General features: G+C 67.9%; 33 protein-coding genes (1 of these 33 running past the window's edge). 9 read left to right on the forward strand and 24 right to left on the reverse strand.

Annotation, left to right across the window (positions count from 1 at the left end):
* Together V6D00_05490 and V6D00_05495 are read right to left on the reverse strand one after the other, a co-directional pair.
* Nucleotides 1–609, reverse strand: the 5' portion of a protein-coding gene (locus V6D00_05490) for a sugar transferase (protein ID HEY9898615.1). It extends 1041 nt beyond the left edge of the window; only the first 609 of its 1650 coding nucleotides appear in the window; its start codon is at nucleotides 607–609; the stop codon falls past the left edge of the window.
* A 44-nt stretch (nucleotides 610–653) separates the two neighbouring features.
* Nucleotides 654–1046, reverse strand: coding sequence for an STAS domain-containing protein (locus V6D00_05495; protein HEY9898616.1), 393 nt, complete (start codon nucleotides 1044–1046; stop codon nucleotides 654–656).
* 250 nt (nucleotides 1047–1296) lie between these two features.
* On the opposite strand from V6D00_05495, the gene V6D00_05500 reads away from it, so the two are divergent.
* Nucleotides 1297–2520: a tetratricopeptide repeat protein gene (locus tag V6D00_05500; protein ID HEY9898617.1), complete on the forward strand. Its 1224-nt coding sequence runs from the start codon at nucleotides 1297–1299 to the stop codon at nucleotides 2518–2520.
* Here the strand turns inward: V6D00_05500 and V6D00_05505 are convergent.
* Nucleotides 2517–2723, reverse strand: a complete 207-nt coding sequence (locus tag V6D00_05505; protein HEY9898618.1) for a helix-turn-helix transcriptional regulator — start codon at nucleotides 2721–2723, stop codon at nucleotides 2517–2519. The genes V6D00_05500 and V6D00_05505 overlap by 4 nt on opposite strands.
* 4 nt (nucleotides 2724–2727) lie before the next feature.
* Nucleotides 2728–3006, reverse strand: a complete 279-nt coding sequence (locus tag V6D00_05510) for a hypothetical protein (protein HEY9898619.1) — start codon at nucleotides 3004–3006, stop codon at nucleotides 2728–2730.
* A gap of 223 nt (nucleotides 3007–3229) precedes the next feature.
* On the opposite strand from V6D00_05510, the gene mfd reads away from it, so the two are divergent.
* Nucleotides 3230–6724: a transcription-repair coupling factor gene (mfd, locus tag V6D00_05515; GenBank protein ID HEY9898620.1), complete on the forward strand. Its 3495-nt coding sequence runs from the start codon at nucleotides 3230–3232 to the stop codon at nucleotides 6722–6724.
* 3 nt (nucleotides 6725–6727) lie between these two features.
* Here mfd and V6D00_05520 read toward each other — a convergent pair whose 3' ends face one another.
* A complete protein-coding gene (locus tag V6D00_05520) occupies nucleotides 6728–8065 on the reverse strand; it encodes a BamA/TamA family outer membrane protein (protein ID HEY9898621.1) in 1338 nt (445 codons plus the stop codon).
* A gap of 111 nt (nucleotides 8066–8176) precedes the next feature.
* On the opposite strand from V6D00_05520, the gene V6D00_05525 reads away from it, so the two are divergent.
* Nucleotides 8177–10309, forward strand: a complete 2133-nt coding sequence (locus V6D00_05525) for a 7TM diverse intracellular signaling domain-containing protein (protein ID HEY9898622.1) — start codon at nucleotides 8177–8179, stop codon at nucleotides 10307–10309.
* A 59-nt stretch (nucleotides 10310–10368) separates the two neighbouring features.
* Here the strand turns inward: V6D00_05525 and V6D00_05530 are convergent, their stop codons facing one another.
* Nucleotides 10369–11364: a hypothetical protein gene (locus V6D00_05530; GenBank protein HEY9898623.1), complete on the reverse strand. Its 996-nt coding sequence runs from the start codon at nucleotides 11362–11364 to the stop codon at nucleotides 10369–10371.
* Nucleotides 11365–11553: 189 nt separating this feature from the next.
* On the opposite strand from V6D00_05530, the gene V6D00_05535 reads away from it, so the two are divergent.
* Genes V6D00_05535 through V6D00_05545 form a run of 3 tightly spaced genes read left to right on the forward strand, consistent with a single transcriptional unit; the run spans nucleotide 11554 to nucleotide 15134 of the window.
* A complete protein-coding gene (locus V6D00_05535; protein HEY9898624.1) occupies nucleotides 11554–12609 on the forward strand; it encodes a peptidylprolyl isomerase in 1056 nt (351 codons plus the stop codon).
* 6 nt (nucleotides 12610–12615) lie between these two features.
* On the forward strand, nucleotides 12616–14052 hold the full coding sequence (gene mazG / locus V6D00_05540; GenBank protein ID HEY9898625.1) for a nucleoside triphosphate pyrophosphohydrolase: 1437 nt from the start codon (nucleotides 12616–12618) through the stop codon (nucleotides 14050–14052).
* Nucleotides 14022–15134, forward strand: coding sequence for a UvrB/UvrC motif-containing protein (locus V6D00_05545; protein HEY9898626.1), 1113 nt, complete (start codon nucleotides 14022–14024; stop codon nucleotides 15132–15134). Before mazG ends, V6D00_05545 begins: the two co-directional genes overlap by 31 nt.
* Nucleotides 15135–15200: 66 nt before the next feature.
* Here the strand turns inward: V6D00_05545 and V6D00_05550 are convergent, their stop codons facing one another.
* The 5 genes from V6D00_05550 to V6D00_05570 all read right to left on the reverse strand — a co-directional run bounded on the left by V6D00_05550 (nucleotide 15201) and on the right by V6D00_05570 (nucleotide 20672).
* On the reverse strand, nucleotides 15201–15506 hold the full coding sequence (locus tag V6D00_05550; protein HEY9898627.1) for a hypothetical protein: 306 nt from the start codon (nucleotides 15504–15506) through the stop codon (nucleotides 15201–15203).
* A 30-nt stretch (nucleotides 15507–15536) separates the two neighbouring features.
* Complete coding sequence (locus tag V6D00_05555; protein ID HEY9898628.1) at nucleotides 15537–16727, reverse strand: phosphopentomutase; 1191 nt, start codon at nucleotides 16725–16727, stop codon at nucleotides 15537–15539.
* A gap of 70 nt (nucleotides 16728–16797) precedes the next feature.
* Nucleotides 16798–18462, reverse strand: a complete 1665-nt coding sequence (locus V6D00_05560) for an ATPase, T2SS/T4P/T4SS family (protein HEY9898629.1) — start codon at nucleotides 18460–18462, stop codon at nucleotides 16798–16800.
* Nucleotides 18463–18478: 16 nt separating this feature from the next.
* Complete coding sequence (locus tag V6D00_05565) at nucleotides 18479–19798, reverse strand: thymidine phosphorylase (protein ID HEY9898630.1); 1320 nt, start codon at nucleotides 19796–19798, stop codon at nucleotides 18479–18481.
* Nucleotides 19799–19802: 4 nt separating this feature from the next.
* On the reverse strand, nucleotides 19803–20672 hold the full coding sequence (locus V6D00_05570) for a hypothetical protein (GenBank protein HEY9898631.1): 870 nt from the start codon (nucleotides 20670–20672) through the stop codon (nucleotides 19803–19805).
* Between the two features lie 315 nt (nucleotides 20673–20987).
* Here V6D00_05570 and V6D00_05575 point away from each other — a divergent pair, with 315 nt between their 5' ends.
* Nucleotides 20988–21911 (forward strand): hypothetical protein, encoded by a 924-nt coding sequence (locus V6D00_05575; GenBank protein HEY9898632.1) that lies wholly within the window; start codon nucleotides 20988–20990, stop codon nucleotides 21909–21911.
* Here V6D00_05575 and V6D00_05580 read toward each other — a convergent pair.
* On the reverse strand, nucleotides 21908–22144 hold the full coding sequence (locus tag V6D00_05580; GenBank protein HEY9898633.1) for a hypothetical protein: 237 nt from the start codon (nucleotides 22142–22144) through the stop codon (nucleotides 21908–21910). The genes V6D00_05575 and V6D00_05580 overlap by 4 nt on opposite strands.
* A gap of 190 nt (nucleotides 22145–22334) precedes the next feature.
* Between V6D00_05580 and mutS the strand changes: the two genes are divergently transcribed.
* A complete protein-coding gene (gene mutS / locus V6D00_05585; GenBank protein ID HEY9898634.1) occupies nucleotides 22335–24899 on the forward strand; it encodes a DNA mismatch repair protein MutS in 2565 nt (854 codons plus the stop codon).
* 56 nt (nucleotides 24900–24955) lie between these two features.
* Here the strand turns inward: mutS and V6D00_05590 are convergent, their stop codons facing one another.
* From V6D00_05590 to V6D00_05630, 9 genes are all read right to left on the reverse strand, one after another.
* Nucleotides 24956–27190, reverse strand: coding sequence for a hypothetical protein (locus tag V6D00_05590; protein ID HEY9898635.1), 2235 nt, complete (start codon nucleotides 27188–27190; stop codon nucleotides 24956–24958).
* A 9-nt stretch (nucleotides 27191–27199) separates the two neighbouring features.
* Nucleotides 27200–28753, reverse strand: coding sequence for an Ig-like domain-containing protein (locus V6D00_05595; protein ID HEY9898636.1), 1554 nt, complete (start codon nucleotides 28751–28753; stop codon nucleotides 27200–27202).
* Nucleotides 28754–28856: 103 nt separating this feature from the next.
* On the reverse strand, nucleotides 28857–29819 hold the full coding sequence (locus V6D00_05600; protein ID HEY9898637.1) for an HD domain-containing protein: 963 nt from the start codon (nucleotides 29817–29819) through the stop codon (nucleotides 28857–28859).
* 62 nt (nucleotides 29820–29881) lie between these two features.
* Entirely contained in the window at nucleotides 29882–31096 is a 1215-nt protein-coding gene (locus V6D00_05605; protein HEY9898638.1) for a folylpolyglutamate synthase/dihydrofolate synthase family protein, read from the reverse strand.
* A gap of 32 nt (nucleotides 31097–31128) precedes the next feature.
* Entirely contained in the window at nucleotides 31129–33156 is a 2028-nt protein-coding gene (locus V6D00_05610; protein ID HEY9898639.1) for an ATP-dependent DNA helicase RecQ, read from the reverse strand.
* 121 nt (nucleotides 33157–33277) lie between these two features.
* Nucleotides 33278–34912, reverse strand: a complete 1635-nt coding sequence (locus V6D00_05615; GenBank protein ID HEY9898640.1) for a fatty acid CoA ligase family protein — start codon at nucleotides 34910–34912, stop codon at nucleotides 33278–33280.
* Nucleotides 34913–34917: 5 nt separating this feature from the next.
* A complete protein-coding gene (locus V6D00_05620) occupies nucleotides 34918–35913 on the reverse strand; it encodes a hypothetical protein (protein HEY9898641.1) in 996 nt (331 codons plus the stop codon).
* A gap of 57 nt (nucleotides 35914–35970) precedes the next feature.
* Nucleotides 35971–38652, reverse strand: coding sequence for a phosphoenolpyruvate synthase (locus V6D00_05625; GenBank protein HEY9898642.1), 2682 nt, complete (start codon nucleotides 38650–38652; stop codon nucleotides 35971–35973).
* Nucleotides 38653–38797: 145 nt separating this feature from the next.
* Entirely contained in the window at nucleotides 38798–39745 is a 948-nt protein-coding gene (locus V6D00_05630; protein HEY9898643.1) for a hypothetical protein, read from the reverse strand.
* A gap of 141 nt (nucleotides 39746–39886) precedes the next feature.
* Between V6D00_05630 and V6D00_05635 the strand changes: the two genes are divergently transcribed.
* Nucleotides 39887–41095 (forward strand): DUF3419 family protein, encoded by a 1209-nt coding sequence (locus V6D00_05635; protein HEY9898644.1) that lies wholly within the window; start codon nucleotides 39887–39889, stop codon nucleotides 41093–41095.
* 27 nt (nucleotides 41096–41122) lie between these two features.
* On the opposite strand, the gene V6D00_05640 is transcribed toward V6D00_05635, so the two are convergent.
* From V6D00_05640 to V6D00_05650, 3 genes are all read right to left on the reverse strand, one after another.
* Complete coding sequence (locus V6D00_05640; GenBank protein HEY9898645.1) at nucleotides 41123–41308, reverse strand: hypothetical protein; 186 nt, start codon at nucleotides 41306–41308, stop codon at nucleotides 41123–41125.
* A gap of 2 nt (nucleotides 41309–41310) precedes the next feature.
* Entirely contained in the window at nucleotides 41311–41619 is a 309-nt protein-coding gene (locus V6D00_05645) for a hypothetical protein (protein ID HEY9898646.1), read from the reverse strand.
* Between the two features lie 8 nt (nucleotides 41620–41627).
* Nucleotides 41628–42009: hypothetical protein (locus V6D00_05650; GenBank protein HEY9898647.1), on the reverse strand; the 382-nt coding region annotated here is incomplete at its 5' end.

The following is a 42009-nucleotide window of genomic DNA, read 5'->3' on the forward strand; positions in this document are numbered from 1 at the left end:
GACGTGGCCCGCGACGCGCAGCCCCTGCGCGCTGAGCCGGGGCAGCCACTCCCGGCCGATGGCGCACGGGGTGCCGGGCAGGTGATCGAGGGCAGCCGGCTCGACCAGGTAGATGCCCGTGTGCCAGACCTCGGGCCGCTCAGGGGGGGCGCAGCTTTTCAGCATGCCGCCGGTCGTCAGCGCGGCCCCGAGCGCGCCGGGGGAGGCTTGCGGGCTCAGAACGGCGGTGACCAGGGCCCCCGTGGCCCGGTGGTGCGCGATGGCCCCTTCGAGATCCAGCCAGTCGATCACGTCGCCCGAGAGCACCAGGGTGGTCTGCGAGAGAAAGGCCGCATGGGCCTTCAGCGCCCCGCCGCTCCCCGAGAGCGCGCTCTCCAGGGCGACGCTGACGCGCATCCCCTCGGGCGTCGCCGATCGGATCGCGGCCTCGAGGGGGGCGGGCAGGTGGTGCATGGCGACCAGGACGTCCTCGACGCCGAGGCGCGAGAGCCGGCGCAGCTGGTGCGCGATCAGCGCCTCGCCAAGAAGCGGGAGGGCTCCGAGCGGCGCGGTGAAGGTGATGGGGGCGAGCGCGGCGTGCGCGCTTCCCGTGAGGATCAGGCCTTTCACGCTTTCTCCTCGGAAAAGTGCGGGCGGCACGGGGCGCGGGCCTCTCACTGCTCGCTCAGCGCGATGACCTTGTGGAGCGAGGCGCGCGCGAGCCGCTCGCGGGCATGGTCGGGCAGGTGGGCCACCACCAGGTGCCGGGAGCGGCGCTTGGCCATCTCGCCGGCCTCGGCCAGCGCGGCCAGACCCGTGGGGTCCAGCTGCTTGAGCGCTTTGAGGTCCAGCACGACGCGCGAGGTGCCCTCGCAGAGGTGCTCGGCGAGGGCGCGCTTGAAGGCGATCGCCGTTCGGGCATCGAGCGCCCCCATGAGGCGAAGCGTGCCGGGCTCGTCGGGGGTGACCTCGATTTTCAGGCCGGGCGCGAGCGGAAGGTGCCGAGGGGATCCGCCCCGTGTGCCCAGGGCGTCTTGGCCCGCCCAGGATCCTGGCGTGCTCTCCATCCGAGATCCTCCTTGGTGAATCGACCGAGGCGGTGACGGAAGCTTGGCTGCTTGTCGCAGCGGGGGATTCTCGCTCAAGGGTACCGGCGGGCTCGGAAGCGGGGAAAGGTCGATTTGACGAAATGCGTGAGAGGTTTCGTCGCCGCAGGCAAGCGATCCGGGGCCGAGCGTGTGTAGAATAGAGGGGCTTTCTGGCATCAAGGAGGACGACGCGGCGCCTCCCTCGCGCCAGGGTGATGGAGAGGTCCGCATGGCCGACGCCCCCGATTACTACGAAGTCCTCCAGGTCCATCCCAAGGCGAGCGCCTTGATGATCAAGAAGGCGTATCGCACCCTGCTTTTGGCGGGGGGGCATCCGGATCTCGGCGGCAACCCGGTCGAGACCCAGCTCTTGACCGAGGCCTACGAGGTCCTCTCGAACCCCGATCGCCGCATGGCCTACGACCGCCGCCGCAGCGTCGGCCGGCCCGCGCCAACCACCATCATCGTCTCCATCTGCCCCCACTGCGGGGTCTTCAACCGGGTGCGATCGGAGACCAAGCTGCTCGTCGCGCGCTGCGGCAAGTGCGGCCATGGGCTCGGCAAGGCCAAGGCGCCGACCATGCCCCTCAAGCTGGAGCGCAAGTGGCCCTGGAAGTGGATCCTGGGCGGGGCCCTGGTCGCGTTCACCGTCGTCGGCGCGGTGGGGGGCTACCAGCTCTGGAGCGCCGATCGCGATCCCTTGGCCGAGGCGATCGCCCTCGAGGAGCGCGGGCAGCTCTCGAGCGCCGCCGAGCGCCTGCAGGCGATCATCGAGACCCAGCCGCGCCACCTGGCCGCTCACCAGCACCTGGGCCAGGTCTACGAGGCCCAGAAGAACCTGGAGGCCGCCATCGCCCAGTACCGCGTGGCTGCCGACATCTCGCCGACCACCCCCAAGTCCCACTACCTCCTGGGAAGGGCCCTGATGCGGCACGGTCGCCTCGACGAGGCCGAGGAGGCCCTTCGCAAGTCGATCGCGATCGATCCCCAGGACGTGGGGGCCCTCGTGACCCTGGGCAAGCTCCTGGTCAAGACCGACCGACTGGACCAGGCGGTGGAGGTCTACCGCAAGGCCGTGCCCCTCGACGTGCGCAACAGCGACCTGCGCTACAGCCTGGCCATGGTCTACCAGCTGCAGGGGGACACCGCCCATGCCGTGCAGGAGCATCGCCAGGCGCTATCGATCGACCCGCGCCACCGCGAGGCCCTGGTCAACCTGGGCAAGCTCTACCGGGAGCGCGGCGCCTACCAGGACGCCCTGACCCAGTTCCAGAAGGCCGCCGTCCTCAGGTACGAGGACCCCGACCTGCACTTCTGGATGGCCGAGATCTACCGCCAGTCAGGCAACCCGGCCCAGGCCATCCGCGAGTTCCAGGTCTCGCAGAGCCAGGCCAAGGCCAACCCGATCCTGCGCGACCGCATCGATCGCGCCCTCAGGGCCCTGGGGGGCTAGTCCTTCTCGTAGCTGAGGATGTCGCCCGGCTGACAGTCAAGGACCTCGCAGATGGCCTCCAGGGTGGAGAAGCGGATCGCCTTGGCCTTTCCCGTCTTGAGGATGGAGATGTTGTTGAGCGCGATGCCCGTCCTTTGGGCCAGCTCGCTCACCTTCATTTTGCGATCGACCAGCAGCCGATCGAGATGCACTTCGATGCTCATGGGCCTATGCGATCAAGTCCATTTCCTGCGCCATCTCCAGGATCACGCCCAGCGCCATGCCGATCAGGAGGTACACGCTGGCCGCCAGCATCGCCTGAGCCGCGCTCATCCCGCCGCCGAGCAGCAGCTGGGTCTTGGTCAGGGACGTATCGCCCAGCCGGAGCCAGCTGTAGAGGTGGGTCGCGAAAGGAAGCAGGTTGAACAGGAACTGGATGGCCGCTGCGACATAGCACCCGATCTTCGCGAGACCGAGAACCTGGCGGCGAACATTCTTGCGTTGCATGGGAACTCTCTCCATTCGTGTAATTTTCAACGATAAACGTGTGATCATCATGGGGCCACCGACGGGGTTTGTCAATGAATTTCGTTGATAAATTATCGATAAAAATGGTCCTTCGTTCGCGCAGTGCTCACCCGGCCCCCCTCAAAAGGCCGCCTGCCGCCTGCCGAACGGCCCCTGTGATAAACTGAAGGCCCTGTTTTGTCTCGCTTTGCCCGGAGCCTGAATGAGCAATCTCACCGAACTGACCGCCTTCGCGACCGCCTTTCCCGCCTTCGAGACGATCCGCAAGGACCTGGTAGGGGGGCGCACCCTCAAGGTGGGCGGCGTCACCCCCGCGTCGGCGGCGCTCGTCGCCTCGGCCCTTGCGGCCGAGAGCTGGCTGCTCGTCGCGCCGAGCGCGGACGTGGCCAAGCGCCTCCAGGCGGATCTGGTCGCCTACGGCGTCGAGGCCCTCTACTTCCCCGCGGTCGAGGTGACCCCCTACGAGGGCGTCTCGCCCGAAGAGGAGCTGCTGCACGCGCGCCAGGCGGTGCTCGCCAAGCTCTGCGAGCCTGGGCCGCACAAGGTGATCACCACCCCCCGGGCGCTCGCCATGCGCCTGCCCTCGCCCGAGGCCTGGCGCGCGGCGACCGTCTCCCTGAAGCCCGGCGACCTCCTCTCGCCCCACCAGCTCACCGAGCAGCTCATCAAGCTGGGCTACCGGCCCGCCACCACCGTCACCGACAAGGGCGAGTTCTCGCGCCGCGGCGGGATCCTGGACGTGTTCGCCCCGCAGGCCGACGCCCCTTGCCGGCTCGAGTTCTTCGGCGACGAGATCGACCGGATCCAGGAGTACGAGCTTTCAAGCCAGCGCTCCACCGAGCCGCGCGAGGTGCTGTCGCTGTGGCCGACCCGCGAGCTGATCCTGCCCACCGAGGGCTGGGGCACCGCCGAGCAGCTTCTGAGCGGCTTCGCCGAGAAGCGGGTGCACCAGCTGATGGGCGGCAAGCGCCTGCCAGAAGCCGCCAAGCTGACCAAGAAGGTCCAGTCGGCCCTGGAGCAGCTCAGGACCTTCCAGTACTTCGAGGGCTGCGAGTACTACGCCCCCTTCTTCGGCGGCCTCGGCTCGCTGATCGACTACCTGCCGGGCGGATCGCCGGTCCTGTGGCTCGACCGAAAGGCCTTGGTCTCGGCCTACGCCGCCTGGGTGACCAAGATCCAGAAGCGCTACGACGAAGGTTACCAGGCGGGTGATCTGGTGCCCCTGCCCACCCCGCTGCACCTGGGCTGGGATGCCCTCGAAGCCGCCCTCAAGCCCTACGCTCAGCTGGACCTCTCGCCCGCAGAGGACGGGGCGGCCGTGCACCTCGGCACCCATGCCCCCCTGGGCTTCGGCAACCAGTTCGACAAGCTGACCGAAGCCCTCAAGGAGGCCGCGAGCGCAGGCCAGAAGGTGGTCGTCGCCTCCACCCAGCCCCAGCGCGTCTACGCCATCCTCGAGGAGCGGGGCTTCTCGGCGAACTACGGCGGGCGCCTGCCTCTGCCGAGCTTCGATTTCGGCGGCGTCTGGATCGTCCGCGAGAGCCTGAACGCGGGCTTCGTCTGGCCCCAGAGCAACCTCATGGTCCTCTCGGACGCCGAGCTGTTCGGCTGGCAGAAGCGCCCCGGGGCCCGTGCCCCCAAGCGGGCCCCGCACGCGGGGGCTGCGATCGCGAGCCTCAGCGAGCTGCGCGCGGGCGACTACGTGGTGCATGCCAAGCACGGCATCGGCCAGTACCTGGGGCTCAAGCGCCTGGAGATGAACAACCAGGAGCGCGAGTACCTGCTCATCCAGTACCACGGCGACGATCGCCTCTACGTGCCGGTCGAGCAGTTCGGCCTCCTGCACCGCTACCGCGGGACCCACGAAGGCAAGCCCAAGGTCAACAAGATGGGCGGCGCCGACTGGGAGAACGTCAAGAAGCGCGTCAAGAAAGGTGTGGCGGCGCTCGCCGAGGACCTGCTCAAGCTCTACGCGCACCGCGCCGCCCAGCCGGGCTACGCCTACCCCGAGGACAGCGTCTGGCAGGCCGAGATGGAGGGGGGCTTCCCCTACTCCGAGACCCCCGACCAGCTGCGGGCGATCGCCGAGACCAAGGCCGACATGGAGCGCGGCCGCCCCATGGACCGCCTGGTCTGCGGCGACGTGGGCTTCGGCAAGACCGAGGTGGCCCTGCGGGCCATCTTCAAGGCGGCCATGTCGGGCAAGCAGGTGGCCCTGCTCGCGCCGACCACCCTCCTTGCGCACCAGCACTACCAGACCCTGCGCGAGCGCTTCGCCCCCTACCCGATCAAGGTGAGCCTCTTGAGCCGCTTCAAGTCGGCCAAGGAGCAGAAGGAGACCACCCGCGGCCTGGAGACGGGCACGGTGGACGTGGTGGTCGGCACGCACCGCATGCTGAGCAAGGACGTGGCCTTCAAGGACCTGGGCCTGCTCATCGTGGACGAGGAGCACCGCTTCGGCGTCGCCCACAAGGAGCGCCTCAAGCACCTCAAGGCCACCGTCGACGTGCTCACCATGAGCGCGACGCCCATCCCCCGCACCCTGTACCTGGCCCTGTCGGGCGCGCGCGACATGAGCCTCATCACCACCCCGCCCATGAACCGCCAGCCGGTCAAGACCACGGTGGGCCCCTACGACCCCGAGACGGTCCGCACCGCGATCCTGCACGAGCTGGAGCGCGGAGGGCAGGTCTTCGTGCTCCACAACCGGGTCGACTCCATCTACCGGGTCGCCGCCGAGATCCAGGAGCTCGTCCCCCAGGCGCGGGTCGTGGTCGGCCACGGCCAGATGAACGAGAACGCCCTCGAGGACGTGATGCTCTCGTTCCTGAACCACGAGTACGACGTCCTGGTCTCGACGACCATCATCGAGTCGGGCCTCGACATCCCCAACGCCAACACCATGATCATCGACGACGCGGACCGGCTGGGGCTCGCGCAGCTCTACCAGATCCGCGGACGCGTCGGCCGCTCGGACGTCAAGGCCTACTGCTACTGCTTCTACCGGGCGGGCAAGGAGCTCACCCCCGAGGGCCGCGAGCGCCTCGACGCGCTCCAGCAGTTCACCGCCCTCGGCTCCGGCTACCAGATCGCCCTGCGCGACATGGAGATCCGCGGGGTGGGCAACATCCTGGGCGGCGAGCAGCACGGCCAGATGATCACCGTCGGCTACGACCTGTACATGCAGCTGCTCGAAGAGGCGGTCGCCGAGCTCCAGGGCCAGGAGGTGGTTTCGGATCACCAGCAGGCGGTCATCGACCTGAGCGTGGCGGCCTACCTGCCCGATGACTGGTTCCTCGAGCCGGGCCAGAAGATGGACCAGTACAAGCGCCTCGCGGGGGTGGCGAGCGCGCGCGAGCTGGAGCTGCTCGGCAGCGAGTGGCGCGATCGCTTCGGCGCCCCGCCTCAGCCGGTCCGGAACCTGGTGCGGGTGGTGGGCCTCAGGCTCACGGCGAGCGAGCTGGGGGTGGCCGCGGTGCGCTCGGACGCCAAGACCATCCGGGTGCAGCTCGGCCTCTCGCGCTCGGCCTGGGCGGATCTCACCCTCGGCAAGCCGGGGCTTGCGCGCTGGCACTGGGGCGAGAGCGAGCTGACGTGCGGCCGCGAGGGGCTGACGGCCGAGGACCAGATCTCGGCGGTCGAGAAGCTGCTGACGGCGATCGCTTCCGACGCCGAGAAGGTCCTGCTCGAGGCCTAGTCCCTAGAACTTGTGCCCGACCGCGAGTTGCAGGACCCCGCCCGCGGGGTCCCACTCCTTCATGCCGTAGTCGATGCGCAGGGCGCCGAGCGCCGGCATGTTGACCCGCAGCCCCGCCCCGTAGCCCGAGCGGGTGCGATCCCACGAGAAGTTGTCCTTGGCCTGGTCCCAGAAGAGGCCCGAGTCCGCGAACAGCGCCCCGGAGAGGAGCCAGGCGATCGGGAAGCGGTACTCCGCGCTCGCCAGCGCGTAGGAGTCGCCCGACGAGCTGCCGAGCGTGAAGCGCGCGAGCTCCTCGGGCGACGGGTTCTCCGGCCAGCCGCGCACCGCGTTCTCGACCACCGGGAAGAAGCGCTCGTAGACGGGCACCGCCTCGCCCGTCGGCGAGAAGACGTGGCCCACGCGGGTGCCGAGCGCCAGGGTGTGCCCGCCACCCAGGGGCAAGTAGCGGCTCAGGTCAAGCTTGAGCCGGGTCAGGTTCGACGCCCCCAGCCCCGGCACGAACTGCTCGGCGCTCAAGGCGTTGAACCAGCCGCTGGTCGGGTTGAGGTTGAGGTCGCGCGAGTCGAAGGTGAGCTTGGCGCCTGCGATCGCCTGCACGTCCGCGTTGCCGCCCGAGGCGAAAAGCGCGCTGCCGCCGAGGGGCGCCTGGTTGAAGTCCTGGAGGGCGGTGCGCTCGGCCTTGACGACCAGCGCGCCCTGCCACTGGCTTGCGATCGGGTCGCCGAACACCGGGCGCCCGACGGTGGCGTTGAAGCCCTGCCGCTCCACGATAAGGCCTGGCATGGCGACGTTCGCGCCGACGGCCAGGTTGTTCCACACGCGCTGAGCGAACAGGGTCGAGTCGAGGGTCGTCTTGCCCGAACCGAACCAGGGGTTGGCGTAGTTGAGGTAGTAGTAGTAGTTGCGCGCCAGGTTGATGTTGGCGCCCAGCGACTGGCCCGTGCCGAGCAGGTTGTCCTTGCGGTAGTTGAGGCTCAACAGCAGCCCGTCCAGGCTGGTGTAGGTCACGGCCGGGAAGAGCATCCAGGTCTGCTTCTCCTTGACCGAGACCACCAGCGTCGCGCGCGCCGGGTCCTGGCTGCTCTCTAGCGCGTAGTCCACCCGATCGAAGAAGTTGAGCTTGTAGAGCCTGGCGAGGTCCGCCTCGAGGCGCAGGGCGTCCAGAGGCTCGCCCGCCCTCTGCGTGATCTCGCGCAGGATGGTGTCGGCGCGGGTCTCGTGGTTGCCCTCGACCCGCACCCCGTCGATGGAGGCGGCGCTCGGCGCCGCCTCGGCGCGAGCCGGAACGGCGGCCCACAGCCCGGCGCAGAGGGCGATCGCAAGGAGGGGGGCTGTCATTTTAGCGTTCAAGCGTTTCATTGCTCTCTTATGCCCGCACGACGCGGCGTTATTCGGGGTATGAAGGAAAAGCAAGCAAACATTCTCGGCGGGTTGGTTCTGAAACGATCGATGCACATCTCCTTCAATACCTGGCGTTCCGCCTGGGGCCGCATGGTGGCAAGCGCCTTGCTGCTGTTCGTTCTACTCCTGATCGCGCTGCGCCCCTCGGCGCCGGTGGCCAGGCCCCCCGAGGCCGTCCGGGGGATCATGGACCTCGGCGCATGGCGCCTGGGCGACGCGCCGCCCGTCGCGCTCTCGGGCGAGTGGCGCTACTATCCCGGCCGGATGATAGGCCCCGAGGCCTTCAACGGCGGCAGGGCGCCCGCAGGAGCGGAGTGGATCCGGATCCCCGCGCCGCTCAACCAGCCTTCAGGCGGACTGGGACGAGACCCCGCGCGGCCTTTCGGGACCTACGTCCTGGAGCTCGCGGGGGTTCCAGCCCCCGCCCTCTACGGCCTCAAGCGGATCAACCTGCTCGCCGACGTGCGGATCTTCGTGGGGGACGAGCTGCTCTACGAGCGTCGCCGGGCTCCCCTCAGGGATTACCCCAACGAGCGGAACTCCGCCTTCTTCAGGCTCGACAAGGCCCCCGAGCGCCTCATCCTGCAGGTCCTCGACGTCGATCGCGAGCGAGGGGCGACCCTCGATGCCTTCCTGCTGGGCACCGAGCGCCAGATCCAGGGATCCCGCGAGCGGCAGCTGGCCATGGACCTCTTCATGTTCGGCAGCATCCTCCTGATGGGCCTCTATCACCTGGGCCTGTACGTCTCGCGCCGCAAGGACCCTTCGACCTTCTTCTTCGGCCTGTTCTGCTCGATCATCGCGGTGCGGGTGCTGTTCACCAACGAGTACTACATCCTGACGCTTGTCCCCGAGCTGAGCTGGCGCGTGGTGAACCGGGTGGAGTACCTGACCTACTACCTGGCGCTGCCCGCCTTCGTGCGCTTTCTGCGCGCCCTCTTCCCCCGCGAGGTGCCTCGGTGGGCGGCGCACGTCGTGCTCGGCGTCTCGCTTCTGGCGAGCGCGGTGGTCGTCCTGGCGCCCTTCGGCGTCTACGAGCGGACCCTTCACCCCTTCGACTACTTCACGGTGGCGGCGGCCGTTTTCGTCGTGGCGGCGATCGTGCGCGCGGCCTTTCGCAGGCGAGAGGGGGCGATCGCGGCCCTGGTCGCCTTCTTGATCCTGTTCGCCACCGCCCTCAACGACATCCTGCTCTCCATCGAGGCGATCCAGTCGCGCTACATGGTCCACTTCGGCTTGTTGGCCTTCATCTTCACCCAGTCCTTCCTGCTGGCCAACCGCTTCGCGCGGGCCTTCGCCACCGTCGAGGAGCTCTCGGAGCGCCTTCTGGTCCTCGACCGCCTCAAGGACGAGTTGCTCGCGGCGACCACGCGCTTCGTCCCCAACCAGCTCATGAGGCTGCTGAACAAGGACAGCATCGTGGACGTGCGCCTGGGGGACCAGATCCAGAGGCGCATGACGGTCCTCTTCTCGGACATCCGATCCTTCACCACCCTCTCCGAGCAGATGACCCCGCAGGAGAACTTCAACTTCATCAACTCCTACCTCGGCCAGATGGGCCCCATCATCCGCGAGCACGACGGCTTCATCGACAAGTACATCGGAGACGCGATCATGGCGCTGTTCGACCGCTCTCCCGACGGGGCGATCGCGGCCGGGGTGGCCATGCTTCGCAAGCTCGAGGGCTACAACGAGGGGCGTCGCAAGGCGGGCTACGCCCCCATCGCGATCGGGATCGGGATCAACACCGGCGAGCTGATGCTCGGCACCATCGGCGAGCGCGATCGCATGGAGGGCACCGTCATCAGCGACGCGGTGAACCTCGCCTCGCGGGTCGAGGGCCTCACCAAGGAGTACGCCGCCTCCCTGCTCATCACCGACGAGACCCTGCGCCACCTCGAGCACCCCGAGCGCATCGCGGTGCGCTTTCTGGACCGGGTCAAGGTCAAGGGCAAGTCCGAGCCGGTCATGGTGTACGAGGTCATCGACGGGGATTCCCTGCCCCTTCGCCAGGGCAAGCTGCGGCTGCGCGATCGCTTCGAGCGCGCCGTGGCCCTGTACCAGGAGGGTCGCTTCGACGAGGCGCAGGCCCTCTTCGCCCACTGCGTCGAGGAAGTCCCCGAGGACGGTGCGGCGCGCGCTTACCAGGAGCGGTGCCGGCTCAGGCTCAGCCGGGTCTGAGAATCGAGAACAAGGAAGCGGGCCCCCTCGTTCGAGGGGGCCCGCTTTGCGGAATTGCCTTACATCCAGGACATGGAGTTGGTGATGCTGGTGCTGAGACCCGCGAGGGCCGTCGAGATGTCGTCGAAGACGGTGAAGTCGAAGTCCTCGGCGGCCTTGCTGCTGTCGTTGTAGGTGATGGTCGCCTTCAGGGGCTGGTGCTCGCTGGTGGTGTCGTGGGTGAAGGCGAACTTGCCGAGCTCGGTGCCCGCGTCGTCGTTCAGCTTCCCGACGACCGGCGGATTGGCCGCTTGATCCATGGTGAAGACCAGGTTGTAGTTCGTGGCCGCCTTGAGCTTCAGACTGCCCTTGGCCTGGGCATCCATGAGGAAGTCCAGGCTGATGGTCTTGCCGGTCGCAGAGGTGAGGTCGCCCTTCACCCCAAGCTCGATTGCAGGGGAGGTCTTGCTGACGAAGGAAAGGTCGACCTTGCTGCCGTCCGGAAGATCCCCCTTGGCCGTGATGGTCATGTTCGGCCCGTTGATGGTCGACGACAGATCGAGCTTGACGGCGGTGCCGCCCCCGGCAGGGGTGAAGGTCGTGCTCTGGGCGAAGGCGGTCCCGCTCTCGGCGCTGGTCATGGTGATGACGCAGGCGTAGGTGCCGGGCTTGCGCGTGGCGCTCTTGGTCACCGTGTCGGTCAGCTCCATGACGAAGGCCGCCCCGTCCAGCTTCGTGTACAGGACCGAGGCCACCTCCTCGGTGTCGGTGCTCAGTTGCCGGGTCTGCTTGCTGTACCCGTCCTTGTCGCTCGTTGCCTCGACCCACTCGCTCGACGCGACGCGATAGGAGGAGGGCCCCGAAGGCTTCGCGCCGGCTGCTTGCTGGAGGCTCGAGAGGCCCTTGAGCGAGTCCTTGACCTCGGCCATGACGAGCTTGGCCGAAGGCGTCTGGGCCGCTTGCTGGCCGTTCTGGGTGGTCTGGCCGCCCTTGGTCGGGGGCTCGGTGCAGCCGAGCATGAGGGTGCCTGCCACAGTGGCAAGGAGGAGGCGCGTGACGAGACGGGAACTGGGCATGGAAGGCTCCTTTTGTAGAACGGGTTCGTACATGGCGACGATGCTGGACGAATTATAACGTATTTACATTTGATTGCTTCCCTGCTCGTCACGCCCGGCGCGTGACGGTGCTCACGGGGGCGGGGCTGACGCTGCCGAAGGATTTCCGGTAGAATGACGGGACCTTCCACCTACGAGAGGAGATTCCCTTTGAAGAACTCGACGAAGGCCGCCTACGGCCTGGCCCTGGCCCTGCTGATCGGGGGCGTCACCGCGAGCTGCACGGCCCTCACCTTCAACAAGGACGGCTACGTCGCGACCGTCAACGGTCACAAGGTCTCCCTCAAGGACTACAACCAGGCCCTCGAGCAGCAGAAGAAGCAATACGGCCTTCGCTTCGGGGTGGACTTCAACACGACCCAGGGCAAGGAGATGCTCGCCGGCATGCAGCAGCAACTGCTGCAGCAGCTCACCGAGCGTGAGCTCCTGCTCCTGGAGACCGAGAAGCGCGGCCTGCAGGCCACCGAGGCCGAGGTCGAGGCCAAGCTCGCCGACGTCAAGAAGCAGTTCCCCGACAACGCGGCCTTCGAGAAGGCCATCAAGGACTACGGCCTGACGCCTGCCGACCTCAAGTCGCAGCTCCACAAGGCCGTGGCCATCGAGAAGCTCCAGAAGGACGTGGGCAAGGACATCAGCGTCACCGACGCCCAGATCTCGGACTACTACGCCAAGAACAAGGCCCAGTTCGCCCACGGCGAGGAGGTCGAGGCGAGCCACATCCTGATCAAGATCGACGAGACGGCCAAGGACAAGCCCAAGGAAGAGGCCCGGGCCCTCGCCAAGATCAAGGCGATCCAGGCCAAGATCAAGGCGGGCGGCGACTTCGCCAAGCTCGCGGGCGAGAACTCGGACGACCCCGGCAGCAAGGCCCAGGGCGGCAGCCTCGGGTTCTTCGGCAAGGGGCGCATGGTGCCCGAGTTCGAGAAGACCTCCTTTGCCATGAAGGACGGCCAGGTCTCGGAGCCCTTCAAGACCCAGTTCGGCTACCACATCATCAAGCGCACCGCGTATCGCCCGGCGCGCACCGAGTCGCTCGCCGAGGTCTCGAAGGGCATCCGCGAGCAGCTCCAGGCCCAGCAGCAGGGCGAGCGCTTCCAGCAGTTCGTGGAGACCCTCAAGAAGGACGCCAAGATCGAGATCCGCCCCGAGTACCAGCCCAAGCAAGCTTCCAACTCTGCCGCCCCCTTCATGCCGGAGAAGAAATAGCCACCCATGGGTTCCATCACCGTCGTAGGCCTCGGGCCGGGGGACCCCGGCCAGCTCACCCTCGCAGCCAAGGAGGCGCTGGATAGCGCCAAGCGCCTCTTCCTGCGCACCGAGATCCACCCCACGACCCCCTCCATGCGCAAGTGGGGCCTCAAGTGGGAGTCGTTCGATCCCTACTACCAGCAGGGCGCCTCGTTCCAGGAGGTCTACGGCCGCATCGTCGCGCGCCTCGTCGAGGTGGCCCGCACCGAGGACGTGGTCTACGCCGTCCCCGGCCACCCCCTGGTGGCCGAGGACGCCGTGACCGCGCTTTTGAAGCAGGACGAGGTCAAGGTCGAGGTGGTGGCGGGCCTCAGCGCCCTCGACGCCATCTACGCGAAGGTCGGGCTCGACCCCAATTCCGGCATGCAGGTGGTGGACGGCCTCGCCCTCGAGGGCCGCGAGCTGCATCCCGACTGGCACACCCTCGTCATGCAGCTGTACTCGCCCCAGGTCGCCAGCGAGGTCAAGCTGCACCTGATGCGGTTCTGGCCCGACGACCACCCCGTCACGGTGATCCGGGCGGCCGGCGTCGAGGGGCTGGAGCGCCTCGAGACCGTTCCGCTGTACGAGATCGATCGCCTTCCCTGGATCGATTACCTCTCGAGCCTCTACCTGGGCCCCGGCCCCAAGCGCGGCTTCTCGCGCCTGGTTTCGATCATTTCGCGCCTGCGCGCGCCCGACGGCTGCCCCTGGGACCGCGAGCAGACCCCCGAGTCCCTGCGCAAGTTCGTGCTCGAGGAAGCCTACGAGACGGTCGAGGCCATCGACTCGGGCGACGAGGGCGCCATCGAGGAGGAGCTGGGCGATCTGCTCTTGCAGGTGGTGCTCCAGGCCCAGATCTTCGCCGAGCAGGACGCCTTCGACGTCCAGGACGTCTGCGAGGCCATCTCGGACAAGCTGGTGCGGCGTCACCCCCACGTCTTCGGCGAGGTGAGCGTCTCGAGCAGCGACGAGGTGATCAGGAACTGGGCCGACATCAAGGCCGAGGAGAAGGCCAAGCCGGGCCTGAGCGAGTCGGCGCTTGCGGGCGTCGGCACGGCCCTTCCGGCCCTGGTCGTCTCGGAGAAGCTCCAGGCCAAGGCCTCACGCGTGCGCTTCGACTGGGCCGACCCCTACAAGGTCCTCGACAAGGTCGAGGAGGAGCTCGCAGAGCTCAAGGAGGCCATGGAGGAGCAGCACGGCGAAGCGGCCCTGACCCACGAGCTGGGCGACGTGCTGACGGCCGTGGTCAACCTCTCGCGCCAGCTCAAGGTCGACCCCGAGGAGGCCCTTCGCCAGGCCAACGCCCGCTTCAAGCGCCGCTTCCAGAAGATGGAGGACCTGGCCGAGGGCAAGTTCGCCGAGCTCGAGCTCGACCAGATGGAGGCCCTGTGGCAACGGGCCAAGGCCATCGTCGGATGATCGAGCGGGGCCCGCGCGGGATCAGCGTGGGCCCCGATGCGCTGTCAACCCTCCCTCGCTGTCCCGGCGTTTACCAGTTCTACGCCGAGGACGGCGAGCTGCTGTACCTGGGCAAGTCGGTCAACCTGCACGATCGCGTCCGCTCCTACTTCCACGCGAGCGGCGGGCACACGCCCCGCACGGCGCGCCTCAAGCACGAGGCCCGGCGCATCGAGGCCCACCCCACCGGCTCCGAGCTTGAGGCCCTCCTGCTCGAGTCGCGCCTGATCAAGCACCACCAGCCCCGCTACAACGTGCGCGGCCGCCGTTACGAGCACTACCCCTTCCTCAAGCTCACGGCCGAAGCCTACCCTCGCCTGATCGTGACCCGCACCCTGGTCGAGGACGGCGCCCGCTACTTCGGCCCCTTCCTGAGCGCCAGCCACCTGGCGGCGGTGGTCGAGGCGCTGCAGCCGGCCTTCGGCCTGCGCTCGTGCGCGACCCTGCCGGCGCATTCCTGCCTGGAGTTCGACATCGGGCGCTGCCTCGGGCCCTGCACCGGCCGGGTGGACGCCCTTTACGCCGAGCGGGTGCGCTCGGCGGTGGACTTCGTGATGGGCGAGACCGGCGGGGTGATCGAGGGGCTCGAGCAAGAGATGCAGCGCGCGAGCGAGGCGTTCGCCTACGAGCGCGCCGCGCGCCTGCGCGATCGCATCCATGCCTTGAGGCGTCTGGTCGTTCACCAGCGCCGGATCGGGACCATGGACGAGCTGGACGCCCTGGTCGCCCTGCCCGGGGTCGCGTCCGGCTCGGCCCTCTTCCTGGCCATCCGCCGGGCGCGCTGGGTGGGGGAGCTTCGCCTGGACGCCGATGCCCTGCGCGCGCGCGGCGCCGTCGCTCGCGTGAGGGCCTTCCTGAAGGCTGCGTACCTCCAGCAGCCCGCGCCGAGCACGCGCATCGATCGCAGCGAGCTGGACGAGGTGCAGATCGTGGCGTCGTGGCTGTACCGAAAGCGCGCTCAGCCGGGCGTCTTCAAGATGGCGGCCGAGGCGATCGCCGAGACGGCCCGCGCGGCGATCGCCCACGCACGCCTGCCGGCCTGACCGCGTATCGCCATGCAGGAGAAAAGCCCGCCTTTCAGGGCGGGCTTTTCGTCGAGGAGCGAAGGCTTACTTCGCGCTGTCGTCGGTCTTCTCGGCCTCGGCCTTGGGGGCCTCGGTCTTGTCGCCGGCCTGGGAGACGAAGCTGTTGAAGATCGAGAGCATCTGGTTGGCACCGTCCTCGATGCGGCGCTGGACCTCCTGCATCTGCTTGTCGAAGGCGCTCTCGGCCTCCTCCATGCGGCGGACCATCTCGGGGTCCTTGATCAGGGTGTGGATCTGATCGCGGGCGACCTGGACGCCGAGCTCGGCGGTCTCGCGGGCCTGCTTGGCCAGCTTGTCGGCGCTATCCTTGAGGTCGTTGATGTCGGGCATGGGGTGTTGAACTCCTCTGCTGTAATGATCTTATGCGATGACGGGATTGGGGCTCAGCCGGTGCCAGAAGCTCTCGCCTTCGAGCTGAACCGTGAGGCTCCAGCCCTGGGCGATGGTCTGGGCGATGTCGCCGAAGCCGGTGCGAGTGCCCAGGTCCACGCCCGGGACGCCGGGCATGTAGGCGAGCAGCGGCACGTATTCGCGGGTGTGGTCGGTCGAGACGTCGGTGGCCTCGTTGCCGTGGTCCGCCGAGATGATGAGCAGATCGCCGGGCTTCAGGGCCTCGACGAGCTTGCCCAGCTCGGCGTCGAACTCGGCGAGGCACTCGGCCATCCCCTGGGGGTTGTTGCGGTGGCCGTACTTGGCGTCGGTGTCGACCAGGTTGTTGAAGACCAGGCTACCGTCCGGGGCCTCGTGGGCCATTCGGATGGTGGTCTCGAGGCCCTCGGCGTTGGAGGCGGTGGGCAGGCTCTTGGTGACCCCATGGGCGGCGAAGATGTCCGAGATCTTGCCGATGCCGATCACCTCGCGGCCGGCCGCCTCGGCGTAGTCGAGCAGGGTCTTGGCAGGAGGCGGCACCGAGTAGTCGTGGCGGCCGCCCTGGTTGCGCTCGTAGGCGCCCTGCTCGCCGTAGAACGGGCGGGCGATGACGCGGCCCACGTGGTGGGGATCGAGGATCTCGCGGGCGATCTTGCAGGCGCTGTACAGCTCGTCGAGGGGCACCACGTCCTGGTGGGCGGCGATCTGGAAGACGCTGTCGCCGCTGGTGTAGACGATCCACTTGCCGGTCGCCACGTGCTCGGCGCCGAGGTCCTTGAGGATCTCGGTGCCCGAGGCGGGCATGTTGCCCAGGTAGCCGCGGCCCGTGCGGCGCGTGAACTCCGCCATGATCGCGTCCGAGAACTTGGGGAAGACCGGGAAGGCGTGATCCAGGACGACCCCCGCCATCTCCCAGTGGCCCGTGGTGGTGTCCTTGCCGGGGGACTTCTCGGCCATCTTGCCGAAGCTCGCCAGGGGCTTGTCGGCGGGGGCGACCCCCTTGATGGGGATGATGTTGCCGAGGCCCAGCTTCTGGAGGTTGGGCAGGCTCAGACCGCCGACGGCCTCGGCGCAGTTGGCGAAGGTATTGGCCCCTTGATCGCCGAAGAGGTGGGCGTCGGGCAGCTCGCCCACGCCCATGCCGTCAAGGACGACGATGAAGGCACGGTTCAGTTTTGCCATGGGTTCGTTCCTCGCGAGGGTTTTGGAGGGTTTGTTTCCCCCATTATAGCTCAGAACGGGCGAGAGAGGCTCAACCGTTCGCCTCCAAGACCCGCTCGAAGAGGTCGGTCTTCGCCAGCTCTTCGAGGGTGGTCAGGCCCTGGGCGGCGACCCAGGTGGCGTAGTCGTACAGCGCCATGTGCCCACGCTGCTTGGCGTACTGATCGATCTGGGGCTGGGGGGCGTTGCTTGCGACCATGTGGCGCAGCTGGGCGTCGAAGGGCAGGGCCCCGAAGATGCCCACCTGGCCCGCGAAGCCCGTCTCGTGGCAGTCCGGGCAACCGACCGATCGGTAGAGCATCCCCGTCTCGTTGATCGCCTTGAAGAAGGTGAACGTCTGGTCATCGGGCTTGTAGGGCACCTTGCAGGCCGGGCACAGCTTTCTCACCAGGCGAATGACGATCACCCCGGCCACGGCGTTCGCCACCGGCCTCGGCGCGAGCTCCGAGAGGTCCAGAAGCTGGTGCAGGAAGCGCTGGGCGGTCGGGATCCCGACGATGGCCGCGGCCCCCGCGAGCGCCCCGTGGACCAGGCCGCGCGCGAGCTCGGGCTCGGTCAAGGTGGGCACGGCCAGAAGGTCGGGCGACTGCTCGAAGACCTGGCTCAGGGAGATTTCGGGCCGGTGCGCGTCCAGCGGCGCCTGGGCGATCCCCTCCAGCTCGAAGGGCATGGTGCCGAAGCTGATCACGCTGCGGTTGTCCTTGAGCGCTTCCTTGAGCAGGGCGTAGAGCAGGGTGTCCTTGCCGGAATGCTTGGGGCCGTTGATCAGCACGAGCCCGCTCTTGAGGCGCAACAGGCGGCGCAGCACCTCGCGGGTTCCGGGGTGGTGGATGATCGAGTCGAGGGTCGTCTGCTCCAGCGTGCTCTGGTCGAACAGGCGCAGGGTGAGCATCTGGCCGTGCTTGACCGTCAGCGCGCGCAGGGTGAGGTGGATGGAGCGCCCTTCGTGGCGCGTCTTGACCGTGCCGGTCTGCGCGAGGCTGCCCGAGGTGGGGGCGAGGTTGGCCATCACCTTCAGGCGGCCGATGACGGCCGAGCCAAGGCGCGGGGCGATCGAGGGCTCGCGCACCAGGCTCCCGTCGATCCGCAGGCGCACCCAGGTCTCGTGCTCCTGGGGCTCCAGGACGATCTCGGTGGCCTTGCGCCGCAGGGCGGTCGCAAGCAGGCTCTGGGCGTACTGGGCGGCGGTCTGGTCCTCGCCGGACGCTGGGGGATCCTGCCGGTCCTCCTCGGGGCGCGCCTCCGCCTCGGGGGCCGGGGCCGCCTCGCGCGGGACGACCTTCAGGATCTCGCGGAAGTCCGCGTCGGTGATGACCACCGGCTGGATGGAGACGCCCTTGAAGCGCAGGCGAAGGTCGTCCAGCGCCAGGATGTTGTTGGGGTCGACCATGGCCACGGTCATCTGGGAGATGCCGACCGGCAGGATCTGGTGCTGCCGGATCATGGCCTCGGGAAGCAGGCGCACGAGCTCCTGCGGGGGCTTCTGCTTCATGGAGAAGCTCTTGACCCCGTACTGGAGCTCGAGCGCGTGCTTGATCTGGGCGTCGGTGACGTGGCCGAGGGCGATCAGGATCTCGCCCAGCGGCTCCCGGGTCTGCTGCTGCTTCGAGAGGCCCTGGGCGAGCTGGTCCTCGGTGAGGACGCCGGCCTTGATCAGGATCTCGCCGAGGCGAAGGCGCTTGCCGGGAATGGTCACGGGGATCTCCTTGGGACTACTTCAGGGCGCTCCGCTCGGCCGAGTAGACGGCCTTGATCAACGCCGAGGGGGTCGCGGGCTCGCCGCCGATCCGGTAGGCGCCAAGCAACGCCTGGCTAGCCGTCGGGATCTTGCTCTCGTCGTTGACGAGCAGATGGGCGAGCGTCTCACCCTTTTCTACCCAGTCGCCCACCTTCTTGTGCAGCATCACGCCGACCGCCAGGTCGATGGGGGCGCCCTTCACCAGGCGGCCAGCGCCGATCTCCTTGCCGGCGAGGCCGACCGAGAGGGCGTCCAGGGCCTGGACGTAGCCCGCCTCGGGCGCCTCCACGGGGATCCGGAACCGGGGCTGGGCCATGAGCGAGGGGTCGCGGATGACCTCGGGGTTCCCGCCCTGGGCTTCGATCAGCGCCGCGAGCTTGGTCAGCGCCGCGCCGCTCTCGATCACCGCGCGCAGCTTCGCCTCGCCCTCCTCGCGGTCCTTGGCGAGGCCGCCGCCGACGAGGATCAGGGCGCCGAGGGCGACCGAGAGGTCCGTGAGGTCCCGGGGGCCCTCGCCGCGCAGGGTGTTGATGGCCTCGGCGACCTCGTTGGCGTGGCCGACGGCCGTGCCCAGGGGCTGGCCCATCTCGCTGACGACGCAGGCGACGTGCTTGCCCAGGCGCTCGCCGACCTGCATCATCGTGGTCGCGAGCTCGCGGGCGCTCTGGTCGTCGCGCATGAAGGCCCCCGCTCCGGTCTTGACGTCGAGCAGGATCACGTCGGCGCCGGCGGCGATCTTCTTGGAGAGGACCGAGGCCGCGATCAAGGGGATGCTCTCGACGGTGCCGGTCACGTCGCGCAGGGCGTAGAGGATGGCGTCGGCGGGGGCGAGCTCCGCGGTCTGGCTCGCGACCACCACCCCGATGTCGCGCAGCTGCTGCTTGAAGCGCTCCACCGAGAGGTCGCAGGTCATGCCCGGGATGGCCTCGATCTTGTCGACGGTGCCGCCGGTGTGGCCCAGGCCGCGGCCGGAGAGCTTGGCGACGGTGACGCCGGCGGCGGCGACCAGGGGCCCGAGCACCAGGGTGACCTTGTCGCCCACCCCGCCGGTGGAGTGCTTGTCGGCGCGGGGGCCGGGCACGTCCGAGAGGTCCAGGACCTGGCCCGAGTGGGCCATGGCGTGGGTCAGGAAGGTCGTCTCCTCGATGGTCATGCCGCGCAGCACCACCGCCATCAGCCAGGCCGAGAGCTGGTAGTCGGGCACGCGCGAGACGTTGTCCACCAGCCACCGGATCTCGTCCTCGGCGTGGGCGTTGCCGTCCCGCTTGTCCTTGATCATCTTCAAGATCGTCATATCGCTAGCCATGGCTCGTCTGGTCCTCCATTCCGGGGGGGGAATCCTTCTTGCGATCGGTCAACGACCGGATGTTGGGGTTCTTGTCGCCCTTGAGGACGGCGATGAACCGCTCCTGCTTCTCGATTGTATCCTGGTTGGACGCGATCTCGGAGTGGAGGGACTCGGTCTGGCGCTGCAGCGAGACGACCAGCGCGCGGAGGTTGTCCACCTCGCGTCCCATCGACGACTGCTGGCTCGCGAGCGTCTCGGACAGGGTGCGCTGGGCGATCTCGAGGGCGGCCTCGGTCTCGGCGAGGCGCGAGGCGAGGGCGTCCTTCTGGGAGAGCAGCTCCTGCCACTGCACCTGCTGGATCTCGATCTGGCGCTCGGCGGTGGCGAGGCGCTCGTGGACGTTCTTGTTGCGCGAGCGCTCGGCCTCGAGGGCGGCCTCCAGGTCCTTGATGCGATCGCCCAGCTGCTGCTGGGTCGTCTCGAGCTGCTCCTGGGTCTTCCAGATCTGCTGCTGGCGCTGCTGCATGCCCACGCGCCACTGCTTGCGCTCCATCGACAGGTCGTCGATGCGCGAGAGGGCGTACTGGAGCTGGTTCTTGAGCTGGAAGGTGGACTTCTGGTGAAGCTGGTCCTGGTGCTCGACGTAGGTCTTGAGCTTGCGGTTCTCTTCGCGCAGCGTCTTGTAGCGCTCGGCGACCTGGCCGAGCACCGTGCGGGCAGCAGCGATCATCACGCCGGCGAGGCGCTGACGCTCCTCGCGCAGCTTGCCGGCGTAACCCTGCCAGTATTTGAGCTGTTGGCTCCGCTCCTCCACCAGGGCGTGGAGGTTCTTCACGTGAGCGAGCAGCTTCTCGATTTGCTTCTCGTATTTGGTTGCCATTGACCTACGGGGCTAACGCCGAGCGGAAATCCTTGCGATAAGCGCTTCGCAGGGGGAGGAGTGGCGCCAGACCACCGCCATTCTAACATTTACATAACGGGATTCAGTGTCGAAGATAACAATTTTAAGGTCCTCTTCCCGGAACCCTCACGGGCTGCCCAGCGATAGGGGCATTCGTTTGGTGTATAATCTCTTCAGCGCACGCAGCGGCGCGCTTCTCCCCTCGTCGCATGCGCTCGCTCCGTCCGGCCGCTCGGAGCACACCGGGGGCAGCCGGTCCATCGTCGCAAGCTGGGCGTTATTGTCGAGGTCTCAATGGCGAAACTGATCTTGTCTGGGGATCTGAGCATTTTCCGCATCGAAATGGTGGTGCGGATCCTCGAGGCGCTCAAGTTTGATGGCGAGGTGGCGCTCGAGGCGATCGAGCGTGGCACCCTCTTCATGCTGCAGGGCAAGGTCGTGGGCGCGCGGGTCGCCATGCACGAGGGAATGGCGGCGCTGGTCCCGATGGTCGCCCAGCGCGTGGGGACCTTCTCGGTGCGCCAGCTTTCGGCCGACGAGGTGACGCGCCACGCGGACCTTGCGGCGCTGCCGGACAACGCCGCGATCTTCCGCCAGGTCCATGCCCTGCTCGCGCAGGGCCGCTTCGCCTCGGTGCCCCCTGCCCAGGGCGCCCCCCAGCCGGCCCCCGCGAGCCCGGGTCATGCGAGCGCTGCGCCTGCGAGCCCCGCCCAGCCCGCGCGGCCCAAGCCCACGGCGACCGGACCGCTCGCGCGCATCCCCGAGCTGACCGACAAGGGCAAGGTCACCCTTCGCTCGATCCAGACCAACTTCGCGCTGCGCGGGGTGCAGGTCGACGCGGACACGTGGCGGGTCCTCGCCAAGATCGACGGCCAGCAGACCCTCTTTTCGATCAGCGAGCTGATCGGCATCACCGGCGAGCGCTACGGCCAGGCGGTGGACCAGCTCCTGGCCGACGGCTACATCCGGTTCCGGGTCCACGATCCCACCCTCGAGCAGCTCACCAAGCGCACCGAGTCCAAGTTCCGCTTCGGTGAGTACATGGTCGCCAAGGGCGTCATCACCGAGGTCCAGCTGGAGGGAGCCCTGCGCCGCCAGCAGGAGCTCGCGCGGCGCGGCCGCTACATGTGGCTCGGCGAGATCCTGATCGAGATGAACTACGCCCGTCCCAGCCACGTGCAGGAGGCGCTCGCCGTCCAGAAGCGCATGGGCGGCTAGACGGCTTCTTCCTTCTGTCTTTCGAGCAAGGGCGCGGTGGTGCGGGTCGAAAGGCGCGGTCCGTTTCTGTAAGCGGCGCGCGCCGAGACCGGCGGCTCCTTGCGGAGCTCGCTTGCGATCGCCATCAGCACGACCCCCAAGCCGAACAGCCAGTGCCCCCAGAAGGGCGAGGTGAGCGCCGCGCAAAAAAGCATGAGCCAAAGGGCGTTGCCGATGGATTGTTTCTGGTTCATGTTCTCTCCTGGATCGTCGTAGTCCTATTATTCACCGGATCCGGGAAAATGTACGTATATTTTTCGGGTTATTTTTGCTCATCTTTCGTGAGCGCCGTATGGGCGCCCGGCGAGAATCGTGCCTCCTGCCGCAACACCCGGCCACCAGGAGGTAGAATGGGGTTGATTCCCTGATTCTCGGAGGACGCCCGTGCAGCCCCAGTACTCGCCCATGATGACCCATTACCTCTCGTTGAAGGAGCAGCACCCGGACGTGCTCCTCTTCTACCGGATGGGCGACTTCTACGAGATGTTCTTCGACGACGCGGTGCTCGCGAGCCGCGAGCTCGAGCTGACGCTCACCAGCCGCGAGGGCGGTGCCGGCGGCAACCGCATTCCCATGGCGGGGATCCCGCACCATGCGGCCGAGGGCTATCTGGCCAGGCTGATCGAGCGCGGCTACCGGGTGGCCATCTGCGAGCAGGTCGAGGATCCCAAGCAGGCCAAGGGGCTGGTCAAGCGCGAGATCGTCAGGTTCGTCACCCCGGGCACGGTCCTCGAGTCGAGCTTCCTCTCCGAGAAGCAGAACAACTACCTGGCCGCCATCGTGAAGGGCCCCGCGGGCTTCGGCCTCGCCTACTGCGACGCCTCGACCGGCGAGTTCCGCGCCACCCAGATCGCGGATCCTTCCGCGGTGGCCGGTGAGCTCGCGCGCATCGCCCCGGCCGAGCTTTTGGTGCCCGTCAACCCGGGCGTCTGGCAGAACATGGCCTGGGGCCGCACGCCGGGCCGTCTTGCTCCCTCCCAGCTCGATCCGGCCTGGGAGGGCCTCTTCCCCGAGGGCCTCAACCTCACGCCGCGCCCCGACTACGCCTTCAACCTCGAGAAGGCCCGCGCGCAGATCCTCGCCCAGTTCAGGCTACAGAGCCTGGAGGGCTTCGGCCTGCCGGAGCTGCCGCTCGCGACCATGGCGGCCGGCGCGATGCTCGGCTACATCGGCGAGACCCAGAAGGCACAGCTCGCCCTCTTTTCGGGCATCCACACCTACCGCCTCTCGGAGTACATGCTGCTCGACCCGGCGACCCGTCGCAACCTCGAGCTGACCCAGACCGCCCGGGACGGCGCCTGGAAGGGCTCGCTGCTCTCGGTGCTGGACGAGACCCGCACCGCCATGGGCGGCCGCAAGCTCCGCCAGTGGCTGCTGCACCCCCTGCTCGACGCGGCGGCCATCGGCGAGCGGCACCAGGCGGTCGCCGAGCTCGCCGCGGGTGCCGGCCTGCGCCTGCGGCTTGCGGAGCAGCTCGGCGGCATCCGGGACCTGGAGCGCCTCACCAGCCGCGTGGCGGCCGGCACGGCGAACGCGCGGGACCTCATCGCGCTGCGCGACAGCCTCGAGGCCCTCCCCGCCGTGGTCGAGCTGCTGACTTCGACCCAGAGCCCGGCCCTGCGCGCACTGCAGGCGATCCCCTCCGAGATCCCGGCCCTGGCGCTGCGCATCCGCGAGACCCTGGTCGATCACCCGCCCATCTCCTTGACCGAGGGGGGCATGGTCCGCGACGGCTTCAGCGCCGAGCTCGACGAGACGCGCGCGCTGTTGGGCGACAGCAAGGACTGGCTTGCGACCTTCGAGGCCCAGGAGAAGGAGCGCACGGGGATCCGGAGCCTGAAGGTCGGCTACTCCAAGACCTTCGGTTACTTCCTCGAGATCACCCACGCCAACAGGGACCTGGTGCCCGCCGACTACCAGCGCAAGCAGACGCTCGTCAACGCCGAGCGCTACATCACCCCGGTGCTCAAGGAGCGCGAGAGCGCCATCCTGACGGCACAGGAGCGCATCGGGCACATGGAGTACGAGGTCTTCTCCGCCCTGCGCTCGGCGCTCGCCCCCTGGGTGAGCGAGCTCCAGGCGATCGCCTCGCACGTGGCGGCCGTCGACGTCTTCGTGGGCTTCGCCGAGGTGGCGGTGCGCCAGGGCTTCTGCCGGCCGGTGGTGGACGACTCGACGGTCCTTGCGATCGAGGCGGGCCGCCACCCGGTCATCGAGCAGCTGCTGCCCCCCGGCACCTTCGTCCCCAACGACACCCGCCTCGACACCGAGTCCAGCCAGCTCGTCATCCTGACCGGGCCCAACATGGCCGGAAAGAGCACCTTCATGCGCCAGATCGCGCTGATCGTCCTCATGGCGCAGGTGGGCTCGTTCGTTCCTGCTCGCTCGGCCCGCATCGGCCTGGTGGACCGGATCTTCACCCGCGTGGGCGCGGTGGACGACCTGGCGACGGGGCAATCGACCTTCATGGTCGAGATGAACGAGACGGCCAACATCCTCAACAACGCGAGCCCCCGCGCGCTGATCCTGCTCGACGAGATCGGACGGGGCACCTCGACCTTCGACGGGATCTCCATCGCCTGGTCGGTCAGCGAGCACCTGGCGACGCACGTCCGGGCCCGCACCCTGTTCGCCACCCACTACCACGAGCTGACGGCGCTCGCCACGAGCCAGCCGAGCGTCCGCAACTACAAGGTCCTGGTCGAGGAGACGGCCGACGAGGTGATCTTCCTGCGCCGGGTGGTGCCGGGCGGGGCCGATCGCTCCTACGGCATCGAGGTCGCGCGCCTGGCGGGCCTGCCCGGGCCGGTGATCGACCGGGCGCGCCAGGTCCTCTCCGAGATCGAGCGCCGCAACCGCATCTCGCTCTCCTTGCGGCAGGCGGCCATGGACGACGGGGCGAACGGGATCAGCCAGCTTCCGCTCTTCAGCGCGATCCAGCCGCTGTAGCTTCCCAGACGATGAGCCCCGGCGCGATCCGCGCCGGGGCTCATCGTCTGGACTGGTTAGTGGTACCTGAGGCGTCTTGCGATCAGCTTCTTGGTGCTGCTGAGCCAGAAGGCCATGCCGCCTTCGTCGGTGGGCACGAGCATGGGGCTCGTGCCCAGGTTCGCGATCGGCTGGGGCTCGCCCTTGAGGGTCCCGTCGGGGGCGATCGCCCGGACCATGGGGCGGGGCTTCGACTCGCCGTTGATGACCACGTTCTTGGTATAGGTCACCAGGAACTCGGTTCCGTTCCACGCGACGGAGGTGGGGTTGTCGAGCGGGTTCGCCGAGACGCCCGGGCCGATGTCGTCGACCTCGATCATCTTCGCCGCTACCGCCTTGTAGGGGCCGTCCTTGGTGTAGAGGTAGGCCTTGACCTTGCTGGTGTTCAAATCGACCGCAGCCGTCAGGTAGTGGGTCGCGTTGGTCGCAAGTGAGATGGAGCGATGACTGGAGCGCGGGAAGCCGCCACCGCTCCGGACGCTGCCGGAGGCGTCCTTGGCCATGGTGCCGTCGTCGTTGAACTCGATAAACTTGTCGTAGAGGATACCCGCATCCCCCACGAAGTGGAAGGCGGTGACGAACTTGCCCTCGGCATTGACCGTCATGCCGAAGGTATCAAAGGCGCTGTCGTTGACCGCTCGGACGATTCCAAGGTTGTCTCGAATGGTCAGGTAGTAGCTTGCGGTCTCGTTGATCGTCCCATCGCCGGCCACCGTCAGCATCTTGTAATTGAAGTAAAGCACCCCCGAGATGAGGCCATAGTAACTCACCATGAAGGCGTTATCGTTGGCGGAAAGGTTGCTTAGGCGGTAAGGCTGGTCATAGGTCCGTGTTTGCTTGGGCGCGCCGGTCTGGAGGTCGACGCTCACGAGGCCGAAGCCATTCTCCAGGGTGTATGCGATCACCGCCGTCTGGCCCTGCACCGCAACGCGCACCATGCGGATGGTGTCGCGGAAGGCGGCCGGGGTCGAGTGGTGGGTCGCGGCGATGAGCCCGTTCTTGCTGAAGAGCTGCCAGTGGACGCGGTTGTCGGTTTTGTCGAACCAGGTCCCGATGAAGCGATTGTCGTCGATCTTCGCGACCGAGAGGCCGCCTGCCGGGTTGCTCGCGGGATCGCCCGGGGCACGGTCGGGGTCCGACAGGCCGATCAGGGTGCCGGCGGGCGGAGCGACGATCACCTTGCGGGTTGCCGTGACGTTGCCGGTTTTGGCGGTGATCGTGTCCTCGCCGAAAGCCGCGACGCCGTTCGAATTGGCCTGGTAGGCCCCGGTTACCGGGTTGATCGCGCCGACGGCGGCGCTGGAGTTGGACCACTTCGCCTTCAGAAAGCTCTTGTAGTTGTCCGAACTGTCGTAGCCGTTGGCCTGGAAGGGAAAGCTCTCTCCGAGCCAACTGCGTATGACCCCGTCGCCGAGGAAATCGTCCAGCGCCTGGTCTTCGCCGCCCTTCACTGGCGTGAGGGTGAAGCTCTTGATCTCCTGGAAAGATGTGGTCGTGCTCGGGACGCCATTGACCCGAATGAAGAGGTTGCCGCTGCCCGCCCCCTCAGGAACGGTGAAGCTCAGTTTGCTGCCGACGACATCCGCGTTTTCCGCCGTGACGATCTTGCCCGAGGGGAAGACCACCTCCGGCAGGCCGCTGGAGGGCCAGGTCAGGTTCTCGCCGACGAGGAAGAGCTGTGCGCCATTGCCCGCGTGATCGGTGCTGGTCAGGAAATTCTCGTAAAGCGAAAGGCCCGAGATCGTCGGGGCATACTCGGCATCCAGGGGCAAGGGCACCGGCGTCTTCTGGTTCCACTTGATCTCGATGCCGGTCTTGACGGCTTTTGCGACGAGCTTGCCCGAGGGCACGATCTTTTTGGTCTGGAGATCCTCGCCGAAGTCCTCGTAGGCCTCGACCTTCACCTTGTAGCCGTTGCCCTCGTTCAGGAAGATCTCGCGCCGCGCCGGGTCGGTGCCCTGCTCGGGACGCTGGATCAGCTCGTAGTAGACCTGGTTGTCGTTGGCGTCCGCGATCCCGAGGAGCAGGGCCTTGGTGGTCTTGGGGATCACCTGGGCGTTGAAGCCGGGCAGGCTCCGCTCGGGCCACTTGACGGCGATCGATAGGCTGCCCTTGCGCGCCTGCGCGTCCTGCTGGAGAGCGCCCCCTTGAGAGGCGCCGCCCTGGGTGGTGGGCAACTGGATCACGCCGGCGGGGCGGCACCCGACCAGGAGGGTGAAGCTGATGAAGAGCGCGACTTTCTGGATGTTCATCAGGTTCTCCTATTCGATGACCAGATCGAGGCTGCCCTGGTGGACGACCGGGATGGTGACGGGCAGGGTGAGCGAAGGATTCGCGACGGACCGGACCGTCACGGTGGCGTCACCCTCCGCGGCACCCGGCTTGATGGTGACCTTGCCGTCGGCGCTCACCGAGAGCCGCGCATCGCTCGTGGACCACGTGACGGGGTAGTCCCTGACGCTTCCGCCGCTGAGCTCGGTCCTGGCTTGCAGCTGAACCCAGGTGCGCTTCGGATCAAGCGGATCCTGACCCAGCGGGTAGGCGGCCAGAGGCTGGACCGGGTTGGGCGTGACCAGTAGCTTCGAGAGCTGGGGGAGGAGCCTGACCACGAGCTGCCCCTCGACGTTGCCTGAGCTGGCCTTCACCGTCGCGGCGCCCTGATTGAGGCCTTGCAGCTTGCCGTTCGCATCGATGGTGGCCAGCTGCGGCACCAGCGAGCTCCACGTGACGCTCGCGTTCGGGACGATGGCCCCGGCCGGGTCGAGGGCCCGTACCACGTAGCGGCGCGAGAGGTTAAAGGCCAAGTAATCCTCGTCCGGCACCGAGGCCGTGGCGTCCTTGGCCGCGTTCTCCTGGGGCTGGGGGAAGATGTCGAGCGTCTTGATGACCTTGAAGGTCTTGGTGCCGCTGTCGAAGCCCGCCGACTTGACCAGCACCTGGGCGGTGGGCGTCGAGAGCTCCGGCACCTTCACCTTGAGCGTGGTGTCGGACTCCTCGAGCACCTGGGCCTGGATGCCGTTGAAGAGGACCTGAGGTTTCTTGCCCAGCGAGACCGAGAAGTCCTGGCCGGTGATGGTGACGACCTGGTCCGCGCCGCCGTTGTCGGGCGAGAGGGCCGCGAGCTTCGGAACCTTGAAGTCGAGGAGGATCTCGGGCGCGCGGGTCACCTGCTTGGAGGTGACCGCGACCTTCGGGGCTTCGCCCCGGCCCATGTCGGTGTGCATGCCGACCACTCGGAACTCGCCGGGCGGCACGTTGGGGATCTCGTAGTTGCCGGCGTCGTCCGCCTTGGCGACGTAGCCCGTGCCGGGGATGAAGACGTCCACCCCGAGCATGTTCTTGCTGGGTTCGGTCTTGACCGTGCCCACGATCCGGCCGGTGTAGGCGAGCTTGAGCTCGACCTTCGGCGAGGCGCTGGAGACGGCCATGGTGATGGCCTTGATGTCGTCCTGAAGGATGGCCTCGATGTTGAGGTCGCGCCCTTCGGGGTTGGAAAGGGCGAAGTTGCCCTTGCTGTCGGTCCTGGCCTCGATGGGGCCCCCCGCAAGCGTGCGGTAGCCCGATGCGTTGTTGCTGACGATGCCCGCCGCGTTGTTGCTCACCAGGTAACCCTTCACCTGGACGTTCGCAGCCGGCTTGCCCGCAAGGTCGAGGACCTTGCCCGTGAAGCTGCTGGCGGGGAGGGTGGAGCCGGGGATGCGGCCGACCCCGTTGCCGGAGTCGCCGGTGCCGTCTTGAGCGGTGGTGAGCAAGGCGTCGCAGCCCCCCACTGCCAGGGCAGCCGCGACCATCAGCGAAAGCACTGTCTTTCTCACTGTTTTCCCCTCAGTCCAGAAACATGGTTGCGCACGGGGCATCGACAAGGCACGCTTGTCATGTTTATGCCCAGCGAGGGGAGTTTTTATGAAATCGCCGTGCTCAGCGGCGCTGGCCCTCGGTGTAAGGGAGCCCCGGGTTGCCGAGGACCATGCGGTTGAGGCTCTTGGCGAAGCCCAGGCGCGTGTCCGGGAACTCCTCGCCCGCACGCTTGACCTGGAAGAGGTGGGCGTCCACCGTGTCGGCGTGGTGGACGATGAAGGCCTCGGCGGTGCGGGGTTCGACCGGCGAGCCGTACTCCAGTCGGCCCTGGTGGCTCAGGATCACGTGCAAGAGGTTGGTGGCCTTCTCGGAGGGGATGTCGCCCTGCTCGGCGATCGCCCGGCGCACCAGCGCGTAGCCGAGTGCCACGTGGCCGATCATGTTGCCCACCTCGGTGAAGCCGATCTCGTCGGCATCGAAGGCGTACTCCTCGATCTTGCCCACGTCGTGCAACAGGGCGCCCGCCACGACCACGTCGCGATCGATGCCGTCCTCGGAAAGGCACAGCCCCAGCGCCCGGCGCACGACCGTGAGGTTGTGCTCCAACAGGCCGCTCAGGAAGGGGTGGTGGTGCGTCTTGGCCGCAGGGGCGCGCTGGTAGGCCTCGGCCGTGGCGGGATCCTCGATGAGCAGGCGCGAGAGCATGGCGCGCAGCCCGGGATCCGCGATCGAGGCGACGACGGCGCTCAGCTCGGCGACCATCTCGCAGAGGGGCCGGCGGGAGACGGGCAGGAACTGCTCGGGCGGGAACTGGTCGCGCGGGAGGATCTCGTAGCGCGAGACGACGAACTGCGGGGCGTCCTTGTGCAGCTTGACCTCGCCGCTCAGGCGCAGGTAATCGCCGTTCTTGAAGTCGATCCGCCCCGTCCAGATGACGCAGGCGATCGCCCCCTGGCCGTTGGTGGCCCGGAAGATGTGGAAGCCGCCGTCGGAGTCCTTCTTCTTGAACTCGCGCAGCTGGGTCACGCGGGCGACGTAGTCGGTCGGGCGATCGCCGATCTTGGGCAGGGTCGGGGCGGACAAGGCGGGCCTCCTTGGCATGGCGCAGCGGGAAGCCTCGATCCTACCATGGCTTTCGGGCCGCCTCAGGCCTCGATGACGCGCCCGAGGCCCGCGCACACCGCGCCGACCAGGTACAAGGAGCCTGCGACCAGGATGGGGCGACCATCTGCCAGTCGCCTCGCATGCGCGAGCGCCTCCTCCCAGTCGGACACCATGTGCAGGTCAGGATGAACGGGCTTCGTCTCGAGCGTGACCGGGTCGAGTCCCCGGGCGCTCGGCGGCGTGGTGAGGACGACGGTCGCGGCGTGGGGGGCGAGAGCAGCGATCATGGCCGCGGGGTCCTTGTCCGCGAGCACCCCCATGAGGAGCACCCGCCCCTCGGGCTCGGGGGACGCCTCCAGGGCGCGGGCCAGGGCCTCGATGCCGTCGGGGTTGTGGGCGCCGTCGAAGACGAAGCGCTCGCCTTCGGCCGAGCGCCAGGTCTCGAGACGGCCCGGCCAGCGGGCGGCCTTCAATCCCTCTCTAACTGCCTCGTCGCTCAGGTCCCAGCCGGCCGCGCGCAGCAGGTGCACGGCTTCGAGGGCGATGGCGGCGTTCAGCGCCTGGTGCGCCCCCGCGAGGCCCAGCTCGAAGCCCTGGATCCCGAGGCTCACCACCCTCAGCGGCGCTTCGAGCTCGCCGGCGCGCGCGCGGATCGCCGTGAGGGCCTCGCCGGCGGCGCCCGTGACGGCAGGGACGCGGGGCTTCATGATGCCCGCCTTCTCGCGGGCGATCGCCTCGGGCGTGTCGCCCAGGAGGGCCGTGTGGTCGAGGGCGATGCGGGTGATGACGCACAGCTCGGGTCGATCGACGACGTTGGTCGCGTCGAGGCGGCCACCGAGCCCGACCTCCAGGAGCACCACGTCAGGGGCCCGAGACGCGAGCCAATGGAAGGCGGCGGCCGTGATCAGCTCGAACTCGGTGATAGGGCCGAGCGCGGGATCCAGCTCGCTTGCCGCCATCTGCACGGCCTCGAGCGCGTGCGCGAGCGCCCCTTCGCCGATGAAGGCCCCGTCGAGCCAGATCCGCTCGCAGTACGAGACCAGGTGGGGGCTGGTGTAGCGGCCGACGCGATAGCCGGCGGCTCGCAGGACGCTGCTCAGGAACGCGCAGACCGAGCCTTTTCCGTTCGTGCCGGCGACGTGGATCACCTTGAGGCCGTCCTGAGGGCGATCGAGGCGATCGAGCAGGGCCGTGATGCGCTCCAGGCCGGGGCGGATGCCGTGTTGGAGGGCGTCGCTGAGGATCGAGGAGGTCATGGGTTCTCTCGCAGCGGGAGAAGAAGGTCGCATCAAACCACCAGCGATGCGGGAGGGGCCTGGTGGGCGGCGATCGCCGCGAGCATGGCGGCCCCCCACTGGCGGCACTTGTCCTCGCCGATCCCCTTGATGGCGGCGAGCGCTTCGAGCGACTGGGGTCGAGCGGCCGCCACCGCGTCGAGCACCCGGTCGTGCGCGATGCAGTAGGGCGGCAAGCCCTTGTCCTTGGCGATGCCGGCGCGCGCCTCGCGCAGGGCCGAGAGCAGAACGGGATCGCCGGGCGCGGCGCTCACCTTGGCGACCGGGGCGATCTTGGCGACGACCCGGACCGGGGCCTTGGGCGCGGGCAGGGACCGGGCGCCGGGGGATTCGAGGCAGCGATCGCAAGCGCCGCAGCGCGAAGGAGCCGTCTCGCCGAAGTAGTCGAGGATGTAGGCGCGCCGGCAGTCGGCGGTGTGAGCGTAGTTGACCATGGCGTCGAGCTTCGCGACCTCGCGCGCCTGCTTGCCGATCAGGTAGGTGACGTCCAGCTTGAGGGAATGGAAGTCCTCGGCGCGCTTGATGAGCCGCATGGCGCGGCCGCGCTGGGGCGGGGTGTAGGCGATGAGGCCGCGCTCGTGCAGCCCGTGGAGGGCCGAGAGCACCGATTCGCGGCTCTCGCCCACGTAGGAGACGAACTGGGTGAGGTCCAGGGCCGCTCCCGCGTCCAGCTCGTCGCGCAGGACGGCCTTGAGCGCGCCGTAGACGAGCTTCTGCATCTTGGCGCGGCTGTCGATCGGCATCAGGTCGTTGGCGTGGCGCACGTAGGCATGGTTGGCCCCGCGCGGCGCGCGCGCGATGACCCCGTTGCGCTCGAGCAGGTTGAGGCAGGTGCCGATGGCCATGTCGTTGACCTTGCCCGGCATGGCCCGGCCGATGGCCTCGTGGGTCATGACGAACTCGTCGGGCCCCTGGTCGCAGAGGACCTGGTAGACGTCCGAGAGGGTCGAGACGCTGGGGCAGCTGCCCTCGATGAAGAACTCCTGCAGGTAGCGATCGGCGGGCGAGAAGATCAGCACGCAGTACGAGGCCAGCTGGTCGCGCCCCGCGCGGCCGGCCTCCTGGTAGTAGGCCTCGACGGTGCCGGGCAGGTCGTGGTGGATGACGAAGCGCACGTTGGGCTTGTCCACCCCCATCCCGAAGGCGTTGGTCGCGACCACCACCCGCGCCTTGCCCGCCATCCAGGCGTCCTGCGCCTGCTCGCGCTCCGTGTCGTGGAGGCCGGCGTGGTAGGCGACGGCCGAGACGCCGGCGGCCTCGAGGTGCTCGGCGATCGCCTCGACGTTCTTGCGGGTCGAGGCGTAGACGATGCCCGAGCCCTTGGTCTTCTGGGCGATCTCGAGGACCTTGGAGAGCTTGGCGGCCTCGCCGCTCGCCGGGCGCACCACGTAGCGCAAGTTGGGGCGGTCGAAGCCCGTCACGAACACGGCCGGGTCGTTCAGGCCCAGCTGCTTGACGATGTCCTCGCGCACCTCGGGGGTGGCGGTCGCCGTGGCGGCGAGCACCGGCGGGCGGCCCAGCTTGGCGAGGGCGTCGCGCAGCCGCAGGAAGTCGGGGCGAAAGTCGTGACCCCACTGCGAGACGCAGTGGGCCTCGTCGACGGCGAGGCGCGCGATCGTGATCCCCTGAATCGCCTCCATGAAGGCGCGGTTCTTGAAGCGCTCGGGAGCGATGTAGACGAGCTTGTACCTGCCTGAGGCGAGCCCGGAAAGGCGGTACTCGGCCTCGGCGGGATCGAGGCTGCTGTTGATGAAGGTGGCGGGAATGCCCTTCTCGGCGAGAGCGTCCACCTGGTCCTTCATCAGGGCGATGAGGGGCGAGACGACCAGCGTCGTGCCCTCGAGCATCAGGGCGGGCAGCTGGTAGCAGATGGACTTGCCGTTGCCGGTCGGCATGATGGCGACGGTGTCGCGACCCGCGAGCACCGCCTCGACCACCCCCTGCTGGCCGGGGCGGAAGGTGGAGTGGCCGAAATGCCGCTCGAGCGCGGATTCGGCTGGGCTTGGCGCGGGGTGGGACATAACCTCAGTTTACTCGCCTGGCGCCTTGCCGGGCAAGTGCTGAGATGAGTATTCGCTTGATTCCCCGCCCCCTGGTGGGGCGGGGAGGATTCAGCGTGGCGTTAACTCAGCCAAGAATTGCTCATCTCAGCAGGCGCTGGAGCTTGGCGTGGTCGATCTTGGCGTTGTGACGCGGGTCGAGCGGCATGCGCCGGATGAAGCGGACCTCGTCTACCGGCGCGCCCTGTGCCGCCATGTGCGCGAGAACGGCCTGTTTCCACGTGCCGCGTCGCCACAAGGCGCCGGGTTCGCTGGCCTCGACGACGAGCATCGCCCGGGCGCCGGGCCGGCCGACGAGGGCCGCGTGCCGGACGAAGGGCAATTGCCGTGCGATCGCCTCGACCTGCAAGGGGTAGAGGGTGCGTTCGCCGCGTTGCACGGCGTTGTTCACGCGGCCCACCACCCAGAGGCGATCCTGCGCGTCGAAGTAGGCGACGTCGCCCATGCGGTGCCAGAGGATGCCCTCGGGATCGCGGATCTTGTTCTCGCGCCCCGCCTCGGGGTTGCGGTAGTAGTCCTTGCCCACGTGCTCGCCCGTCACGACGAGCTCGCCGACCTCGCCCGTTTCAAGCTCGACGTCGTCCCAGCCTCGCGCCCCGAGCGAAATGGGGCCGTCGATCCGCCGGATGATCCTGGCCGTGATGCCGTGCGCGAGGCGCCCCACGCAGGTCCCGTGACCCGCCTCGCTGAGCGCGTCGGTCTCGTCGCAGGCCTCGGCCGCCTCGATCAGCGCGACGGGCTCGGCCTCGGTCGAGCCGTAGCCCACGAAGGCCGAGCCGTTCGGCAGCACGCGCCGCAGCTTTCCGAGCAGGCCGGGGGGCACCGGGCCGCCGCCGGTGAAGACCGCGCGCACGGTGGGCAGCCAGAGGCCGCGCTCGAGGCAGTGGTCGGCGATGGGAGCGAAGTACGCGGGCGAGCCGACGGCGGTGGTCACGCCCCAGTCCTGGATCTGGCGGACGATGACGCCCGGATCGATCGCGGCGGGCTTCGAGGGCTTCATCAGCGGCACGACGCTCGTGACCCCCGAGGCGAGGTTGTTGAGGATGAAGATCGGCAGCGCCGGCAAGTCCACGTCCTCGGGGGTGAGTCCCAGCTCGCGCGACAGGGCCCGGTGCTGGGCCACGAGGAAGCCGTGGGTGCGGTTCGCTCCCTTGGGCGTGCCGGTGCTGCCGGTAGTGAAGGTGATGAGGGCGGTCTCGTCGGCCTGGACCGCCGTGGTCTCGACGATGGGGCCGCCCGACTCGATGAGCCGTTCCAGCTGCCACTCCCCGAAGCGCGCAGGCCCTCGTGCCGTGATGCGAAGGGGGATGCCGCTCAGGGCGCCGGTGGCGCGGCCGATGAGCTGGATGAGCGGGACCCCTGCGAAGGCCTTGGGCGAAGTGAGCGCGATGCAGCGCTTGATCTGGTCGATGCCCACCCAGGGGTCGATGAAGACGATGGGTGCTGCGAGCTTCAGGAGCGCGAGCAGCAGGGTGTAGAGCTCGAGGCTCATGGGGATCATGACGACCACGGCGTCCCCGCGGCCGATGCCGCGCGAGGCGAGGGCGGCGGCGAGCCGGTTGACCCGGTCCTCGAGCTCCTCGAAGCTCAGCTGGCTGTAGGCGATGGATCCGCCGGGCCGGACGCTCCGGGGGAACACCAGGGCGGGCTTGCTCGGAGAGACCCTCGCCCAGTGGCTGAGGTAGCGGATGACGTTGTCGTGCGTGGCGAGCGTCATGAAGGTCAGATGCGCTTGCCCTTGCCGGTGCGGTCGAGCATCAGCCGGATCTGGTCGACCAGGTCCTGGCGCTTCAGCTGCTTGAAGGATCGCTGGGCGGCGAGCAGATGCTCGGTGGCTTCCTTGCCTCGCTGGTTCGCCATCAGGAACTTGGCCAGCTCGAGGGATGCGGCCCCCTGTGCCCAGAGATCCTTGCTCGTGCGGGCGACCTTGAGGGCTTCCTTGAGCCGCGTCTCGCCGAGCTTCAGGTCCTTGCGATCGATGGCGAGCAGCGCGAGCAGGCGCAAGGAGCCTTGCTCTGCCGTCTTGTTCTCGATGCGGCGGGCCATGGCGAGGGTCTCCTGGGCCGTGGCCTCCGCGCGCTCGGCCTGCTTCATTTCCCGCTCGACGTTCGCCAGGCGCAGCTTGACCTTCACCGCGTTGTAGGCGTCGTCGCGCGAAAGGGTGCGCTCGAGCACCCCCTGGAGGCGCGGGTAGCCCGCCTCGTACATGCCCAGCTCGCACTCTGCGGAGCCCAGGTCGTAGGTGACGGCATCAAGGAGCTGAGGGTCGTCCACCGTCTCGGCGATGGGGAGGGCCTCGCGGTAGTAGTTCGCCGCCTGGCGGATCCGGCCGTCGCGCTCGGCCATGATGCCCAGGTCGTTGAGGGCGTTGGCTTGGCTGCGACGATCGCCGTAGAGCTGGGCGAGGCCGAGGCCGTTGAGGAGGGGCTTGCGCGCCTCCGCGTCCTTCTCCGAGGCCATCATCGCCTCGCCGCTCATCAGGAGGGCCTCGGGCAAGAGCGCGTGCAAGCCGCTCGCGCGCACGGCCGCGAGACACTCCTTGGCGAGCCGGGCGGCTTCGGCCTGATCGTCGCGGTCCATGGCGGCCTGGAGCGCGCGGAACCCCACCTTGATCTCTGCTTCGCTCGCGCCGATGGGCGAGACGGGCGCGGCGAGGGCGCCTGGCACCGCGACGGCCATCGCGAGCACGAACGAGGCAAGGGCCGGGCGGATTCGCATGAGGGGGCCTTTCTGCTTGAGCGGGGACGGCATGGATCGTATACCCTCGATTCGCCGTTAGAGTCGAACGGTTCCCTGACGGGCGTCCATCTCGACCACCTGGCCGTCCTGGACCCGTCGGGTGAGGCCCTTGATCCCCACGATGGTCGGCAGGCCCAGCTCGCGGGCCACGATGGCCGAGTGGCTCAGGATGCTTCCTCGCTCGATAAGGAGGCCCGAGGCCGCGGGGTAGAGGGGGACCCAGCCCGGATCGGTACGCTCGGCGACCAGGATCTCGCCGTTGAGGCGCATGTCGTCCTCGGGCGAGCGGATGACCCGCACCTTCCCCTTGACCACGCCGGGGCAGCAGCTGATGCCCTTCAGGACGTTGGGATCGTGGTCCGCCTGGTCGGCGGGCTGCTCGCCGACGAAGTGGTTCGCGAAGTGGACCGTTCCGAACGTCTTGAAGCGATCGTCGATGTCCTCGGCGCGGTAGCGCGCGAACTCCGCTTTGCGCAGGGCGGCGAGGCCCCTGAGGTTGGTGCTGGTCGCGGTGCCCTGGATGAAGCCCCAGATCTCGTCGAGGTTGAGGTAGAACACGTCCTGGGCATCGTCCAAGAGGTCCCAACCGGCGAAGGTGCGCCCGATGGACTGGAACATGTCGCGCAGCAGGCCGAAGATCTTGGTGCGCGCAAAGCGCATGTTCTCGCGGTTCTTCACGTGCCGGCGGGCGTTCATGAGCACCCACTTGAAGAACGCGTACCTGAGAGGGTTGCTGCCGAGCTTCTTGCGGATCAGGGCCTCGGCCTCGGTGCGGATCCGCTTCTCGTTTGCCTCCATCGCCGCGATGTCGAGGCTCGGCATCTTCAGGTAGTTCTTCACCATGGCGAAGACGAAGCTGGGATCCTCCTTGAGGTTCTTCTCCTCGAGCTTCAGCTCGTTCATGCAGCGGTAGCCGTACCTGTCGAGGAAGTCCTGGACCCGTTCGCGCATGGCGCCGAACCGCTCGTCGGCCTGCAAGAGGCCCCAGATCTCGCGCTCGTGATGCGACTCGAAGAAGGCGCGCAGGGCCTCGTCCTCGCGGGCGGCGATGGCCATGCGCATGATGGCCTTGGTGGGCTCGGTCGACTCGATCTCGCCTTCGCCGCAAAGCAGGTCGTTCTGGAGCGAGCCCGTCTCGTCACCGCACCAGCTCACGCAGAGCTTCTTGATCACGCCGTAGAAGACCATGGCCGAGATGTCGGTGAGGATCGGTGCTTTCCATTGCCAGAGGAGCTTCTGCTCGAGCTCGTGGAAGGCCACCTTGATCTCGTCGGGGCGCATGCCCTTCCAGTCGTAGGTCTTGTAGTGGGCGTAGGCGCTCTCGAAGTTGCCCTGGAACCATGCGACGGTCTTGTCGATCCGGCGGTAGTTGTCCAGCACGCGCCAGCAGACGTAGAGCAGCTTGGGCAGCTCCGAGTAGTTCTTCTCGCCCTTCTGGTACTCGGCCTTCTCCTTGACCCCCATCATCTGGTCCATGAAGCCCTTGTTGTAGTTGAAGCCGGGCAGCAAGGAGGTCATCTGGTACCAGTTGCCGAGGTTGTAGAAGACCCGGCCCCGTACCAGCCCGAGCAGGTTGCGGTAGGTCTGCTCGTTGGCCTTGATGGTCTCCTCGGGGATGCCCAGGACCGCCGAGACCTGGTTGTAGACGATGTTGTAGGCGTGGGAGGCAAAGGAGAAGGTCAAGGGCGAGGTCACCCCCGAGTAGCTCTCGGTGATGTTCGAGTTGTCCCAGATGATCTCCTTGCCGGCGGTCGCCTGGGGCACCTTGAGGTTGGTGATGGGGCGGGCCTGCAGGATGTAGAGCCGGCCGTCGGCGAGCGCCCACTCGATGTCCTGGGGCTTGCCGAAGTGGGCCTCGATCCGCATGCCCAGGTCGGCCAGCGCCTGGGCCTGGGCTTCGGTGAGGCAAGGGATATCTTGTTGCTCTGCTGCGACGTTGGCCTCGTAGGTTCCATGGCCGCGCCGTGAGGCGAAGGATACCTTCTTGGGTTTGTTTACGGTCTCAGTGGTCAGTTGCCTTGTCTTCTTGTTGACGGTGAAGGAGTCGGTGTCGAGCGCGCCCGACACAATCCCCTCGCCCAGGCCGTAGGTGCCGTTGATGACCGCGGCGTCGCGATCGCCCGTGAGCGGGTCGGCCGTGAACATGACCCCCGACACGTCGGCGTTCACCATCTCCTGGACGATGACGGCGACCTCGGCCCCCACCGGGTCCAGGCCCTTGAGGTGGCGATAGGCGATCGCCCGCTCCGAGTAGGCGGAGGCCCAGCACCCCTTGATGGCCTTGAGGACGCCCTCGGTGCCCTTGACGAAGAGGAAGGAATCCATCTGGCCGGCGAACGAGTCCTTGGCGCCGTCCTCGCCGAGCGCCGACGAGCGCACGGCCACGAACGCCTCGCTCGCGAACTGGTCGCGGTAGGCGCGCTTGAGCTCGCGGGCCATGGCCTCGGGGATCTCGCTGGACTCGAAGAGGCGTCGGATGGTCTCGCTCGCGGTCCTGGCCGCCTCGGGCCTGGCGAAGTCGAGGCCCGCCACCAGGGTCCGGATGACGGCCTCCAGCCCGGAGCTTGCCATGAAGCGCTTGAACATGCCCGTCGGAACGATGGCCCAGGGGGGCACCGGCAGCCCCTGGGCGCTCAGCTCCCGGAGGTTGAGGGCCTTGCCGCCCAGCTCCTGGGCGTCGAGGGAGTTCAGTGCATTGTTGGTGGCTTCACGCGTCATATCGGGTTCTCTTTTCCCTGCCCCCTGGTGGGGCGGGGCTGAGCGTCTAACAAGACCGTTCCATCAAGCCGCTTATGGCGGCCAAACTCGACACATGCCTGGTTTTGTTAGACGCGAGGAGGGGTGGGGGGATCAAACAGGTTCCTTAGAAATCGAGGCGGATCCCGCGGCCGGCCGCGGCGCCTACCGCGATCGCCACGTAGCACAGCAGCATCAGGACCGCCGCCCAGTTGTCGAGCCCCTTGGCCCGCTTGGGGGTCGGCCTGAGCAGGAACTGCGCGAACCCGAAGGCGGTGACCAGCGTGCCGAGCCCGAGCAGCCCGTAGGCGACGGGCCCGAAGCCCACCTCGAGCCCGAGCGCCAGCGCGCAACCCGCCCCTGCCAGCAGGCTCGAGAAGGCCATCAGCGCGGCTCCGGGCGCCCCGAAGTGCTTGGAGTACGAATCGGCGAGGGGCTGCTCGTCAACCGGCATGCGGATCTTGCGCGACATCTCCCAGCCGAGGCCGGTGCCCGCGCCCATTCCCAGCTGCAGCCAGAACAGCCCGTGCCAGCCGGCGCCCGCCTGGGTCGCTGACAGCATGAAAACATACACGCAAAGCAATGGCGTGATGACCTGATGCGTCAGGGCGTAAAGCACGATGTGCTTGTTGAGCCACTCGCCGACGAAGAATTCCTTGTACATCAGGAGCGCATATGTGATGACAAGAAGATAAGATGTGATGGTGGTGAATCCCATCGGGAGATTGAGCAACAAGAGGACCATGGCCACCGTCCAGCCCATGACCTTCAACTCGGAGAGGGGCATCACGCCGCGCGACACGACCCTGTCCGGGTGCGCGATCACGTCGCGGGCGTAGTCCTTGAACTCGTCGAAGATCCGCAGCAGGAAGAAGCTGAGCAGCACGGCCGCCATCCCCGAGAGCGCGCGCCATCCGAAGCGGGCGGCGCCTGGCTGGACCAGGCGCTCGGCGAGCAGGTAGTTGCTCATGAAGAAGGCGCAAACGACCACCAGGTGCGTCGTCAGCGGGAAGCGCTCGTCGAGGTAAAGCTTGAGGCGCGCGGGAAACGGAAGGGCTGGGGCGTCGGTGGCCATGCGTTCTCCTTGTCACGGGGCTATATCTTCCTACCCAGCAACCGTCCTCGGATAGCAGGGGGTCGTACGGGTGGGGTTGAGAAGCCTCGCTCGCGTGGTACAAGGGGAGCACCTTACCGACGACCGACCCAGGAGCGTGACATGACGGCTGGCCTTACCGAAGACACCTTGGCGCGGGGCGCTCATCCGGCCGCGCCCGAGGGCGAAGCGAGGCTCAGGAGCGAGGTCGCCCACCGCCCGTTCTTCCGGGCCATCGGGTACAGCAACTGCTGGGAGGACCCCGCGATCCTGCAGGAGGCCCTGCGGGTCGAGGCCGGAGACGTCTGCTTCTCGATCACCTCGGGCGGCTGCAACACCCTGAGCTTGCTCTTGCACGACCCCGCGCGCGTGGTCGCCCTGGACTTCAACCCGAGCCAGAACCACCTGCTGCGCCTGAAGATCGCCGCCTTCAAGGCCCTCGACCACGACGGGGTCCTCGAGCTGCTGGGTGTCCGCCCCTCCCTGCGCCGCGCGGAGCTCTACGCGGGCCTGCGCTCGCTCTTGTCCGACGATGCGCGCGCCTACTGGGATGCCCACCCGAAACCGATCGCGCGAGGCGTCTTGTACGCGGGCCGTCTGGAGCGTTACCTGCTCGCTTTCGGCGCGCTGATGCGCCTCATTTACGGCCGCAAGAAGCTGCGCGCCCTCTTCGATTGCCGCTCGCTCGACGAGCAGCAGGCCTACTACGATCGCCACATCGACGGCCCCGTCTGGCGCGGAATCTTCGACGTCTTCTTCAGCCGGGCCGTCATGACCCGGGCCAAGGACAAGGAGCACTTTCGCCTGGTCGACTTCGACGGGTTCGGCAAGATCTTCCGTGCCCGGGCCGCCCACGCCTTCACCGGCATCCCCATCCGCACCAACTACTTCCTGGCGCTCATCTTGCTCGGCGCCTACCTGGACGAGGCTGCGCTCCCGCCCTACCTGGCGCGCGAGAACTTCGCGGCGATGCGCGAGCGGGTCCACCGGGTCGAGATCGTCACGGGCGAGATCGAGCGCTACCTGGTAAGCGTACCCGACGATACCTTCGACCGCTTCAACGTCTCGAATCTATTCGACTGGATCAGCGAGCCCAACTTCGTGCGCCTGCACCAGGAGATCGCGCGGGTCGGCCGCGAGGGCGGCCGCATGGCCAACTGGAACACCCTGTTGGCCCGCGCCATCCCCGCCGATCGGGTCGCCGGGATCGAGCGCCGCCCCGATCTCGGCCAGGTGCTGCTGCGGCGCGACCGCGCCTTTCTCTACGCCAACTTCGAGGTCGGGATCATCCGCAAAGTCGCCAGGCACCCAGGCTCGGACAATCGAGCCTGATGGTCTGATCCCGCTCCGCCAGGGGAGTCAGTCCTCGACGATATTGCCCGTCAAGTCGGAAGGGGTGGGGCTCGGGTTCGTGCCTGCGCTCTGCTGGGGGGTGGCGACCGTCCCCAGCTCGTCCGCAGGCGAGCAGCTGGTCGCAAGCAGCGCGATCGCGAGGCCCGCGAGCAGCATGGACGCCACGCGGCGCTGGCGAAGGTTCGATTTCATCGTCATGGTTCCTCGATCGGAAGCGACCCGCTGGCATCCTGCGTCGGGTCTGGGTCGGGGGTGACGGTGGGACCCGGGTTTTGCACCGGAATGACGGGCGTGTAGGTCGGAGTGGGGGTCGGCGTCGCGGTGGGCTTCGGCGTGGGGCGGGGCGTCGCGGTGAGGGACGGGGGCGGAGTCGAGACGGTGCCGTTGACGTCGGCGCCGGCCCCGCTCACGGGCACGAGGAGGTGGGAATCCTCGTCGCCTGTAGCGCAGCCGACGAGGAGCAGCAAGCCCATCATCACGGCCCCGAGCCATCGTGAGTGCACGCACGCCATCAGAACGAAGGTCCCATCAGCCCGTAGCGACGGGCCACGAACGCGCTACCGATCGGCATCTCGTAGACCACCGAATCGGCACCGATCCCCCAAACCGTCGTTTCCCGGATATCGAGGCCGTAAACGGCCGTCCCCAGGGTCCAGGTCGCGGTGTGGGTGCCGTCGCCGACCACCTTGTAGACTTTTCCGTCGGCTGCGCCCACGTAGAGGTCGTGGTTCGCGGCGTTGAGCGCCAGGGAGTACGTGCGGCCGCACCCCGTGACCATGGTTTCCAGGTTGGTCGCCAGGTCGATCTTGAGCACGCCGCCGCCTTGCTGGTTGTCGGGCGAGGCCACGTACAGGGTGCTGCCGTCCAGCTCCAGCTCGCGGCTGGTGACGGTG

Origin of the sequence: Pantanalinema sp. (assembly GCA_036704125.1) — a bacterium.
Classification (GTDB): Bacteria; Cyanobacteriota; Sericytochromatia; order S15B-MN24; family UBA4093; genus JAGIBK01.

Coding starts and splice junctions, on each gene's coding strand:
- mazG (HEY9898625.1), top strand. CDS start 12,616: ATGGGTTCCATCACCGTCGTAGGCCTCGGGCCGGGGGACCCCGGCCAG.
- V6D00_05565 (HEY9898630.1), bottom strand. CDS start 19,798: ATGACGATCTTGAAGATGATCAAGGACAAGCGGGACGGCAACGCCCAC.
- V6D00_05605 (HEY9898638.1), bottom strand. CDS start 31,096: ATGACCTCCTCGATCCTCAGCGACGCCCTCCAACACGGCATCCGCCCC.
- V6D00_05615 (HEY9898640.1), bottom strand. CDS start 34,912: ATGACGCTCGCCACGCACGACAACGTCATCCGCTACCTCAGCCACTGG.
- V6D00_05550 (HEY9898627.1), bottom strand. CDS start 15,506: ATGCCCGACATCAACGACCTCAAGGATAGCGCCGACAAGCTGGCCAAG.
- V6D00_05570 (HEY9898631.1), bottom strand. CDS start 20,672: ATGGCAACCAAATACGAGAAGCAAATCGAGAAGCTGCTCGCTCACGTG.
- V6D00_05530 (HEY9898623.1), bottom strand. CDS start 11,364: ATGCCCAGTTCCCGTCTCGTCACGCGCCTCCTCCTTGCCACTGTGGCA.
- V6D00_05640 (HEY9898645.1), bottom strand. CDS start 41,308: ATGAAATCGAACCTTCGCCAGCGCCGCGTGGCGTCCATGCTGCTCGCG.
- V6D00_05625 (HEY9898642.1), bottom strand. CDS start 38,652: ATGACGCGTGAAGCCACCAACAATGCACTGAACTCCCTCGACGCCCAG.
- V6D00_05555 (HEY9898628.1), bottom strand. CDS start 16,727: ATGGCAAAACTGAACCGTGCCTTCATCGTCGTCCTTGACGGCATGGGC.
- mfd (HEY9898620.1), top strand. CDS start 3,230: ATGAGCAATCTCACCGAACTGACCGCCTTCGCGACCGCCTTTCCCGCC.
- V6D00_05610 (HEY9898639.1), bottom strand. CDS start 33,156: ATGTCCCACCCCGCGCCAAGCCCAGCCGAATCCGCGCTCGAGCGGCAT.
- V6D00_05500 (HEY9898617.1), top strand. CDS start 1,297: ATGGCCGACGCCCCCGATTACTACGAAGTCCTCCAGGTCCATCCCAAG.
- V6D00_05630 (HEY9898643.1), bottom strand. CDS start 39,745: ATGGCCACCGACGCCCCAGCCCTTCCGTTTCCCGCGCGCCTCAAGCTT.
- V6D00_05505 (HEY9898618.1), bottom strand. CDS start 2,723: ATGAGCATCGAAGTGCATCTCGATCGGCTGCTGGTCGATCGCAAAATG.
- V6D00_05510 (HEY9898619.1), bottom strand. CDS start 3,006: ATGCAACGCAAGAATGTTCGCCGCCAGGTTCTCGGTCTCGCGAAGATC.
- V6D00_05580 (HEY9898633.1), bottom strand. CDS start 22,144: ATGAACCAGAAACAATCCATCGGCAACGCCCTTTGGCTCATGCTTTTT.
- V6D00_05525 (HEY9898622.1), top strand. CDS start 8,177: ATGCACATCTCCTTCAATACCTGGCGTTCCGCCTGGGGCCGCATGGTG.
- V6D00_05590 (HEY9898635.1), bottom strand. CDS start 27,190: ATGAACATCCAGAAAGTCGCGCTCTTCATCAGCTTCACCCTCCTGGTC.
- V6D00_05620 (HEY9898641.1), bottom strand. CDS start 35,913: ATGCGAATCCGCCCGGCCCTTGCCTCGTTCGTGCTCGCGATGGCCGTC.
- V6D00_05495 (HEY9898616.1), bottom strand. CDS start 1,046: ATGGAGAGCACGCCAGGATCCTGGGCGGGCCAAGACGCCCTGGGCACA.
- V6D00_05575 (HEY9898632.1), top strand. CDS start 20,988: ATGGCGAAACTGATCTTGTCTGGGGATCTGAGCATTTTCCGCATCGAA.
- V6D00_05520 (HEY9898621.1), bottom strand. CDS start 8,065: ATGACAGCCCCCCTCCTTGCGATCGCCCTCTGCGCCGGGCTGTGGGCC.
- V6D00_05635 (HEY9898644.1), top strand. CDS start 39,887: ATGACGGCTGGCCTTACCGAAGACACCTTGGCGCGGGGCGCTCATCCG.